Genomic DNA, 55374 nt, shown 5'->3' with positions numbered 1-55374 from the left:
TGGCGGCGTTGATCTGGGTGCCGCAGGCGCCGTAGCCGGCGTCGTTGTAGTAGGTGGCCTTGCCGGTCATGGGCTTGTTGATCGGGATCGCGGCGCTGGCGGAGCCGGCCGTGAGGGCGATCAGGGCGGCTGCGGCGAGCGGGGCGCCCGCGAGGATCCTGAGGTTCTTGCCGATGGCGCGCATGGTCCGTTCCCTCCGGTTGCGGTGCAGGGTATGGCATGTGCATGACAGGCGGAACTCGACACATCCGCACGACGGTTCGCCGACCGAATGTCCGCCCTTGTGGAGGAAACGTATGCGCCCTACCGCGGGTGGTCCAGACCTCCGCGATGTTGGCATGAACACAAGGCAAGCATCTTTACCAATGCGGCCGAAGAGGCGAAGATGCGTGACCGCACCGCCACGGAGGGTGTTGACAGGGCGTCACCCGAGTCTCCGGAGGCCCCCTCAGATGCGCACCTCGCTCGTCGCCCTGCTCCTCGGCACCTTCCTGCTCCCGACCGCCGCCCCCGTCGCCGCCGCTGCCGCGCCCCGCGAGGTGAACCAGGGCTACAGCATCCCGGTGGCCGGTGTGACCGACCTCGGCGCACTGCCCGTCCTCGGCAGCCTCGGGCTGGACTTCGCCCGCCTGCTCACGCGGTAGCGGCCGCACCTCTGCGCGGGGCGGCACCGGGGACCGGCCCCGGCGAGGGCGGCGCCGAAGGCACCCGCAGCCGCCTCGGGGTTCCCGATCCCCCGCCGAGATCCCTCCACCCGGGTTACCCTCGTCCCGCGCGGCGCCCGTCCGCGCGGCCGACCGAGGGGGGAACGGATGATCGGGGACCTGCTGCCGGACGTCGTGGTGACCGAGGTGGCCTACGACGACCCGCCGGAGGCCCGGCTGGAGCCCGAGGAGGAGCCGGCCGTCGCCCGGGCCGTCGACAAGCGGCGCCGCGAGTTCACCACCGTCCGGCACTGCGCCCGGACCGCCCTCGCCCGGCTCGGCGTCCCGTACCGGCCGCTGGTCCCGGGCCTGCGCGGCGCCCCGAGCTGGCCGGACGGCGTGGTCGGCAGCCTCACCCACTGCGACGGCTTCCGCGCGGCGGCCGTGGCCCGGGCCGGCACCCTCGCCTCCGTCGGCATCGACGCCGAACCCGCGCTGCCGCTGCCCGAGGGCGTCCAGGAGGCGGTCGCGCTGCCGGTCGAGCAGCAGCGGCTCGCCAAGCTGGCCGCCGAGTACCCGGACGTGCCGTGGGACCGCATCCTGTTCAGCGCCAAGGAGTCGGTGTACAAGGCCTGGTTCCCGCTGACCCTGCTCTTCCTGGACTTCCACGAGGCCGAGCTCGACCTCTCCCCCGACGGCACCTTCACCGCCCGGCTGCTCGTCCCCGGCCCGGTGGTCGGCGGCCGCCGGATCGACGGCTTCGACGGCCGCTGGGCGGTCCGGGACGGGCTGCTCGCCACCGCGATCGCCGTCTCGCCCTGACCCGCCGCCGGCGCCGCATATCCTCGACCCCGTGACGGTGACCTATGTGATCGACGGCAACGGGATCAGGACCCTGGAGGACTTCTGGGACGCGGTCGGGCGGACCATCGGCGAGGACGGCTACTTCGGCCGCAACCTCGACGCCTTCGCCGACTGCCTGCGCGGCGGCTACGGCACCCCCGACGACGGCGACTGGGTCATCGAGTGGCGCCACCACGAGGTCTCCCGCCGCAACCTCGGCCACCCGGAGACGGTCCGCCAGCTGGAGCTGCGGCTGTCGCGGGCCCACCCCGCCAACCGGGCGCAGATCACCGCCCAGCTGGACGCCGCCCGGGCGGGCCGGGGGCCGACGGTCTTCGACTGGCTGGTCCGGATCATCGAGGAGGAGCACCCGGGCGGCCTGCGCCTGGCCTGAGCCGTCCGCCCCGAGGCGCCCCCGCCCGCCCGGCTACAGCACGTCCGACAGCCGTACGAAGCGCCGACCCGCCGCCAGCAGCCCCGGCACCGCCGCCGCCACCCCGGGGGCGGTGCCGCCGCCCGGATGGTTCAGATGGCCGATCACGATCGCGCCGGGCGGGGCGGAGGCCACCTCCTGCCGCACCTCGGCGGCCCGCAGCGTCGCCCCGCCGTCGCCGTTCACGGTGAAGCCGGCCACCCGCTGGCCGAGGTCGGCGACCACCCGGGTGGCGACGTCGTCGTAGTGCGCGGTGCCGGAGCGGAAGAACCGGGGCGGGTGCCCGAGCAGCTCGGCGAGCTTGTGGGCGTTGCCCGCCACCTCGTCGTACACCTCGCCGACGTCGCGCGTGCCGGCGATGCCGTACGCGGAGCGGCCGGTGACCGAGAGCGGGCGGTGGGCGGTGCCGTGGTTGCCGATCTCGAACAGCGGGTCGGCGGCGAGCCGCTCGAACTCCTCCGGGTTGGCGTCGATCCAGCGGGCGTTCAGGAAGAGGGTGGCCGGCACGCCGTTCGCCCGCAGGAAGTCGATCAGGTCGGCGTCGTAGCCGTTGCCGCCGGGGCCGCCGCAGGCGTCGAAGGTGAGCGCCATGGCGCTCTCGCCCTCGGGCAGCGCGGTGATCACCCCGGACACCTCCAGCCCCCAGTCGCCCGGGGCCTGCCCGTCGTACCGCTCCACCGACTCGGCCCGGGTCGGCTCCCGCGCCGGCTGCTTCGCGGCCTCCGGGGCGGGCGTGGGCTCCGGCCCGGCCGTCGGCGCGGCGGCGGCCTCGGCGGGCCCGGCCGCAGTCCCGTCGGCGGGCGTCCCGAGCGGGGCGGCGGACGGGGCGGCGGACGGTATCGCCGAGGCCGCCGAGGCGGAGCCGGCCGGCGGGAGCAGGGATGAGTCGGCGCCCGCCGACCTGGTCCGGCACCCCGTCAGCGCTCCTCCGGCCACCACCATGAGCAGCGTCCGCCGCCTCACCGACACATCCGTCTCCCATCCGCACTAGTTCTCATATAAACCGACGACATGACTATGAACCGACCAATCGTCACTCCCCGCAACTCGCCCCCGCCCCCGGCCGGCACCTCTTCACCGCCCCGCCCCACCACCGTGGGCCCCGACTCACCCCCGGTTCACTCGCCGGGGTAGGCACGCGGGCGACCCGCCCGCCGCGAACCGGAGACCTCGATGCCGACCGAGCCCAGCACGCCCCGCCATGACCGGCCGACCGAGCCCAGCACCCCGCGCCACGACCAGCCCGCCCGCCGCGACCTGCTCCGCACCGGCCTCGCCACCGGCGCCGCCACCGCCCTCGGCCTGGCCGCCACCACCGCCCGGGCCGCCGCCTCCCCCACCGACGCTCCCGGCGGCACCCCCGGAGGCACCCCCGCCGACCGCACCCTCACCCTCACCGGCCATCTGCCCACCGGCTCCCCCGACTTCGTCCACCTCCCCGTCGAAGTGCCCGAGGGCGTCCGCGAGATCGCCGTCTCCTACCGCTACGACAAGCCGCCGGTCCCGGCCGGCACCCCCGGCAACTCCTGCGACATCGGCATCTTCGACGCCCGCGGCACCGACCTCGGCGGCGCCGGCTTCCGCGGCTGGTCCGGCGGCTTCCGCACCGAGTTCAGCCTCTCCCGCGGCGCCGCGACCCCCGGCTACCTCCCCGGGCCGATCGACCCCGGCACCTGGCACGTCGTCCTCGGCCCCTACCAGATCGCCCCGCAGGGCCTGGACTACCACGTCGAGGTCACCCTCCGGTCCGGTCCGCCCGGGCCGCGGTTCACCCCCCACTACCCGGCGGAGCGGGCCCGCGGCCGCGGCCGGGCCTGGTACCGGGGCGACTGCCACCTGCACACCGTCCACTCCGACGGGCGGCGCACGCCCGAGGAGGTGGCGGCCGGGGCCCGCGCGGCCGGCCTGGACTTCATCGTCTCCACCGACCACAACACCAGCTCCTCGCACGGCTCCTGGGGCCCGCTGGCCGGCCCCGACCTGCTGATCCTGCCGGGCGAGGAGGTCACCACCCGCAACGGCCACTGGCTGGCCCTCGGCCTGGAGCCCGGCCAGTTCGTCGACTGGCGCTACCGCTCGCGCGACGAGGAGTACCCGCGCTTCGTCCGCCAGGTCCACCGGGCCGGCGGCCTGGCGGTGCCCGCACACCCGTACTGCCCGTACGTCGCCTGCCAGTGGAAGTTCGGCTACGAGGGGGCCGACGCCGTCGAGGTGTGGAACGGCCCCTGGACGTACGACGACGAGTCGGCGGTGGACACCTGGGACGGCCGGCTCGCCGTCGCCCTGCGCGAGGGCCGCTCCTGGCTGCCCGCCCTGGGCAACAGCGACGCGCACAGCGAGCCGCAGGCCATCGGCTCCCCGCACACCGTGGTGCTGGCCGAGGACCTCACCCGCGACGCGATCCTGGACGGGCTGCGCGCCGGGCGCAGCTGGCTGGCCGAGTCCTCCGCCGTCCGGCTCGACTTCACCGTCACCGGACACGGCCGCCGGGCGGGCATCGGCGAGGAGCTGACCGTCCCGGCCGACGCCCCGCTGGACGTCCGGCTCACCGTGTCCGGGGTGCCCGGCGGGACGGTCCGCCTGCTCACCGACGAGGGGCAGCTGCACCAGGAGTCGTTGCCCGCCGACGGCTCCGGCACCGTGGTCTGGCGCACCACCGCCTCGCTCGTCTCCTACGTCCGGGCCGAGGTGCGCCACCCGAAGGCGGACGGCACCCCGGGCAGGGGCAACTCGATGGGGCCGGACCTGCCCTGGGGGCCGATGGCGGCGCTCACCAACCCGATCGTGCTGCGCACCGAGGAGCGGTAGCGGCCGGCACCGACCCGCCCGGGCCTCTCCGGCCTCCCCGCCGACCGGCCCGGACGTCCCCTCCGACCCGCCCAGGAACCGGACGGGGGACGACTCCGCCACCCGTTTGGACTAGGTTGATCCCCGAAACGCATCAGTCGTAGGGACGAGGCGGTCGGTTGTCCGGTACAGGGGCCGACCAGCCCCTTCGCACGCCGACCGCCCCGCCCCCGGCTACCCGACCGTCCCCGGCCCGCGAAGGGATCAGCAGCTGTGAACCGTACGACCGTAGGTGGGCCGGAGCTCGGGGGCGGCCGGGGCGCCGGGGGCGTCCTCGTCCTCGTCGACCCCGACGGGGCCGGGAACAGCCCGGTCGCGGAGCTGCTCGCCCGGGAGCTGAACCCGAGCGTCCACCTGCGGACGGACGACTTCCTGCGGGTCATCCGCAGCGGCCAGCTGCCGCCCCACCTGCCCGAGGCCGGGCACCAGAACGCCACCGCCCTGGCCGCCGCCGCCCAGGCCGCCTTCGCCTACGCCACCCGGGGCTACCAGGTCGTGGTGGAGGCGCCCGCCGTCCCGGCCGCCCTCGACACCTTCCGCCGCGAGAGCCGCACCACCGGCGCCGCCCTCCACTACGTCGTGCTGCACGCCGGCCCGGCCGCCGAGGCCCCCGACCACGCGCTCGACACCACCGCCCTCACCCCCGAGACCACCGCCGCATCCGTCCTCGCGGCGCTCGCCCACCGCACCCACCTGCTCGGCTGGTAGGGCGCTCGGGCTCGGCTGATAGGGCGCTGGGGCTCGTCAGGCGCCCACCACCCCGTCGATCGCCTCCCGCAGGAAGTCGGCGTGCCCGTTGTGCCGGGCGTACTCGTGGATCAGGTGGAGCATCACCAGCCGCAGCGACACCTCGGCGTCCCACCGGGCCTGGTGGCCGGTGACGTCGAGGGAGTCGGCGGCGAGCTCGATGCGCCGGGAGTGCTCGACCTCGGTCTGCCAGGCGGTGAAGGCCTCGTCCCGGGTGGCGCCGGCGGGGTCGTACGCGGCCTGGTAGTCGCCGTCCCCGGACCAGACCAGCGGCAGGTCCTCGCCGTTGATCACCCGGCGGAACCAGGTCCGCTCCACCTCCGCCATGTGCCGGACCAGGCCCAGCAGGCTGAGCGCGGACGGCGGGCTGGAGCGCAGCCGCAGCTGCTCGTCGGTCAGGCCCTCGCACTTCAGGGCGAGGGTCGCCCGGTGGAAGTCGAGGAAGCCGCGCAGCATCTCGCGCTCGCCTCCGGTCAGCGGCGGGGCGGGGCGGTCGTCGGGGACGTTCACGGTGTCGTGCTCCTCGCGGTGGTCGGCGGTACCCGCGGACTGTAGCGAACCGCCCGGCCCGTCCGGAAAGCGTTTTCCCCTGCTCTCGCACCGCCCTGTCACATCCGCGCGCCGTCCGGTGTCTTCATGTCCGGCGAACCCGCCGCACCACCGAACCCCCGAACCGGGAGGACACCATGGCACTGCGACTGCCGAAGGCCCAGCTGCCCGCCGAGCTGAGCGAGAACATGATCAAGGGCTTCGGGACGGAGCTCGAACCCGTCGAGGCGATCTGGCACAACCCCGGCGTCGCCACCGCGAACCTGGACTTCTCCCGCCGGATCGCCGAGTGGGACGCGCTCGACGAGAGCCTCAAGTCCTTCGCGCACATGGCGGTGGCCGCGCAGGTCGGCTGCGGCTGGTGCCTGGACGTCGGCTACTTCCAGGCGCGGAACCAGGGCGTGGACCTGGCCAAGGCGAGCCAGGTGCCGAACTGGCGGGCGTCCGAGGTCTTCACGCCGCTGGAGCGGGAGGTGATGGAGTACGCCGAGGCGATGACCGTGACCCCGCCGGCCGTCACCGACGAACTGTACGAGCACCTGCTGGACGAGCTCGGCCCGGCGGCCATGGTCGAACTCACCGCCTACGTGGCCTTCGTCAACATGGCCACCAGGAACAACACCGCGAACGGCGTCCGCTCCCAGGGCTTCTCGGACTCCTGCGAGATCCCCCTGGCCCGGCGCGGCGCCGCCGTCGACGACGCGGCCGGGGCGTCGCCGGCATGACCGGGACCGAGGACCCCTTCGTCACCCACCGCAGCCTGCTCTTCACCGTCGCCTACGAGCTGCTCGGCTCCGCCGCCGACGCCGAGGACGTGCTGCAGGAGTCCTGGCTGCGGTGGGCCGAGGTCGACCACGACCGGGTGCAGGACCCGCGCTCGTACCTCATCCGGATCGTCACCCGCCAGGGCCTCAACAGGCTGCGGACGCTCTCCCGCCGACGCGAGCAGTACGTCGGCGAGTGGCTGCCGGAGCCGCTGCTCACCAGCCCCGACGTCGCCGAGGACGTCGAACTCGCGGAGAGCGTCTCGTTCGCGGTGCTGACCGTGCTGGAGACCCTCGGGCCGACCGAGCGGGCGGTGTTCGTGCTCCGCGAGGTCTTCGAGCTGCCGTACGAGGAGATCGCCGAGGCCCTCGGCAAGACCCCGGCCGCCGTACGGCAGCTCGCCCGCCGGGCCCGCGGGCACGTGGCGGCCCGCCGGCCCCGGGTGCGGGTGAGCCGCTCCGAGCAGCAGCAGGTGGTGGAGCGCTTCCTGGAGACCCTGCGCACCGGGCGGTTGCAGGACCTGATGGCGGTGCTGGCGCCGGACGTCGTCCTGATCGCCGACGGCGGGGGGATCGCCGCGGCCGTCACCGCCCCGGTGTACGGGGCCGAGGCGGTGGCGGCGCTGCTCGCCCGCACCGGCCGGCTGCCGGTCGCGTTCGACGCCGCCACGGTCTGGCTCAACGGCGCACCGGCCGGCCGGATCGACATCGGCGGCGAGCCCTCGGTGGTGAGCCTCGCGGTGGCGGACGGCCGGATCACCCGGGTCTACATCGTCCGCAACCCGCGGAAGCTGACCCGGCTCGACGCCCCGGCCGTCCTCACCCGGTAGCCGCCCCCGTCGCGTGGTGGTGCCCGCGCCCCCTCGGAGCACCACCACGCCCCCCGCCGCCCCCTGGACACGGCCCACCCCGCCATCACGTACCGTGTTCGGACCACCACAGGTTTGGGTACGTACCTCGGCACGCCCGACGGCCGGGCACCCACCGACCAGGAGACCCAGCGGCCCATGGACCACAACCGCATCCCCCCGACCGTGCGCCAGACCTACGGCGCCGACGACCTCAGCACGGCCCCGTCATTCGCCGGCGGTTTCATCAACTTCGGCTACTGGCAGGGGATCGACCTCGCGGCCCCGACCCCCGAGGACCGGGTGCGCAGCCAGGAGCAGCTGTACCGGCGGGTGTTGCGGGAGTTCCCCGAACCGCGCGAGCGGCTGCGGCTGGCGGAGGTGGGTTGCGGGCGCGGCCTCGGGAGTGCCCTCGCCCTGCGGGAGTTCCGGTTCGCGGGGGTGACGGGGGTGGACATCCACCCGGACCAGATCGAGCGCGCCCGGGCCGTCAACGCGAGAGCCCTGGCGACGTACCCCGATCGGCTGGCTTACACCCTGGGCTCGGCGGACGAACTCCCGTTCTCCGACGGCTACCTGGACGGCGTCTTCTCCGTCGAGGCCGCCCAGCACTTCCGCGAACTGAGCGGTTTCGCCCGCGAGTCCTCCCGCGTCCTGCGATCGGGCGGCCGCCTCGTCGTGACCACCTTCTTCACCGCCCCCGGCCCCGACGCCGCCGAACGCCTCAAGATCATGCTCGCCAGCTTCGCCGACGGCCTCGACGTCCCCCACCCCCTCGACGCCTTCACCGCCGACCTCACCCGCCACGGCTTCACCGACATCACCACCGAATCCATCGGCTCCGACGTCTGGCCCGGCTTCGACCGCTACCTCACCGACACCGTCCCCACCGCCCACTGGTCCCGCCACTTCCTCACCGCCTGGCGCGACGGCCTCCTCGACTACCACGTCCTCACCGCCACCCGCATCTGACACCGGGGCCCGCCCCCAGGCTCGCCCGCACCCCCGGCGGGCGGGCCCGCACCGGGCCCTCACGGCTCGACTTCGGGCACCCCTTGACGCCCAGCACCGTCGTGCGATCCCGGCAGCCTGTGGGCCCGCTCCCAGGGCATCACCGGTCAGGTCAGGCATCCCGTGGCGGCGGTTCGCCTGCCCACCGGCTCACGCAACACCTCGAAACGGGCACACGGCCAGGACGACCGCCGGACCGTGTTGCCCGATTCGCGCCCGGTCGGGGAGAAGGGCCACTGTCAGGACCGCGTCGGTGTCCTTCGGGTGCGGTCTACTCGGAGGGCGGCGCGGTCATCGGCGGCGGCGGCCGCCGCCGCCGATGTGGCGGTCGTTGGCCAGTGCGGTCAGCGGGCCGTACTCACAGGCGAGCTGGTTCCACGTCAGGACCTCGCCACAGCGGGCCGGGAACGTCTTCGGGTCGAATTCGGGCATGGTCCAGGTGCCGGTGGCCCGGTCCCGTAGCCACAGGTCCCCGTCACCGTCGACCACAGTCGGCGGGGCCGGTACGGGATCGGCCTGATCGATGGGATCCCAGGTGACCCGGCCGGGGTGGGAGACGCGGCGCAGCTCGGTGGTGGCCAGCCGTGCGGCCAAGTCGCGGGTGGACTCTTCGGTGTCCTTGACCGACGCGAGCCGGTACGCGTCGTCGAGGACGGGCAGGGCTGGATTCTGGCTGCGCTTGGAACTCATACGCTGGCTACCTCCGTAGGAGGCGCCACATCCGTTATGGCACCCCGTGTGGGAACACGGTATCCGAGTCGGGCGCCGTGCCGGTCACTACCACCGTTCAGGTGGTCGGCCCGGGTGCGCCACCGGTGCGACAACTCGCCAACGGTGGCGAGGGCGCCGGCGATGGCCTCGTGCTGGTCGGCCATCCGCCTCCCCTGGCGGGACACGGGGCCGAAAGCCGCGGTGAGGGACACTGCGAGCGACAGGGCGACGGCCGGCGCGTCGGCGCCGACGGGACGGTCCTAGAAGCTGAGCAGGCCGATGGCGTGGCCGTCATGGTCCACCACCGGCCACACGTCCAGGCCTCGGGCGCGCATGGCGGCGGCCGCCGCGTCCGCGGGCATGTCAGCGGTGGCGAACGGGCCGCGGTCGAGGACGACGGCGCGCACCGGGGTCCGCTCGGTGTACCAGGAGCGGGCCTGGAACGGCGCGAGGTGCAGGCGCGTCAGCAGCCCCGCACAGCGGCCGTCGTCGTCGCGGACCAGGATGTGGTCGGTGCCGGAGCTCTGCAGGATGTCCATCGCCGTGTCGACCATGATGTCGTCGCTGACCTGCAGATCAGGGCACTTCATGACGTCGCCGACCGTGGCGGCGGTCTCGGTGCGTTCGAGGGTGATGGTCATGGGCAGACTCCTTCGCGTATCCACCGCCGGGACCGGCGGTGGGCGGAACGCTGACGGTGGGACGGCCGGCGGGTGCGCCGGAGTGGGCCGAGACTGCTGTTCGTCCGGTGAGTGGTGGGAGCCGGGACCACGACGGCGGCCCTGGCCCCCACGCGCCCGTGCTAGGCGGCGAGGGCGACTCGGCGCGGTGCCCGGCGGCGGCCGGAGGAGCCCTTGTTGTCGCGGCCCGTGGCGGTGGCGCGGGTGTCGGCTCCCGCGTGGGCGGGGCGGCCGCGGCGCCCGCGGCTCGCGGACGCGCTGCGGCGGGGGCGTTCGACGACGGGGACGGCGATCACGGTGGGGATGCCCGTGGGTACCCGGGCGCCGGTGATGCGGGCCAGGTCGTCGTCGCCGGCGCTGACGCGGGTGGTGACGGGGGTGATGGCGGCCGTGGCCATCATGCGGGCCATCTCGCGGCGCTGGTTGGGCAGGACGAGGGTGACGACGGTGCCGGACTCGCCGGCGCGGGCGGTGCGGCCGCCGCGGTGGAGGTAGTCCTTGTGGTCGGCGGGCGGGTCGAGGTTGACGACCAGGTCGAGGCCGTCGACGTGGATGCCGCGGGCGGCGACGTTGGTCGCGATCAACGCGGTGACCTGGCCGGTACGGAACTGCTCCAGGGTGCGGGTGCGCTGGGGCTGGGACTTGCCGCCGTGCAGGGCGGCGGCCTTCACCCCGTTCGCGAGCAGGTCCTCCACCAGGCGGTCCGCTCCGTGCTTGGTGTCGATGAACATGATCACGCCGCCCTCGCGGGAGGCGATGTGGGCGATCGTGGCGGCCTTGTCGTGGTTCTGCACGTGCAGCACGTGGTGCTCCATCGTGCTGACCGCGCCTGCGGACGGGTCCACCGAGTGGGTGACCGGATCCTTCAGGAACCGCCGGACCAGGCGGTCGACGTTGCGGTCCAGGGTGGCGGAGAACAGCATCGTCTGGCAGCCCTCGGCGACCTGGTCGAGGAGTCCGGTGACCTGCGGCAGGAAGCCCATGTCGGCCATCTGGTCGGCCTCGTCGAGGACGGTGATGCCGACCCCGTCCAGCTGGCAGTCGCCGCGCTGGATCAGGTCCTTGAGGCGACCGGGGGTGGCGACCACGACCTCGGCCCCCTGGTTCAGGGCGTGGGCCTGGCGTCCGATCGACATCCCGCCGACCACGGTCGCCATGCGCAGCCGCACCGCGTGGGCGAACGGGGTGAGGGCGTCGGTGACCTGCTGCGCGAGCTCGCGGGTGGGCACCAGCACGAGGGCAAGCGGGCGGCGCGGCTCGGCGCGCCGCCCGGCGGTCCGGGCCAGCACGGCGAGGCCGAACGCGATGGTCTTGCCGGAGCCGGTGCGGCCTCGTCCGAGGACGTCACGGCCGGCCAGCGAGTTCGGCAGCGTGGCAGCCTGGATCGGGAACGGCGCGGTGACGCCCTGGCGGGTCAGCACCGACAACAGCGCCTTCGGCATGTCCAGCTCGCCGAACGCCTCGACGGCCGGCAGCGCCGGGGTGGTGCTCACCGGCATCGCGAACTCCCCCTGCAGGGACGAGCCCTGACGGGAGTTGCGGCCGCCGGCGGGCCGGTCGCCGTAGAAGGAACCGCCGCCGGAACGGGATCCGTGGGAACCGCCGGAGCGGGCGGAGGCCGAGGAGCGGGAGTTGGTGGTCCGGTACGCGGAGCGACTGGAGCGGTTCATGGGAAACCTTCCTGGGGCGGCACGCCGCGCGGCGGCTCCGCAGCGCGGGGCGCCGGCAGGAGATCGCGAGGAACGGGCCGAAAGTGTGGAGAGGGCGGGGCGTGGACGGTGAAACCGTGCGGCACGTCACCTCAGGTCCGCGCTCACCGCGAAGGGCGGGAGCGAGGATCCTCGAACCGTGGGTGTCACGGCAGGGCGCCGATCCGGACGCGGCGCCGAGCGTCTCGCGTGGGGATGGCCGCCGGTGGCGGGGCCAGGGGCCTGAACGGCCGGGGGGTGCGTCGTGGCGCGATGCCGAGGGGCCCGCACCGGGCATCATGTACGCGGTGCGGGCCCCTGGCTACCAGGCGGGTGCCGTGGCAGAAACTACAGCGGACGAATGTTCTCGGCCTGCGGGCCCTTCTGGCCCTGCGTGACGTCGAACTCGACCTTCTGGCCCTCGAGCAGCTCACGGAAGCCGTTGGCGTTGATGTTCGAGTAGTGGGCGAACACGTCAGCGCCGCCGCCGTCCTGCTCGATGAAGCCGAAGCCCTTTTCCGCGTTGAACCACTTCACAGTGCCATTAGCCATAAAGAAATCTCCTTCAAGGGGCTGTCCGAAATCCGCCCAGTGCGGACTTCGAGTCGCCGCGATGAGCACCCACCCGGGGAAGAGCCGGGAAACAAAAATGCGCCTGCGAAACATCAGCAGGCGCACACAAAGTTCATGGGAACCACTACTGCAACTACAACGACCCTAGCAGGTCCAGGCCCGCCACGGGAGGAAATTCCACCCCGGTTCTGCAGGCCCCTTCCCCCGGGACCGCGGTCGCGAGGCGGCATGACCGTCAACGCCCGCGAGAATAACCCTGGTTGGCCTGGCAGCTCAGCCCTCCCGACGCCCGCGCCCCGCCCTCCTCGACGGGCGAGCCCCACGGGCGCCGGGGACGGACCTGCCCCGCCGCGCCGGCCACGCAGCGCGCCCACCGGCGCCATCCGTGATCATTACGGACGGCGTATGAGAAATTCCTGCCGCGGCTCAGAAATCAAGCGCACCGGAAGACCAACTCGGGCCGACCGCCGGGACCTCGAACGGTCCGGGCCGCCGCACCACGCGGCGGCCCGGGCCCGAGGTCTTCGCCGCGGTCACGACGCGGCAGCCGCGAGCTGCTCCTCCAGGGCGGCCAGCGTCCGGTAGCAGTTCAGCACCTGGGCGATGGAGGAGTTCGGCTCGCGGCCCTCGCGGACGGCGGCGACGAACTCGCGGTCCTGCAGCTCGATGCCGTCCATCGAGACGTCGACCCCACTCACGTCGATCGGCTCGTCCCTGCCGGTGAACAGGTCGTCGTAACGTGCGAGGTAGGTACCGGTGTCGCCGATGTAGCGGAAGAAGGTGCCCAGCGGACCGTCGTTGTTGAAGGACAGCGACAGCGTGCAGATGGCGCCATTCTCCGCGCGCAGCTGGACGGACATGTCCATCGCGATGCCGAGTTCGGGGTGGATCGGCCCCTGGATCGCGTTGGCCTGCACGATCGGCGAGCCGGTCTGGTGGGCGAACAGGTCGACGGTGTGCGCGGCGTGGTGCCACAGCAGGTGGTCGGTCCAGGAACGTGCCTGGCCCAGTGCGTTGAGGTTCTCGCGGCGGAAGAAGTAGGTCTGCACGTCCATCTGCTGGATCCGGTAGTCCCCGGCCTGGATCCGCTGCCGCACCCACTGGTGGCTGGGGTTGAAGCGCCGGGTGTGTCCCACCATGGCGACCAGCCCGGTGCGCCGTTGCGCCGCGTCGCAGGCCTCGGCGTCGGCAAGCGAGTCGGCCAGCGGGATCTCGACCTGGACGTGCTTGCCCGCGTCCAGACAGGCGAGCGTCTGCCCGGCGTGCATCTGGGTGGGCGTCGCGAGGATCACCGCGTCGACGTCGTCCATCGCCAGCACTTCTTCCAGCGTGGCGACGGCGCGGCCCACGGCCTGCTCCTCGGCGAACCGCCGCGCCTTCTCCAGGCTGCTGCTGACCACGGCGGTCACCTCGACGCCCTCGATCCGGCGCAGCGCGGCCGCGTGCTTGGCGCCGAAGGCGCCGCCGCCGACCAGGGCGATCCGGACGGTCTGCTTCTCGGTCATGTCGTCACTCCTTCACGGCGGGCGTCCCGCCCGCCGGGTGGTTCTCAAGGATCAGGTGGCCGACGGCGGTGTTGGACGCCGGCACGTGGTAGAAGCGGTGTTTGACCTCGATCCCGCCGCTTCCGTCGATGTCGCTCATCGCACCTCGGGCGATCAGCCACATGACCAGCTCGATCCCCTCGGAGCCGGCCTCCTCGACGTACTCCAGGTGGGGCACCTGGGCCAGGCCCTCCGGATCCGCGATCAGCCGGTCCAGGAAGGCGTTGTCCCACTCCCGGTTGATCAGGCCGGCGCGCGGCCCCTGGAGCTGGTGGCTCATGCCCCCGGTGCCCCACACCTGGACCTTCAGCGGCCTGTCGTAGGACTCGATCGCCCTGCGCAGCGCCTGGCCGAGCCGGAAGCACCGCGCGCCCGAGGGCACCGGGTACTGCACCACGTTGACGTGGAACGGGATCACCTTGCACGGCCACCGCTCGACGTCGCCGAACATCAACGACAGCGGGACGGTCAGGCCGTGGTCGACGGCCATCTCGTTGGCGAGGGTGAGGTCGAAGTCGTCGCGGATCAGTGAGTGCGCGATGTGCGCGGCCAGCTCCGGGTCGCCCTCGATCCCGGGGACCGGCCTGGGTCCGTAGCCCTCGTCGGCGGTGGGGTAGACCGTTCCGGTGCCGAGCACGAAGGTCGGGATCATCGACAGGTCGAAGGTGGAGGCGTGGTCGTTATAGACCAGGAGGATCACGTCGGGGGCGTTGTCCCGTTCCCACTGCCTGGAGAACCCGTAGCCCTCGAAGACCGGCCGCCAGTAGGGCTCGTCGGTCTTGTGGTGGTCCATCGCCGCGCCGATCGCCGGCACGTGCGAGGTGAACACCGCGCCGGTGATGACGGCCTGTCCCCGCGGCGACCGCCGGTCGGTGTGCGCCGCTTCGAGGACGGCGTGATCGATCCGGTTGCCGGCGACGGAGCGGCCGCCGGCGACCATCATGTCGCGGTACTCCTGCTCGGTCATGCCGGTCATCGAGCCGGCCATCTGCTGGAACGACAGTCCCAGCGTCGCACCCCACTTGGCGAGGAAGTAGATGTTGCCGCCCTCGCGTATCGCGGCGTTGAGGTCGCGGTCGAGCAGCGCCTGCTTCTGTTCCTCCCGCAGTGGCCACGCGTCCAGGTAGGCGCGCTCGTCGGCGAGGTAGCGGTGCCGGTTCTCGGCCGTCATCAAGGACATGCAGAACTGGTTGAGGTGGTAACCCCTGGCGGACTGCTCGGCGTCGAAGACGGTCGTCCCCGGGACCAGCTTGTAGCGCTTGTCCAGCGACATGGGTGGGTCCTCCGTTTCGTGGACGGTTCAGTCCGATTCGGGCCAGTACAGGCGCATCGGGTTGTCGACCAGCAGCTTGTGCTGAAGCTCGGGCGTCGTCGCGATGTGCGGGACGAAGTCGACGAGCAGGCCGTCGTCGGGCATGTGGTCGGTGAGGTTCGGGTGCGGCCAGTCGGTGCCCCACAGCACCCGGTCGGGGAACTCCTCGACCACGCGCCGGGCGAACGGGACGACGTCGCGGTAGGCCGTCCGCTCCCCGTCCAGGGCCGGCGGGCCGCCCACCGACAGCCGCTCCGGGCAGGTGACCTTGCACCAGATGTCGTTCCGGGCCCGCAGGAAGTCCAGGAACGCCTCGAACTCCGGGCCGTGCGGGTCCTTGGCGACGTCGGGCCGGCCCATGTGGTCGACGACCAGCGGCACCGGGATCGAGAGGAGGAACTCGCGCAGGTCGGCGAGGTCGGCGGCCTCGAAGTAGACGACGACGTGCCAGCCGTACGGTCGGATCCGCTCGACGACGTCCCACAGGTCCTGCCGCGGCGTCGCGTCGACGAGCCGCTTGACGAAGTTGAACCGTACGCCGCGCACGCCGGCCTCGTGCAGTTCCCGCACCTGCGCGTCGGGGATCCCCGGGCGTACCGTCGCCACCCCGCGGGCCAGGCCCCCCGACGCCCGCAGGGCGTCGACCATGGCGGTGTTGTCGGAGCCGTGGCAGGTCGCCTGGACCACGATGGTGCGGGCGAAGCCCAGGTGGTCGCGCAGCTCGAAGAGCTGGTCCCTGGACGCGTCGCACGGGGTGTACTTGCGCTCGGGGGCGAACGGGAACTCCGCGCCCGGCCCGAAGACGTGGCAGTGCGCGTCGACGGCGCCGGCGGGCAGCCGGAACTGCGGGCGGCTCGGGCCGGCGTACCAGTCCAGCCAGCCGGGGGTCTTCTCGAAGGTCGTCGTCATCCTCAGTCCTCGTACCGCAGCCCGAGCGCGGCCAGCGGGCCGCGCATGTCGTAGACGTCCAGGCCGAGTTCGCCCGCGCGGAACCTCGCGCGCTTGCCCGCCTCGCCCGCCTCGCGCCTGGCCGCCGCCTCGGCGACCTCGGCGGCCCGCTCACGCGGCACGACGACGACGCCGTCGCCGTCCGCGAGGACGACGTCGCCGGGCCGCACCAGGGCGTTGGCGCAGACCACCGGCACGTTGACCGAGCCGAGGGTGGCCTTGACCGTGCCCTTGGCGTTGACCGCCCGCGCGAAGACCGGGAAGTCCATCGCCTGGAGGTCGGCCACGTCGCGCACGCCGCCGTCGATGACCAGGCCCTTGCAGCCGCGGGCGCGGAAGGAGGTGGCGAGCAGGTCACCGAAGAATCCGTCCTCGCTCTCGGTCGTGCAGGCCGCGACCACGACGTCGCCCTCGCGGACCTGCTCCGCGGCGACGTGCAGCATCCAGTTGTCGCCGGGCTGCAGCAGGACCGTCACCGCCGTGCCGCACAGCCGGGCCCCGGGGTAGACCGGGCGCAGGTAGGGGCGCATCAGGCCGACCCGGCCCATGGCCTCGTGGACCGTCGCCACGCCGAACTCCGACAGCGCGGCGACCGCCTCGGGGTCGGCGCGGGTGATCGACGTGTGGACGATGCCGATCTCGGTGTGCTCCATCCGTTTCTCCTCCTGGGTTCAGCGGCCGGCTGCGGTGAGGCGGGCGGCGAGGCGGGGGTAGACGCGCAGGGCGTTGCCGGCGTAGACGGCCGCCCGCTCCTCGTCCGAGAGGTTCGGGGTGGCGTCGACGTACCGCTTCGTGTCGTCGAAGTGGTGACCGGTGCGCGGGTCGATGTCGCGGACCGCGCCGATCATCTCGCTGGCGAAGAGGACCGACCGGCTCGGGATCACCCGGGTCAGCAGGTCGATGCCGGGCTGGTGGTAGACGCAGGTGTCGAAGAGGACGTTGTCCAGCAGCGTCTCGGGATCCGGCTTGCCGAGCGCCATCGCCAGGCCGCGGAACCGCCCCCAGTGGTAGGGCACCGCGCCGCCGCCGTGCGGGATCACGAACCGCAGCGTCGGGAAGTCGGCGAACAGGTCGCCCTGGACCAGCTGCATGAACGCCGTGGTGTCGGCGTTGAGGTAGTGGGCGCCGGTGGTGTGGAAGGCCGGGTTGCACGAGGTGCTGACGTGGATCATGGCGGGGATGTCGTACTCGGCCATCGCCTCGTAGAGCGGGTACCAGCTGCGGTCGGTCAACGGCGGTGCGGTCCACCGGCCGCCCGACGGGTCGGGGTTGAGATTGACGGTCACCGCACCGAGCTCCTCGACCGCGCGGCGCAGCTCGGGCAGGCAGGTGGCGGGGTCGGCGCCGGGCGACTGCGGGAGCATCGCGCCCATCGCGAAGCGGTCGGGGTGGAGCGTGCTGACGCGGTGGACCAGGTCGTTGCAGATCCGCGCCCACACCGAGGAGACCGCGAAGTCGCCGATGTGATGGGCCATGAAGCTGGCCCGCGGGGAGAAGATCGTCAGGTCGCTGCCGCGCTCGTCCATGAGCCGCAGCTGGTTGCCCTCGATCGCCTGGCGCAGGTCGTCGTCGGTGATGACCAGGTCGTCGGGGTCGGGCGCGTCGCCGGCGGAGCCGGCCGCCGCCACCTGCCGGTCCCGCCACCGCGCCAACTGCGGTGGTGCGGTGGTGAAGTGGCCGTGACAGTCGATGATCATGCGTGCTCTCCTGAGGGGCGTCCGGGTCAGTCCTGGGGGGCGGTGGGCCAGCCGGTGTACTGCTCGGCGAGGAAGGTGCGGCCGGCCCGGGTGCCCACCGCGTTGTCGAGCTCGCCGAGCTGACGCCGCAGGTCGAACGGCGTGTCGCCAGGGGCCGTGTGCAGCAGCCGGGTCATCCAGTACGAGAAGTTCTGTGCCCGCCAGACCCGTTGGAGGGCGCGCGGCTGGTAGTCGTCCAGCGCGGCCGCGCCCTCGCCGCCGAGCGCGCGCAGCAGGACACCGGCGAGTACCTTCACGTCGTGCAGCGCCAGGTTCAGCCCGCGGGCGCCGGTCGGCGGCACGGTGTGCGCGGCGTCACCCGCCAGCGCCATCGAGCCCCAGCGCATCGGCTCCTGCACGAACGAGCGGAACCGCAGCACCGTCTTCTCCAGGATCGGCCCCTCGTTGAGCCGGAAGCCGTCCTCACCGGCCACCCGGGCCTGGAGCGTCTCCCAGACGCGGTCGTCCGACCAGGCCTCCACGGGCTCGTCGGGGGCGCACTGGAAGTACATCCGCTGCACGCGCGGGGTGCGCTGGCTGATCAGCGCGAACCCGTGCTCGGAATGGGCGTAGACCAGCTCGGGTGCGCTCATCGGCGCCTCGGCCATGATGCCGAACCACGCGTAGGGGTACTCCTTGCCGTAGCGCGCCCGCCGGTCCTCGGGCACCAGGTCGCGGCACATGCTGCGCGACCCGTCCGCACCGACCACGTACCGCGCCCGGACTTCGTGGCGGGTCCCGTCGGACGCGGTCCAGCGGACGCGGGGAGCGTCGGTCGTCACGTCGAGGACCTCGGTCTCCCTGACACCGAAGTGGACCGTGCCGCCGTCGCGCTCCCGGGCGTCGGCCAGGTCGATGAACACGTCGGTCTGCGGGTAGAGCCACACCGACGCGCCGACCAGCTCCTTGAAGTCGATGCGGTACGGCCGGCCGCCGAACCGGAGCTCGACGCCCTCGTGTTCGTGGCCGTCGAGCAGGATCCGCTCGGAGACACCGGTCTCCACCAGGTCCCGGGCCGCGTCGGCTTCGAGGATGCCGGCCCGGTGCGTCGTCTCGATCTCCTGCCGGGTACGGGTGTCGAGCACGACCGTCTCGACCCCGGCGCGCCCGAGCAGATGGGCCAGCATCAGTCCGGCCGGGCCGGCGCCGACGACGGCGACTGGGACCGAGGCGACGGTGTCGACGATGGCATCGGCCATGGCATCTCCTGAACGGTGGCGCGGGGGCTTCGAAGGCTTCGAACTCCCCGAACGCTCGCACCCGGGCCCTCGACCGGTCGCCCCCCTTTCCGTCAGGCGGAAACCTCCCCGGGTTTCAGACCGTCGTCCGGGCCCGCCTGCCGAGCTCCTCGGAGATCCCCCGCGCGGCCCTCAGCAGCGGCTCGCGCAGCCCGCGCGCCCGGCTCTCGCCCCGCGCCGCGACGACGATCCCCAAGGCGGCGCTCACCGGGCCGGACCGGCCGATCCGTACCGGCGCGGCCACCGCGACCGAGCGCTCCGAGAGCTGCCGGTCGCTCACGAAGACCTGCTCGCGGCGGATCCGGTCCAACTGCGCCCGCAGCGCCTTCGGTTCGGTGACGGTGTGCGGGGTCCAGGCCCGGAGCGGCGATCCGAGCACCTCCTCCTGGATCTCCCGGGGCGCGTGCGCCAGCAGCACCCGCCCCATCCCGGTGGAGACGACGGGGAACCGGGACCCGACCATCGTGACCACCTCCACCGACCGGTGCCCCGCGATCCGTTCCACGAAGACCAGCTCCGTGCCCTCGCGCACCGCGAGTTGGACGTTCTCATGGGTCGCCTCGTAGAGGTCCTGCATGAACGGCAGCGCCGAATCGCGCAGGATCTGGGTCCGGGGACACCCCGAGGCGATCTCCCACAGGCGCAGCCCGACGTGCCACGACCCGTCCTCCGCGCGCTCCAGCGCTCCCCATCCCGCCAGCTCCGTGATCACGCGGTGCGTGGTGCTCAGGGCCATGCCCGTACGCTGGGCGATCTCCGACAGCGTCTGCGACGGGTGCTCACGGTCGAAGGTCGAGAGGATCTCAAGGACCTTGCCGGCTGCCGTACTCCGGGTTGCGCTCATCCGGCCAGTGTCGCAGGGCGGCGTCGAGCCGCCCGGGCGCGCGTCGCACCAGTCGTACCATCTGCCGAACTCAAGGAGCCGATGTGAACCAGGAGATCTCCGGGCTGTCCTCGATGGCGACACGGCCGATCCTGACCGACCTTTCCGAACACATCCGACGCACCCGCGGTGTCCCGGTGTGCTTCGAATCCGGCGGCGGGGTGGAGATCGCGCGGCGGGTGCGCGAGGGTGCCGAGGCCGACCTGCTCGTCCTCGCCGAGGGAGCACTGGCCCAGCTGGAGCAGGAGGGGCACCTCCTGGGCGGCACGGCGCGCCCGCTGTGGGTCTCCCAGGTCGTCGCCGCCGTACCGGACGGCACGCCGGTTCCGGCGTTCGATGCGGAATCCGACCTGCGAGCCGCTCTGCTGTCCGCGCAGAGGATCGCGTACTCCACCGGTCCCAGCGGGATGGCCCTCGTCGGACTGATCACCCGGCTGGGGCTGGCCGACACGCTGTCGGACCGGCTGGTCCAGGCACCGGCGGGGGTGCCCGCCGGCAGCCTGCTCGCGTCCGGCCGGGCCGACCTGGCCTTCCAGCAGCGCAGCGAACTGATAGACCTGCCAGGCGTCCTCGTCGTCGGCCCGCTGCCGGGCGACACCGGGATCGACTCGGTCTTCAGCGGGGCCGTCCTGGCTTTCTCCGCCCGACCGGACCTCGCCCGCGAAGTCCTCGACCTCCTCGGGTCCGACACGGCGTCGGGGATCGCCGGCGCCAGGGGCATGCGATCGCTCGGGCTCCAGGGCTGACGCGGCGACCCCGGAAGCAGCGGCCGGGGCTCGGCTGACGGTCGTCCGGCGGCCGACCCCGGCGTTCTTATGACAACGGCATTGACGTTTCGTTTCGCCCCCGGTTTCATGACTCGCACTTCCCCCACCCCACCCCCACCCCCAAGGCGGTGATCCGTTGGCATCGACGGTGAGGGACACGGGCGGGGAATCCTGGTAACCGAGGAGCCCTTCCCTTGCGTACGCTCTCCATCGAACACCGCGGCGCTGTCGCGGTGTTGACACTCCGCCGCCCCGCCAAGCGCAACGCCCTCGACGACGCCACCGTGCTGGGCGTCGAGGAGTTCTTCCGGAAGCCCGGCGCGGACGTCCGCGCCGTCGTCCTGGACGCCGAAGGCGACCACTTCTCGGCCGGGCTCGACCTCGGCGAGCTGACCGAGCGCTCCACCGAGGAGGCGCTGGAGCACTCGCTCATGTGGCACCGCGTCTTCGACACCATCGAGGGCGGGCGCGTGCCCGTGGTCACCGCGCTCAAGGGCGCGGTGATCGGCGGCGGCCTGGAGCTCGCGGCCTCCGCGCACCTCCGCGTGGCCGAGCCCTCCACCTTCTACGCGCTGCCCGAGGGTCAGCGCGGGCTCTTCGTCGGCGGTGGCGGCTCGGTCCGGATCCCCCGGCTGATCGGCGCGCACCGGATGGCGGACATGATGCTCACCGGCCGCGTCCTCGACGCCGCCGAGGGCCAGGCCGCCGGCCTCTCGCAGTACCTGACCGAGCAGGGCGGGGCGCGGGCCCGCGCCCTCGAACTCGCCGAGCGGATCGCGGCCAACGCCCCCCTGACCAACTTCGCCGTCCTCCGGGCGCTCCCCCGGATCGCCGAGGCGTCGCCCGCCGGCGGCCTGCTCCTCGAATCCCTCATGTCGGCCGTCGCCGCCGGCAGCCACGACGCCCAGGAGCGGATGCGGGCGTTCCTGGAGGGCCGCGCCGCGAAGGTCGCCGCCGGACAGGCCCCCCACGGAGAGGACGCCCGATGAGCGAGATCCTCAGCACCCCCGGCCCCGCGGTCGGGGACGAGTCCGAGATCGGCCGCTACCTCCGCTGGCTGGAGTCGGAGCGGCAGCTGGGCTTCCCGGACTACGACAGCCTGTGGCAGTGGTCCGTCGCCGACCTGGAGGGCTTCTGGTCGTCGGTGTGGGAGTTCTTCGAGGTCCGCCCGCACACCCCGCCCACGGCCGCCCTGGGCCGCAGGGCCATGCCGGACACCGAGTGGTTCCCCGGCGCGACCCTCAACTACGCCGAGCACGCGCTCGGCCGCGAGGAGGACCTCGACGCCGTCGCGCTGGTCGCCCGCTCCCAGACCCGGGCGCCGATCGAGCTGACCTTCGGCGAACTCCGCGACCAGGTCGCCCGGGCGCGCGCCGGGCTGCTGCGCCTCGGCGTCCGCAAGGGCGACCGGGTCGTCGCCTACCTGCCGAACATCCCCGAGACGCTGGTGGCCTTCCTCGCCACCGCCGCCATCGGCGCGGTCTGGGCGGCCTGCGCGCCGGAGTTCGGCCCGCGCAGCGTGGTCGACCGGTTCGCCCAGCTCGAACCGAAGGTGCTGCTGACCGTCGCCGGCTACCGCTACGGGGACCGGGACATCGACCGCCGTGCCGAGGTGGCGGAGATCGCCTCCCGGCTGCCCACCGTGGAGCGGGTCGTCCACGTCCCGTACGGGCCGAACGCCGTCCCCGGCGCGCTGCGCTGGCCGGAGCTGCTGGCCGAACCGGCCGAACTCGCCTTCGAGCCCGTGCCGTTCGACCATCCGCTGTTCGTGCTCTTCTCCTCCGGCACCACCGGCATCCCCAAGGCGATCGTCCACCGGCACGGCGGGATCCTCCTGGAGCACCTGAAGAACCACGCGCTGAGCTGGGACCTGAAGCCGGGCGACCGGATGCTCTGGTTCAGCACGACCGCCTGGATGCTGTGGAACAGCCTGGTCTCGGCGCTGCTCGTCCGCACCTCGATCGTCATGATCGACGGCAATCCGGTCCACCCCGACCTGCGCGAGCAGTGGCGGATCGCCGAGGAGACGGGGGCGACGCTGATGGGCGTGAGCCCCGGCTACCTCATGGCCTGCCGCAAGGCCGGGATCCGGCCCGCCGAGGAGTTCGACCTGTCGCGGCTGCGGCAGCTCGGCGCGGCCGGCAGCCCGCTCCCCGCCGACGGCTTCCGGTGGGTCGCGGAGCAGTTCGGGGACCGGGTGCTCCTGAACGTCGGCTGCGGCGGCACCGACGTCTGCACCGGCATCCTCCAGGGCAGCCCGCTCCAGACCGTCCGCGCCGGGGAGATCTCCGGGCCCTGCCTCGGGGTCGCCGCGTACGCCTATGACAGCGAGGGCCGACGGGTCGTCGGCGAGCTGGGCGAGCTGGTGATCACCGAGCCGATGCCGTCGATGCCCGTCGGCTTCTGGGGAGACACCGACGGCTCCCGCTACCGGGCCGCGTACTTCGAGGAGTACCCGGGCGTGTGGCGGCACGGCGACTGGGTGCGGTTCGCGCCCGAGGGCCACTGCGTCGTCGCCGGACGCTCCGACGCCACCCTCAACCGGGGCGGGGTACGGCTCGGCACCGCCGAGTTCTACGCCGTCGTCGAGGACCTGCCCGAGATCGAGGACAGTCTCGTCGTCCACATCGAGGACCCCGAGGGCGGCAACGGGGAGCTGCTGCTCTTCGTCGCGGGCCCCGTGGAGCTGGACGACGCCCTCCGTACGAGGATCGCCCGCGCACTGCGGTCGGCGCTGTCGCCGCGGCACGTCCCGGACGTCATCGAGCGGGTGCCGGCCGTCCCGCGCAACCGCACCGGCAAGAAGCTGGAGGTGCCGGTCAAGCGGATCCTCCTCGGCGCGCGGCCCGAGTCCGTCGCCGGCACCGACGTCCTCGCCGACCCCCGTTCACTGGCCGCCTTCGTCGCCTACGCCGCCGGGCGGGCCGCCGGCACCGGACCCGGGAGCGTGTCGTGAGGGTCGCCGTCGTCGGCACCGGGGTCATCGGGGCGTCCTGGACCACGCTCTTCCTGTCGCACGGGCACGAGGTCGTCGCCAGTGATCCCGCGCCCGGCGCGGAGGAGCGGCTCCGGGCGGCCGTCGCCGCCGACCAGCGCCGGCTGTCGTTCACCCCGGACCTCGCCGAGGCCGTCGCGGACGCCGGCTTCGTCCAGGAGAACGGCCCGGAGCGTCCCGAGCTGAAGGACGAGGTCTTCGCCGTCCTCGACGCCGCGGCCCCCTCGGGGACGATCCTGGCGAGCAGTTCCTCCGGGCTGCCGCCGTCGCGGATCCAGCAGGCCTGCGCGGCCCATCCCGAACGGGTCGTCGTGGGGCATCCGTTCAACCCGCCCCACCTCATCCCGCTGGTCGAGGTCGTGCCCGGCGAGCGGACCGGTGAAGCCGCCGTCGAAGCGGCCATGGGGTTCTACCGCAGCCTGGGCCGCCATCCGATCCGGCTGCGCCGGGAACTGCCCGGCCATGTCGCGAACCGGCTCCAGGCCGCACTCTGGCGGGAGGCGTACTCGCTCGTCGAGCGGGGTGCGGCGAGCGTCGCCGACGTCGACGCGGCCATCGCCCACGGTCCCGGCCTGCGCTGGGCGCTGCTCGGGCCCTTCCTCAACCAGCACCTCTCGGGCGGTGCGGGCGGCATCGCGCACGTCCTGGAGCACCTCGGCCCGCCCATGGAGGAGTGGTGGGCCGACCTCGGCGCACCGCGCCTCACCCCCGAGCTGACGCGCGCGATCGCCCAAGGCGTCCGCGACGAGCTGGCCGGGACCGCGGAGGCCGACCTCGTCACGGAACGCGACGCCCTCCTCTCCCTCCTCCTCGACGCCAAGAACCGGACCGACCACCTGTGAGCACTCCGATGAACCCCGCCGACTCGATCGCCATCGACTTCCACGTCCACGTGGAGCAGGACGCCCACGGCCACCTCGCGCTCGACGCGGAGCTGATGGACGCCTCGGCCGCCTACTTCAAGTCCGGCCAGGACCGCACGCCGACCGTGGAGAGCCTGGCCGCGTACTACCGCGAGCGCCGCATGGCCGCCGTGGTCTTCACGGTGGACGCCACCACGGGCCTGGGCCATCCCGCCCTGTCGAGCGAGGAGATCGCCGAGGCGGCGGCCGCCCACCGCGACGTCCTCATCCCGTTCGGCTCGGTCGACCCGCACCGGCCGGACGCCGTCGCCCGGGCCCGCTCGCTCGTCCGCGACCACGGTGTCCGCGGCTTCAAGTTCCACCCGAGCCTCCAGGCGTTCGCGCCGAACGACCGCGAGCACTACCCGCTCTACGAGGCGATCCAGGAACTGGGCGTCCCCGCCCTGTTCCACACCGGGCAGACCGGGATCGGCGCCGGCCTGCCCGGCGGGCGCGGCATCAAGCTGCGCTGGTCCGACCCGATGCTCCTGGACGACGTCGCCGCCGACTTCCCCGGCCTGACGATCGTCCTGGCGCACCCGTCGGTGCCCTGGCAGGACGAGGCGATCTCCGTCGCCACGCACAAGGCCAACGTGTACATCGACCTGTCGGGGTGGTCGCCGAAGTACTTCCCGCCGCAGCTCGTGAAGGCGGCCGGCTCCTTCCTCCGGCACAAGGTGCTGTTCGGCTCGGACTTCCCCGTCGTCACGCCCGACCGCTGGCTGGCGGACTTCGACGCCCTCGGCATCAAGCCGGAGGTCCGCCCCCTGATCCTCAAGGAGAACGCCGCCCGCGTCCTGGGCCTCTGACGACCCGCACCTGCCCGGTCGGGCTCGGCGCCCGCGCTGCGCGCCGGCCCGAGTCCCTTCCGCCGGTTCAGGGAGTGCGGCCGTCAGCGTCGGCGGCGTCCCGCTCGCGGGTGACCGTCCGGCGGGCCAGCGCGAGGGACAGTGCCGTGACGGCGGCCCACAGCGGTCCCATGAGGACGTGCAGGAGCCCCAGCCCGGCGACGTCGTTCCAGCGGTACAGGGCCGCCTGCGCGGCCAGGCTCGCGAGGCTCACCAGCGCGATCGCCACGGTCGACAGCGCGTAGCAGCGGTGCAGCACGCGGTTGGAGCGCCACCCGGCAGGGCCGCCCACCAGTCTGTTCGCCACCAGGCCCGCCAGGGGGCGGTCGGCCGCGAGGGACAGCAGGCAGGCCGCCGCCGCGGCGGCCGGGACCGCCATCGGGAGCAGGAAGAAGCCCCGCGCCTGGCCGGTCCAGGCGGCCACGGCCGCGCAGGCCGTGGCCAGCAGGGCGCCGAGGACGGCGTGCGGGACGTGCCGGCGGGCGCGCAGCCGCCACCCGAGGACGAGCACGGCGGTCACCGCCGCTGCGACGGACGCGGAGCGCGGGCCGCCGCCCGCGTCGGCCGCCAGGAACACCAGGGTGGGGGTCCCGGCCGCCGCCGCGGCGGTGGCCGCCGTCCTGGCGCGCGGCGTGGTCGTCATGCCGGCCCGGCTTCGTCGTCGCGGCGGCGTCGGCCGGTGACCTTCGAGGACGGGAGGCGACCGGCCCTGGAAGTACCGGTGAGCGTGTCACCGTCGACGGTGAGGGTGAAGGTCAGGTCGAGTCGCATCGGCCGGGTGACGGACTGCTTCCAGGTCAGCCGGTGACCGTCGAGGACGACGTCCCGCAGCGGCAGGTTCTCGCCCGCGCCGCGGGCGGTGCCGACCAACTCCCCTTCATGGGAGCTCAGTTCGACTACGGGACGGATCCGCCCGATGGGCGTGGCAATGGTCAGGTCCCAGATGCCGTGGATGTCGGTGGACATGAAGTGGCGTTTCCTCACTCGTGACGTGCGGGGGTGCGATGCGTTCAGAGGGCGGCGGGCGCGGGACCACCGGGGCGCCAGGTGGTGCCGCGGCGCTCGTGGGCGAACAACTCCTCGACGGCGTGGGCGATCTGCGGGCCCACCTCGCGTTCCAGCAGGTACAGGCCGAGGTCGAGTCCGGAGGTGACCCCGGCGGCGGTGACCAGGTCGCCGTCGTCGACGACGCGTGCGCGTACGGCGTGGGCGCCGGTCGCGTCGAGGAGGTCCAGGCCCAGGTGGTGGGTGGTCGCGTGGCGGTCCTGGAGCAGGCCGGCCATGGCCAGGACCAGCGCACCGCCGCAGACCGTCGCCACGGTGATCCGGGTCTCCTCCATGGCGGCCTTGAGCAGCGCCGGCAGCTCGGTGTCCAGCGTACGGGCCAGCCGGACCGCGACCGTGTCCTGCTGCGCGCCATCGTCGTCGGGGTCGGCGCCGTCGTCGGGGCCGGCACCGTCGTCGGGATTGCCGAGGCGTCCGGAAGCACCGGGCACGAGGACGACGCCCGGGCGGCGGGGGTCGAGGAGGCCGGTGGTGCGCAGCGACAGGCCGCCGGTGCCGCTGACCACCTCTCTCGGGCCCTGGGCGCTGACCAGTTCCACGCTGACGGCGCCCCCGGAGGCGGTCGCGCCGGCGTGGAGGACTTCGAACGGTGCGATGGCGTCGAGCGGGTCGAAACCGTCGAACAGCACTATCTGGACGTGCATGTGAGTGCCTTTCATCGAGCGGTAGAAGCCGGGGTTCACCGGCTTCGGCTCGATGCTAGGAGCGCGTACGCGCGGCGGAGACGGGCCCGAGTGACAGATTCCGACGGGATCTCGCCAGGAGCGGGCCGGGGCGGCGGCTACCAGGTGGACGCCGCACCGCCGCCGCCCGGAACCGCTCGCCGGACGATTCGGGTACCGCGTCGGCGCAGGCCCTCAGCTGCGCTCGCGGCTGCGAAAGGCGGCGCGGTAGCTGTACGGGGTGGTGCCGGCGACCCGTTTGAAGCGCTCGCGGAAGGCGGTCGGGGAACCGAATCCGGCCTGGCCGGCTATGCGCTCGACGGTGTGGTCGGTGTTCTCCAGGAGGAACTGCGCCCGGCGGATCCGGGCTCGCAGCAGCCACTGCAGCGGTGTGGTGCCGGTCTGCTCACGGAACCGCCGGCTGAAGGTGCGCCCGCTCATGCCGCTGCGCCGGGCCATGAGGTCGAGCGTCAGCTCCTCGTCGAGGTGGTCCTCCAACCAGGCGAGCACCGGTTCGAGGGTGGAGCCCCGGGGAACCGGTGGGTGGGAGTGGACGATGAACTGCGCCTGGCCTCCTTCGCGTTCCAGCGGGGCGACGGCCAGCCGGGCCGCGTCGGCGGCCACCGCGGAGCCGAAGTCGCGGCGGATCAGGTGCAGGCACAGGTCGAGCCCTGCCGAGGCGCCGGCGGAGGTGAGGAGTTGCCCGTTGTCGACGTAGAGGACGTCGGGGCGCACTTCGAGCGCGGGGAAGCGCCGGGCCAGCTCGGCGGCGGCGATCCAGTGGGTGGTGGCGGCCAGTCCGTCCAGCAGTCCGGTCAGGGCGAGGTCGAAGGCGCCGGCGCAGATCGAGGCGATCCGGGCACCCCGGGCCGCCGCCGCGCGCAGCGCCTCCAGCACCTCCTCACCCGGCGGGGACGCGTCCTGCGCGCGGCCGGGCACGATCACGGTGTCGGCGTCGGCCAGTTCCTCCAGGCCCCAGGGGGCGGTGATCAGGAATCCCGCGGCCCGGACCTGCGCCCCGGGTCCGCACACCCGCACCCGGTAGGGGTGGCGCCCGTCCGGCAGCCGGGCTCGGGTGAACACCTCCAGGGGCGTGGCGAGGTCGAACGGGATGACCTCGTCGAGTGCCAGGACCGCGATGGTGTGCACGACGACTCCTCAACTCCGGGCCGGACCAGGACGGTTCCCCTTGTCTACGGCCCACGGCGGCGTAGGTCAAAAGATCGTCGGGCCAGGCACCCGCGGCAGAACGACGGATCCTGGTAAGTGGTCGTTCCGAGCCGGGTTGCGGACGCTCGGTCGAGTGCTCGCACCTCCTGTTGAAGCAGCGGGGGCCGGTCAGGGCGTGGCGGCGCGGCCGTAGCGGGGGGCGCTGTCGTCGTCGAGCTGTTCGAGGAAGCCGCCCAGTGTGTCGGCGACCTCGGACAGGGCGCGGGCGCTGAAGAGGACCGGCTGGTAGCCGGTGATGTCGTAGTCGGTGGCGAGCACGGCCGTGATGTCGAGCGGTCGGACGCGGGCCCGCGTCAGCCGTCGGATCTCACCGTAGGAGGAGAGCAGGGCCGCACCGTACGCCTTGGGCGTGCCGTCCTCGTGGAGGACGCCGTACTCCAGGGTGAACCAGTAGACGTCGCTGATCATCTGCAGGACGTCCTCGTCGTCGATGCGTCTCGCCGCCTCTCCGATCAGGCGGTAGACCTCGGCGAAGTCCGGCGAGGCCAGGTGGATGCCGTGGCCGAAGACGTCGTGGAGGACGTCGGGCTCGGGCGTGAACAGCGGCATGGCCGGGTGGCGGACGAACTGTACGGCGTGGAAGTAGCCCTCGGCCATCGACCCCAGGAACCGCTTGTTCTCCACCACGCCCCCGGCCGCGGTGAAGTCGAAACCCGTCAACTGCCGTAGCCGGGCGCCCACTTCGGCGTGCTGCGGGATGTGGTCGGCGGGAATCGGAGCCTGCTCCCGGGCTTTCAGCGCGGCACGGCACGCGTGCTCGCCCTGGGCCGTCCACAGTGCGCGGTGGACCGCCCGCCAGGTCCGCTCCTCGCTGTCGCTGTAGACCACCGTCGGCGACGGGTCGCCGACCCGCAGGCCACGGGCGAGAGCCGCGACGGCCGCGCGTCTGCGCAGGTAGCGGGGGTCGCTGAACCCCGGGTGCTCGGCCGCCGTGCCGAGTCGTCCGTCGGGGGCTACGGGCGTGCGCGCCTGGATGTCGTCCACGATCCGATTCTTGCCATCGCACCGCGGTGGCGCACCAGGACTCGCGGTAGCCCGTAGCGGTAGCGGTAGCCCGCAGCGGTAGCCGCAGCCGGTACGGCGGGCGCGGGCGGCCGGGCCTCGGCGCCACCGCGGTCGTACGTCGAAGGTACCGGTCCGAGCCGGTCGGTCCTCGGCGCGCAGGCGTAGGACCAGCGCCCGATGTCACGCGGTCACGTGATCCCTAGGCTCGCTGTCGTCCGAGCCCGAAGACGCGGCCGCCGGCCCACGCCCGGCCCGCCCGATGACGAGGTACCACGAAATGCCCGCTGACTCCACCGCCCACATCCGCATGGCCCGGCCCTCACGCGACCTCCGGGCGGCGGAGCGCTTCTGGGTCTCGGGCCTCGGCCTCGACGTCCTCTACCGGCACGCGGCGGACGGCACCCCCGGCCACAGCTCGCTCCTCATGGTCGGCTGGCCCGGTGCCGGCTGGCATCTGGAACTCGTGCACGACCCCGCCGCTCCCGTGGAGCCGCGGTCGACCCCCGAGGACCTCCTGGTCGTCTACCTCGGCGAGCCGGTGCCCGACTCCCTCGTGGAACGGCTGGAGCGGCACGGCGGGAAGCGGGTGCCGGCTCACAACCCGTACTGGGACACCTGGGGTGTGACGTTCCAGGACCCCGACGGCTACCTGCTGGTGCTGTCCACCCGCGCCTGGTCCAACTCGTAGCGCACGCAGGGCGCGCCGGTCGGGCCCGCAGGCCCGGCCGGCGGGCTCCCGTCAGGGAAGCGCGACGAAGGGGGCGAGGAACCCCCGGGCGACCGGCGTGTCGAGTCGGTACGCGACGTTGGTCGCGTAGCACGGCCCGTCGCCCGTGACGGTCGTCGCGACCAGCAGGGTCCGGCCGTCGATCGTGGCGAAGTTCGGGCCGCCGGAGTCCCCGTAGCAGGCGCCGCCGTTGCCCTGCGGCGCGGTCATCGCCAGCCGCACCCACGGGGCGTTGAGCGCGTCGAAGCCCACCGGGGCCTTCATCCGCACGCCGCCGCCCGGGTGCGTCTGGCCGCCGGGGCCGCGTCGCGCCTCCTGGGTGCCGTAGCCGGCGACGGTGAACGGGGTCGCGTCGAGCCGCTGCGGTCCGAGCGCGCCGAGCCGGCCCTCCGTGGGCAGCGTGGCCGGGGTAAAGGTCCAGCGCGCGGCCACCTCGGCCGCCGGCAGCTGGACGACGGCGATGTCGTGCGGGTCCGACGAGGGCCCCGGGTAGGCCGGGTCCTGATGGGCGGTCCCTTCGACGGCCACCGCCGCGGCGACGGCCGACGGGTCGCCGGGGTGGGCGGCCCGGGCGGCGTCCAGGCCGGCCTGGACGTCCTGGTCGAGCGAGACGTGGAAGCGGGCGCCGGCCGGCCAGTCGCTGGTGCAGTGCGCGGCGGTGAGGAAGGTGTCGGCGTCCACCATGGTGCCGGTGCACATCCAGTCGACCCGGTCCGGGGTGGCGGGGTCGCCGTCGTCGTCCCACTGCACCACCAGGGCACCGACCTCGGTGCGCTCCGGTGCGGGTGAGGCGTTGTACGAGTTGATCGCGGCGGCGGGCGTGGTCCCCGTGACGAGCGCGCCGGCGGCGAGCGCTCCGGCGAGGGCGGCGCCTGCCGCCCGTCTGAGGGCTGTGGGGAAGTCGGTGATCGGCACTGCTGGGCGTTCCCTTCCGGGCCACCGGAACCTCCGGTGGCCCACTGCTCGGCACCGTGGGGCGCCGTCGGACGGAAGCCCGACGCCGCCCGGCCGGCCCCGGTCGCCGCACGCGGCCGGGGATCCGGCCGGGCGGGCCGGGGATGTGGCGGTCGGGTCAGAAGACGCTGACGCCGTACTTGGCGAGGGCCTCGTTGGCCGGTTGGAAGAAGGTCGTGCCGCCGGTGCTGCAGTCGCCGCTGCCGCCGGAGGTGATGCCGAGGGCCTTGGTGCCGTCGTACAGCGGGCCGCCGGAGTCCCCGGGCTCGGCGCAGACGTTGGTCTGGATCATGCCGCGGACGGTGCCGCCGTCGGCGTAGCGCACGGTGGCGTTGAGCCCGGTGACGGTGCCGCCGTGGGTGCCGCTGGTCGACCCGCTGCGCTTGACCGACTCGCCGACGTAGGCGTTCGGGGCGGAGGTGAACCCGCCGCTGTGGCTCAGGGCGCTGTTGTCGTAGCGGACGAGCGCGTAGTCGTCGCCCGGGAAGCTGGAGTTGACGGTGGCCCCGATCAGCGTGGTGTGACCGGAGTTGGTGTACCAGGTGTTCGCGACGTTCCCACAGTGGCCCGCGGTGAGGAAGTAGTACGTGCTGCCGCTCACCACGTTGAAGCCGAGCGAACAGCGGTACTGGCCGCCGTAGACGGCGTCACCGGCCGCGAGCAGCGGGCGGAAGGTGCCGGGGGTGCGCTGGATCGTCAGCTTGGCCGCGTCGGCGCCCGCGGCCTGCCTGATCCTGGCGATCGCGGCCGGCGACACGGTGCCGTCCGCCGTGACGACGACGCGGTCGGCCGCCTGGTCGACGTACCAGGCGATGCCGTTGACGTCGGTCCGCTGCACGGCGTCGCCCACCGCCGCCAGTCGGGCCTGGCCGGGAGCGGAGGCGGACGGGGCGGCGACCGCGCCCGGCGCGGCGACCGCGGTGGCGGACAGCAGGCCGACGACGGCGGCGAGCAGTCGGGTGGTCCTCGCGGTGCCGGTGTGGGGGGTTGTGCGCGTGGTCCTCACTGGGTCTCCTCCTGGGAGTGAGAGGCCCCCTGAGGGTGTGGGGGCCGTGAGGCGCGATCAGGGAGTGCGCGGACACCCGACGGTGCCCATGGGGAGCCACCGCGGATGAACTGCCCCTGACAGGCGCTGACGGGAAGTATGGGCAGGCCCGTGGAGCGGCACAAGGCCTCGGACGCGGCCTGCACACCATCTCGACAACCCCCCGGGGCGCCGCCCGGCGGGACCGGGTCTGAACTGGCGTTTTCCCTCATCGGAGTTCGTGCCCGACCTCGCTCGGCACGGCCGGCCGCCCGGCCCCGACCGCCCTGCCGCGGGCGGCGGGCCACCGGCCGGCGGCCCGTCCGGCTCAGCCCCCCGCGGGCACCCGGAGCGTCCCGTACCGCTGCATCCGCTGCCAGCGCAGGCGGGACCCCGCGAGCGCGGTGAAGACCGAGTGGATCACCACCAGGTACATCAACTGCCGGTAGACGAACTGCTGCAGCGGCAGGCTCCACAGCGGTCCGAGCCGTTCCTTGTCGAGCCGGAACGCGTAGGCGCCCATCAGCATCTGGACCAGCAGGAACGCCGCCCACAGCCCGACGATCCGCACCGGGTCGAGGAAGACCAGCCCGTACAGCGCGAAGACGTCGACCACCGGTGCCAGCAGCGGCAGCAGGACCTGGAACATCAGCAGGTAGAGCAGCCCCCGGCGGCCCAGCTTCCCGGCCTGCCCGCCCTGGACCAGCGCGCCGCGGTGCTTCCACATCGCCTGCAGGGTGCCGTAGCACCAGCGGTAGCGCTGCCGCCACAGGGCGCTCAGCGAGGCCGGGGCCTCGGTCCAGGCCTTCGCCCGCTCCTCGTAGACCACCCGCCAGCCGGCCCGGCAGAACGCCATGGTGAGGTCGGTGTCCTCGGCGAGCGTCTCCTCGCCCACCCCGCCGACCGCCAGCAGCGCCGAGCGGCGGAAGGCGCCGACCGCGCCCGGCACGGTGGGCATGCACTCGGCGAGGTCGAAGAGCCGGCGGTCCAGGTTGAAGCCCACCACGTACTCGATGTGCTGCCAACGGCCCAGCAGTCCACCGCGGTTGATCACCTTGGCGTTGCCGGAGACCGCGCCGACCGACGGGTCCGCGAACGGCTGCACGAGGTGCCGCACGGCGTCCGGCTCGAACACGGTGTCACCGTCCACCATCACCAGCAGCTCCGAACGGGCGGCCGCGATACCGGTGTTGAGGGCGGCCGGCTTCCCCGCGTTCTCCTGGCGGATCACCCGGGTGTACGGCAGGTCGAGCGCCTCGACCAGGTCGGCGGTGCCGTCGGTGGAGCCGTCGTCGACCACGATCACCTCCACCGGATGGTCGGAGGCGAGCAGCGACCGCAGTGCGGCCTCGATCCCGGCGGACTCGTTGTACGCCGGCACGATCACGCTGACCGGTTCGGTGACCGGCGCCCCCCAGCGGCGGCGGCGCAGCCGCCGGTGCCGGCGCGCGGCCACCAGGACGGCCACGGCGCGCAGCACGCTGATCGCGCCCGCCGCCCACAGCAGCCAGCCCAGGACGGTGAGCGTCCAGTCGCCGCCCCGCAGGATCCAGATGAACGCGGTCCCCTGGAGGCGGTCGGCGGTCCCGGCCGGGTGGACCGGGTCGGACAGGCCGACCGCCTCGCTGACGGTGGTGAAGCGCAGGCCGCGGGCCTTCAGCCGGGGCAGCTCGGTGGTGAGCGCCGCGACGGTCTGGGAGCGGTCACCGCCCGCGTCGTGCAGGAGCACGATCCGCCCCGGGCCCGCCGGGGCGTCGTCGAGCGTCCGCGCGATCCGCTCGGCCCCCGGCAGGCGCCAGTCCTCGCTGTCCTGGGTGGTGAGCACGGTCAGGTAGCCGGCGCGCCCGGCCTCCCGGACGGCGTCCCACGCGCGGTCGTCCAGGGCGTCCGGGCTGGAGGAGTACGGCGGCCGCAGCAGGGAGCTGGTCACCCCGGCCGAACCGGCCAGCACCAGCTGGGTCTCGCGCAGCTCCAGGGAGCGGCGCCAGTCGGGCGCGGCGCCGAGGTCGGTGTGGGTGAAGGTGTGCACGCCGATCTGGTGGCCCTCGGCCACAATCCGGCGGACCAGGTCCGGGTGGGCGGCGGCCTGGGTGCCGACCACGAAGAAGGTGGCGCGCACCCCCTCGCGGCGCAGCACGTCGAGGACCCGCGGGGTCCAGGTCGGGTCGGGGCCGTCGTCGAAGGTGAGGGCGACGGTGCCGGGCCCGGGGGCGGCGCTGCGCGGCTGCGGGCCGGCGGCGTCGATCACCGGACCGCCGTCGAGGACGGGCGCCGGCACGGTGGTCGCGCTCGTGCGGGTGGCCGTCCCGTCCGGGCGGTCGTCGAAGCTGTGCTGGGTGTACCCCTGGAGCAGCAGCGCGCCGGAGAGGGTGAGCAGCAGGGCGGTGAACAGCACCCAGTGGGTGCGCAGCGGACGCTGCCTCACCATGGCGCGCCGGCCTCTTCGGGGACGGTCGGGGGCTGGGGCTCGTCGGCGGCGGGCACTGCTCATGGGCTGCTTTCGGTGTGCGGGTGGTGGGCCGGGGCGGTCGGGGGTCAGGGCTTGACGGGTTTGTTGCCGGAGTTCCCCGGCTGGCCGGTGGGGCGGCCGCGCCCGGGCGTGGGCGTGGCACCGGGCGGCGCGGCCGGCGGTGCCGTGGCGGTGGCGACGGGAGCGGGCGAGCCGGCGGCCCCGGGGGCGCCCGGCAGGCCGGCGGCCGGTTCGGCCGGCTCGCCGGTCGGCCGCGCGCTACGGCCCCCGGTCGCCGGGCCCGGGCCGGTCTGGCGGGCGGGCGCGGCCGTGGGCGGCGCGTCGGGCGGGGCCGCGGCCTCCGGGGCCGCGGAGGGCGCCGCGGACGGGGTGGCCGCTCGGGCCGGCGCGCTCGGCGCGGCCGGCTGGGGGATCGGGAGGAACGGCGCGCTCACGGTGGGGCCGCCGAGCAGCGTGCTGGCCAACAGGACGAGGTACCCGCCGGCCGGCACCGCCAGCGCCACCCCGAGCCGGCGGATCCGGCGCTGACGGCGTCCGGAGGCGTCGACGAACACCGGCGGCGGGACGGGCGGGGACCCGGGAGCGGGCGGGGACGGGGGCTGCTCGTCCGCGGTGTCGGCGAGGACGGGCAGCTCGGCGGTGGGCGGGTCCTGCGCCTCGCCGGGCCACGGCTGGTGGTCCGCGGGACCGGCCACGGGGGCGAAGCGGTCGGTCCCGGGGCCGAAGCGGTCGGCCGGGGCGCCGACGTGGTCGGCCGGGGCGGCGAGCGGTTCGTCGGCCGAGGGGCCGTGGAAGTACCTCGGGACCAGCGGTGGCTGAGGTTGTTCCTCGGCGGTCGGCCACGGGCCGTACGACGTGACGGGCACGATGTCGAGTCCAGGGGTTGTCGGTTCACGGGGCTACCACGGCTGCGCCCGTCGATCACGGCGGACCGGACGGTGAGGTGGTCGCACCCTCTTCAGCGCCGACTCCCGGCCCGCTGTCACACCCCGGCGGCCGAGGACCGCGCACCGCCGCCGGGCGGCCCCCACGGTCGGGCGGCCACGTCGTCCCCGAGGCACGTCGCAGCCGGGCACGGAGGCGACAGGAGTCGTACGCATCGGGACGAACCCGTCCTCGTCCCCGCCCGTAGCCTCCGGAGCGATGAGGGCCCGCCGCTCTGCCGGCGCCCGCCCCGAGGACGCCGAGTACCGAGAACGAGGAGCGAGTCGATGGTGGCAGTGGTGAGGGAGGACGAGCAGGTGCGCGGGCCGGGCCCGGCGGTGTCCGGCGCGGAGACGTCGACGGGCCCGGCACCGGAGGCCCGGTCCGGGGCCGAGCCGGACCTGCACGCCATGACCCGGATCACCCTGCGGCCGATCGCCTCGCCGATGCCGCTCGGCTTCTTCACGGTGGCCATCTCCTCCGCCGTGACCAGCAGCCTGCAGCTCGGCCTGATCGACGCCGCGAACCGGCAGGCCGTGGCGCTCACGGTCTTCTCCGCCTTCGTGCTCCAACTGCTGGTCAGCATCCTGGCCTTCGGCGCCCGGGACGTCATCGCGGCGACCCTGATGGCCGGGTTCGCGGGCGCCTGGCTGGCCAACGGCCTGGTCACGGCGACGGATGCGCACGGCGGGGCGCAGGTCCTCGGCGTGATGAACCTGGCGTTCACGGTCTTCGCGGCCCTGATGGCCTCGGTGGCCAGGCCGAAGCGGGTGCTGTGGGTGCTCCTGCTGATCGCCGTGCCGCGCTACTTCGTCGCCGGCCTCCACGGCGTCTCGGGCGTGGCCGTCCTGGGCCAGGTCGCCGGCGCGCTCGGCATGCTCCTCGCGGCGGTCGCGATGTACGCGGCCTACGCCCTGATGCTGGAGGAGCTCCGGGGCCGGGAGGTCCTGTGGATCGGGCGCAACGGCCCCGTGCGGGACGCCATGCGGGCGGGCCTGGACGGCCAGCTGCAGCGGCTGGAGCGGCAGGCGGGCGTGCGCCGCACCCTGTAGCCGGAGGAGCCGGGGCGGTCCGAGGGATCGGACGGCCCCGGCTCGACCGGGTGCCGGACAAGACCGGCGACGCGGTCGACCGCCAGGTCGGCGGTCATGGCGGCAAGGGGTCGGCGGCCATGGCGGCGAGGGGGTCGCCGTCAGGCCCGGAGGAACTCCAGCACCGCCAGCACCCGCCGGTGGGTCTCCTCGGCCGGCGGCAGGTCCAGCTTCATCAGGATGTTGCCGATGTGCTTGCTCACCGCCGCCTCCGACACCACCAGCTCCCGGCAGATCGCCGCGTTCGACCGCCCCTCCGCCATCAGCGCCAGCACCTCCCGTTCGCGCGGGGTCAGCCGCTCCAGCGGGCTGCGGCGGCGGCGCAGCAGCTGCCGCACCACCTCCGGGTCCACCACCGTGCCCCCGGCCGCCACCGTGCCCAGGGCCGCCACGAACTCCTCGATCTGCCCGATCCGGTCCTTCAGGAGGTAGCCGACCCCGGAGCCGTCCCCCGCCTCCAGCAGCCGGGCCGCGTACGAGTGCTGCACGTACTGGCTGAGCACCAGGACGGGCAGCCCGGGGAAACGCTCGCGCAGCGCGAGGGCGGCGCGCAGCCCCTCGTCGCGCTGGCCCGGCGGCATCCGCACGTCCGTGACCACGAGGTCCGGCCGGTGCTCAGCGACCGCCGTCCGCAGCGCCTCGGCGTCCCCGACGGCGGCCACCACCCGGTACCCGAACCGGGTCAGCAGGCCGATCAGGCCCTCGCGCAGCAGGACGCCGTCCTCGGCCAGCACCACCCGCAGGCCGTCCGTCGTCGGTCCGTCGGTCGTCACGCCACTCCTCGGTCGATCGGGGTGCAGGGGATCTCCACCCGCACCAGGGTCGGTCCGCCGGGCGGACTGCTGACGGACAGTGTGCCGTGCACCACCGCGACCCGGTCGGCCAGCCCGGTCAGTCCGGTGCCGCGCGCCGGGTCGGCGCCGCCGTGGCCGTCGTCCGTCACCTCGATCGTCAACCGGCCCTCCGCGTACCGCCCCTCAACCGTCGCGCTCCTCGCGCCGCTGTGCTTGGCGAGGTTGGCGAGCGCCTCGGCGACGGCGAAGTAGCCGGCCGACTCGACCGGGGCCGGCAGCCGGCCGGGCAGCTCGAAGCGGGTGACGACCGGGACCGGCGAGCGGTCGGCGGCGTCCGCGCAGGCCTCCGGCAGGCCGTGGTCAGTGAGCACCTGCGGGTGGATGCCGTTGATCAACTCCCGTAGTTCGGCGAGGACTTCACCGGCCTCCCGGTGGGCCTCGGCCAGCCGGGCGGCCAGTGGCCCGTCCGTCGGCGCGTCCAGCCGGGCCAGTCCGAGCGCCATGGTCAGTGCCACCAGCCGCTGCTGGGCGCCGTCGTGCAGGTCGCGCTCGATCCGGCGCCGCTCCGCCTCGAAGGCGTCCACCAACCGGGCCCGGGAGCGCACCAGTTCGCCGATCCGCTGCTCCTGCCCGCCGGGCGCCAGCACCAGCCGGACCAGCGCCGCCCGGGCGGCCGCCAGGACGGCCAGCGGGTAGGCGAGCAACGGGAGCAGCAGCAGTCCGGCCAGGCCGAGCAGGGCGGCCACCGTCGGCGAGTGCACCACGACCACCTTGAGCACGTTCACCTGCTCGCCGTCCCGCAGCAGCAGCGGCAGGGCCGCGACCAGATAGCCGGGGACGACGAGGAAGCAGCCCGCCACCACCAGGTCGATCGGCCAGAGCACGAACGCCGCCAGCAGCGCGAAGCCCAGCTCCCGCCAGGTCGCCTGCTCCCGGTAGCGCAGCCGCAACCAGGCGGCCAGGCCCGCTTCCTGCGGGACGAGGTGCGGGTCCGGCACCCGGCCGCCGTCCAGGAAGCGGACCAGCCGCCGCTCCCAGGCGGCGATCGGCACCCCGGCCAGGGCCAGCGCGGCCGCCAGCGGCAGCCCGACCAGCACCACCGCCAGGAGCCCGGCGACCAGCCCCGACAGCAGCAGCCCGAAGCAGAGCAGCAACCCGCTCAGGCCGGTGGCCAGCAGGTACCCGACCGCCCGCCAGGGGGCGTCGGAGCGCAGGAACCCGGCCCGGACCGGCGACGCCCAGCGGCTCCCGGTCCCCGCACCGCCCGCCGTCGCCCCCACCGCCGTCGTGCCCCCGTTCACCGTGCCCCCTCCGTCGCGAAAACCGTCCGGCCCACCCTAGGCACCGGACGGACGTCCAGGCGGTAGGGCCCGGCCTACCTTTCCTCCCGGCACCAGGCACGGCGCGCACCCTCTCCCCCGGCACCAGGCAGGCCCGGCCCGCCTCCCCCGCTCCGGGTGCCCGCCACCGGGGACCTCCCCTACGGGTAGGGCTGCCCCTACCCCGCGGAGTAGGCCCCGGGCTGCTGACCGCCCCCGCCCCCGGCCGGTTCGCTGGACGCCATGAGAACGCTGCGGATCGCCCTCTCCTCCCTGGCCACGCGCTGGCCCTCCCTGCTCGGCGCCTTCCTCGCCCTGGCGCTCGGCACCGCGATGACCGCCGTGATGCTGCTGGGCCTCGCCGCCGCACTCGACGCGCCGCCCGGCGGCGGGGAGTTGGTCTCGCTGGTCGCCGCACTCGGCACCGCGGGCGGGGTGAGCGCGTTCGTCTCGGCGTTCGTCGTCTCCTCCACCTACTCCTACGCCGTCGTCCGGCGCCGCCGCGAGCTCGGCCTGCTCCGGCTGGCCGGGGCCACCCGGGCGCAGGTCCGCCGCACGGTGCTCGCCGAGGCGCTGCTGCTGGGCGCGGCCGCCTCGGCCACCGGCTGCCTGCTCGGCCGGCTCGGCGCGCCCTCGCTCGTCCGGTGGCTGTCCGGGGTCGGCATGGCTCCGCCCGGTTTCGCGCCGAGCGGTGCGGCCTGGCCGCTGCACGCCGCGTTCTGGACCGGCCTGCTCGTCGCCCTGGGCGGGGTCGCGGTGGCCGCCCGCCGCGCGGGCCGGGTCGGCCCGCTGGACGCCCTGCGCGCGGCCGACCTCGACTCCGGGGTGCTGACCCGCGGCCGGCTGCTGCTCGGCCTCGGCCTGTTCCTCACCGCCGCCGCGCTGGCCGGCACCGCGCTCGCCACCGACCCGGCCGACCTGCTGCACCGCAAGACGTACACCACCCAGCCGATGTGGCTGATCTGCGCGGCCGGCCTGCTCTCCCCGCTCCTGGCGCCGCCCCTGGTCCGGGCGCTCGGCCTGCTGCTGCCCACCCGGCTCACCGGCTACCCGGGCCGGCTGGTGCCCGCCAACGCCGCCGCCGCGCTGCGCCGGACGGGCGCGGTGGCCGCGCCGGTGCTGGTGGCGGTGGCGCTGACCGGCTCGCTGGCCGGCGCGCTGGACACGGTGGGCGCCGCCCGGGCCGCCGAGGCCGGGGCCCGGACCGCCGCCGACCTGGTCGTCCGCCCCGCCGGGCCGGCGGCGCCGCTGGTCGCCGCCCTGCGGACCGTCCCCGGGGTGACCGCCGTCTCGGCGACCGCGCCCACGCCGCTGGCCCTCGTCGAGCCGGACGGCGTCACCGTCCGCTCCGAGGCCCGCGCCGCCGACCCGGCCGGGCTGGCCGCCCTCGCCCGCCTCCCCCTGCTGGCCGGCTCCCCGGCCGACCTCGACGACGACTCCCTGGTCCTGCCCGCCGAGTGGGGCCGTACGGTCGGCGAGCCGGTCCCGGTGGTCCGGGCCGACGGCAGCCGGACCGTCCTGCGGGTCGCCGCCGTACTGCGCGACGGCCTCGGCGACAACGGGCTGTACGTGACCGCCGCCAACGCCCCGGGCGCCCGGGTGGACCGCATCGAGGCGCGGCTCGCCCCCGGCACCGACGGCGCGGCCGCCCTCGACCGCGCCCGCGCCGCCCTGCGCCCGTACGGTGCGACGGTGCTCGACCGGGCCGAGGGGCTCGCCCCCTCCCCCGCGGCCGGCCGGATCGCCTGGCTCCGGACCGTCCTGGTGCTCGGCCTGGCGCTCCTCTACACCGCGATCGCGCTCGCCAACACGCTGCTCACCACCACCGGGGACCGCCGCCGCGAACTCGCCCTGCTCCGGCTGGCCGGCGCCACCCGGGGCCAGGTGGTGCGCCTGGTGACCGCCGAGGCGGTGCTGGTGGCGGGGGTCGGCGTGCTGCTCGGGTGCGCCGTGGCCGCCGCCCAACTCGGCGCCATGCACGCCGCGTTGGGCGTCCTCGGCGCGCCCGGGCCGTGGTCGCTGCCGTGGCGCCCGGTGGGGCTGGTGGCGGCCGGTGCGCTGGCCCTGGCGGCCCTGTGCGCCGCCCCGGCGGCCGCCTGGATGCTCCGCCACCGCCCGGTCACGGCCGCCGCCCACTGAGCGGCCCCGCGCGGACCCGCCCGGCACCTCAGCCACCGGTGCCTCAGCTCACCGGCACCGTCGCCGACGGCGCCGCGCCGGCCCCCGTGCCGTCGGCCGCCCGCCCCAGCGCCGCCAGCCGCCGCAGGCTGGCCCGGCGCTGGAGCGCGCTAAGGCCGACGGTCGCCGCGCCGAGCCCCAGCCAGCCGACCGGCCCGGCGGCCATCACCACCCCGGTCAGCAGCAGCGGCCCCACCGACTTCTGCACCGACTGGGACATCCCGGCGACCCCCAGGTACGAGGCCCGGGCGCCGGGCGGGGCCAGCACGACCGCCAGCTCCCAGGAGCTCACCGAGCGCAGCAGCTCCGCCAGGGTGACCAGCATCGCCGCGGCCAGCAGCGCGACCGAGGCCGCCACCGGCCCGGCGCCGGTGGCGAGCGCGATCAGCACGCAGCCCGCCAGCACCGTCACCCCGTACCAGCGCACCGCCGCGGCCGCCCCGAGCGCTCCCTCCGTCCGGGCCGAGACCCGCAGTTGCAGCACCACCACCAGCACCGTGTTGAGGACCAGGAAGACCGGGACGACGGCGTGCGGCGCGCCGGTGTGGTGGACCAGCCAGAGCGGCAGGCCGACGTTGAGGATCGAGTCGTCCAGGTTCAGCGGCATGTCCAGCAGGACGAACCGCAGGTAGCCGCGGTCACGCCAGGGGCTCGGCACGGCGGACGGCGCCCCGGCGGGCTCGTCGCCCGCCTTCGCGGCGACCAGGCCGCGCCCGGACGGCTCCCGGGTGCGCCAGACCAGCACGGCGGCCAGCACGTAGGACAGCGCGTTGGCCAGGATCAGCACCCGGTAGGCGCCCGTGGTCCCCATCGCCAGCCCGATCGCCGCGATGCCCGCGCCCAGCGCGTACCCGGCGTTGGCCACGCTGCGGAACAGCGCCTGGTAGGTGGCCCGCCGCTCGCCCGCCACCCGGGTCGCGAACAGCATCTCCAGCGTCTTGGCGGCCCGCTCGGCCAGGCAGATCAGGGCCACCACGGGCAGCAGCGCGGCGAAGTCGTCGACCACCAGCAGCAGCCCCATCGCGCCCAGCCGCAGCAGGTGGCAGCCGATCAGCAGCCACCGCACCGGCACCCGCTCGGCCGCCCGCCCGGCCAGCGGGGATCCGGCGATCCCCGCCACCGCGCCCACCCCGAGCAGCAGCCCGAGCTGTCGCGCGTCCATCCCGCAGACGTAGGTGAAGTAGAGCACCGAGGCGGCCGCCCACACCCCCGTCCCGGTCCGGTCGACGCACTGCGCCAGCAGCATGATCCGCGCGTCCCGACCGCCCGGCGGCCGCCTCAGCTGCGCTATCAGTCCGTTCCCCCGCATGGCAGGCCCCCGTCCGTGGTGTGGGTCGCGGGTGTCCCGTGAGTCGTCGGGCCGCACGACCGGCATCAATCTCGACATCAAGATACTTCACATCAAGAGACTGACGGAACCCCCGAAAACGCCGGTACCGCGACGCCGGACGAGGAACCCCCCGCCCGAACCGCCTCGACGCGCGGCGGCCGGTGCGCCACACTCTCCCCAGCAGCACCCGCGCTCCCAACGCACCGGCACGACGAAACGACCACCGCACTACGGAGAGCCGATCGGTGACCACTCGCCAACTGCTGGAGCTCGCCTTCTCGTCCGGACGGACCGGTTCCGGACCGGCCACCTGGGGCCAACGGGCCATCTGGGACGCCGTACGACAACTGCCGCCGGCCGACGCGCCGCGCTACAACATCGCCACCGCGGCGCCGCTGGACCCGGGGCTTCCGCTGCCCGTCCTGCTCGCCGCCCTGGAGCGACTGCTGCACCTGCACGACTCGCTGCACACCCGGCTGCTCCCGGACGAGGCCGGCGGCCTGCGCCAGGTCGTCGACGGCGAAGGCACCCTGGGCGTCCACCTGCGACCCGCCGGGGAGCACCAGGACCCGGCCGAAATCGGCGCCCGACTCCACCGGGAGCTGGCCGCGCAGGCCTTCGACACCGCCACCCAGTGGCCGATCCGGATCGGCGCGGTGACGGCGGACGGGCTGGTCCGGCACATCAGCCTGGTGCTCTCGCACACCGCGGTGGACGGCTCCGGGATGAGCCGGCTGGTCGCCGACCTGTCCGCGCTCTGCCTCGGCAGTTCCCCCGAGGAGCTGGCCCAGCTGCGCGAACCCGCCCAACAGCCTTTGGAAGAAGCCGAGTTCCAGACTTCCGAGCGGGGCCTGCGGCGCGACGCGGGCGCCCGCGCCCAGTTCACGCGCAAGCTCCGGCTGGGCCCGGCCCGGCTCTTCCCGCCGGCCGCCGAGCAGCCCGCCCGGTTCCCCAACGCGGTGCTCCGCTCCCCCGCGCTGCCCCGGGCCGCCGAGCGGGTGGCGGCCCGGCACCGGGTCAGCACCGGCTCGGTACTGCTCGCCGCGACGGCCGCGATGACCGCCCGGCTCGCCGGCACCTCCGAGGCCGTACTGAACGTCGTGGTCAACAACCGCTTCCTGCCCGGACTGGCCCACGCGGTGAGCGTGGTCGCGGGCGACGGGCTGTTCCACCTCCCGGACGCCACGGGCGACTTCGGGGAGGTGGTGCGGCGCACCCACGCCGCCGCGATCGGCACCTACCGCCACGCGTACTACGACAAGCTGGCGCTGGCCGCCGAGACCGACCGGCTCACCACCGAGGGGGTCCGACTGGCCGACCGCTCCTGCGTGTTCAACGACACCAGGGAACTGCTCCCGGCCACCGCCGACCCCGGCGGCGACCGGACCACCCTCACCTGGCCGGTGGAGTTCGAGCCCCGCCCGGGCCTGACGTACGCCCTGGACGCCCTGCAGTCCGCCGAGGCGCTGAGCCTGGCCATGACGGCGGACCCGTCCGTGCTGCCGCGCCCGGCGATGGAGCGGTTCCTGTACGGCATCGAGGAGTTGATCCTCACCGAGGCCGCAACGGACGCCCGAACGGACACCGCCGCGACGGAACCCGCGACCGGCCCCGCGACCGCCGATCACGCTTGAACCTGACACTGGTGTCAGGTTCTACCGTACCGGCATGACCACGACCACCACCTCCTCCCTGCTCACCCCGTACCGCCTCGGCCGGCTCGACCTGCCGAACCGCGTCGTCATGGCTCCGATGACGCGGTACCGAGCCGCCGAGGACGGCACGCCGCTGCCCGTCGTCGCCGAGCACTACGCCCAGCGCGCCGGCGCCGGCCTGATCGTCACCGAGGGCATCTGGCCCAGCCGGCAGGGCCAGTCCGGCTGGCGCCTGCCCGGCCTGGAGACGCCCGCGCACGCGGCCGGCTGGCGCGCGGTGACCGAGGCCGTGCACGCCGCCGGCGGGCGGATCGCCGCCCAGCTGATGCACGGCGGGCGCCAGGGCCACCCGCTCAACCGGCTGCTCGGCGACGTCCCGGCCGGCCCCTCCGCCGTGCCCGCCCCGGGCCCGGTGCACGTCAAGGACGGCGGCAAGGCCGAGGCCGTCACCCCGCGCGCGATGACCCGCGAGGAGATCCACCGGACGATCGCCGACCACGTGGACTCCGCCCGCCTGGCCCTCGCGGCCGGCTTCGACGCCGTCGAACTGCACGGCGCCAACTCCTACCTGATCCACCAGTTCCTGGCCGACAACACCAACCTGCGCACCGACGAATACGGCCCCCGCACCCTCGCCGACCGGCTGCGCTTCCCGATCGAGCTGGTGACCGCCGTCGCCGAGGCCGTCGGCCCCGACCGCCTCGGCCTGCGGCTCTCCCCCGGCAACCCGCAGTTCGGCATGTACGAGGCCGACCCCGCACCGGTCTACCGCGCGCTGCTCGCCGAACTGGACGGCCTCGGCCTGGCCTACCTCCACCTCACCGACAACGACGACTACCCGGCCCTGGCCGACCTGCGCCCGCGCTGGTCCGGTCCGCTGATCGGCAACGTCGGCGAGAACCGTGCCGCCACCGACCGCGAGCGCGGCGAGGCGGTGCTGGCCGCCGGCCTGGCCGACCTGGTCTCCTACGGCCGCGCCTTCATCGCCAACCCCGACCTGCCGGAGCGGTTCGCCGCCGACGCCCCGCTCGCCCCCGTCGACCCCACCCACCTCTACGGCCAGGAGGCCACCGGCTACACCGACTACCCGCGGTTCCGGCCGGCCGACCGCCCCTGATCCCGCCAGGGCGACCCCGTCCTGACCGGATGTCAGTACCACCCGCTATGGTCGGCCCCGAACGATCCCAGTACGAACAGCACCACCGTCACCAGGGGGCACCACCATGACCGCACCGGGCACCGGCCCGCTCACCACCGCCGACCTCGTCGAGGGCTGGCGCCGGGCGGGCGTCCGCGAGGGCATGGCGCTGATCGTGCACTCCTCGCTCTCCAGCCTCGGCCGGGTCGAGGGCGGCGCGGCGGCCGTGGTGGCCAGTCTGCGCGAGGCGGTCGGGCCCGGCGGCACCGTCGCCGCGCCCACCTTCACCACCGACACGGTCCGCGACCCGGCCCCCGGGCACACCGGACCGCCCGGCCCCGAGCTCGCCGAGCTCCGGGCCGGCGTCCCGCTGTTCCACCCCGGGCTGCCCTCCGCCACCGGCGCGGTGGCGGAGGCGCTGCGCGCCCTGCCGGAGAGCCTCCGCAGCACCCACCCGCAGGTCTCGGTCGCCGCCGTCGGCGCGCACGCCAGGGAGGTCACCGCCCGGCGCTCACTCGGCTTCGCCGTCGGCCGGGAGTCGCCGTTCGGCGCGCTGCACGACCTCGGCGGGCACGTGCTGCTGGTCGGCGTCGGCCACGACCGCAACACCTTCCTGCACTACGCCGAGACCTTCGCCCCCAACCGCCGGCTCAAGCTCCGCCGCTTCCCGATGGCGATCCAGGGCGAGCGGGTCTGGATCGAGGCGCCGGACGTGGCGGACGACAACGGCACCCACTTCCCGGTGGTGGGGCGGGAGTTCGAGGAGTGGGCGGGCATCCGGGAGGTCCTGGTCGGCAGCGCGCCCTGCCGGCTGCTCCCGGTCCGCGACCTCATACCCTTCGCCGTCCGCCGCCTCACCGAACTGCTGGCGGCGGACGGCCCGGGAGCGGCGTAGGTCCGGGCCCGCGGTCCCCGCCGTACGCGCGGAACCGCCGGCCCGTTCCCCCGTACCGTCAGTGACGGGCTTCGTGCGCCGAGGCGGCCTCCTGGATCTTCTTCCAGGACTTCGGCTCGGCGGGCAGCCGCCCCGCGTCCGCACCGGCGCCCGGTGCCACCGAGGCCACGGCCGCCGCCCCCGGCGGCACCGGCCCGACGGCCGGCTTGCCCGGGGTGAACAGCCAGGTGTTCAGCACGTCGCCGAGCTTCTTCCCGGAGACCTTCTCCGCGTACGCCTGGAACTCCGGAATGGTGGCGTTGCCGTAGCGGCGCTCGGTCGGCCAGCCCTTCAGGATCCGGAAGAAACTCTCGTCCCCGACGGCGTTGCGCAGCGCCTGGACGGCCACCGCGCCACGGTAGTACACCGCGGCGGAGAACTGGTTGTCCTCACCCGGGTCGCCCGGCTTCACGCTCCAGAACGGGTCGTCGGCCGGACGCGAGGCGTAGACGTAGTCGGCCAGTTCCTGCGCGGTACCCTCGTTCTCGTGCTCGGACCAGAGGAACTGGGCGTACTGGGCGAAGCCCTCGTTCAGCCAGATGTCGCTCCAGCGGGAGAGCGAGACGCTGTCGCCGTACCACTGGTGGGCCAGCTCGTGCACGACCACCTGGGTGTTGGAGCCGCGGGTGAACATCCCGGGGCCGTAGAAGATCCGGGTCTGGGTCTCCAGGGCGCCACTGGCCTGGACGTTGGGGACGTAGCCGCCGACGGAGCTGAACGGGTACTCGCCGAGGTAGCCGCTCAGCCAGTCGACCAGCTCACCGGTGCGCTCGACGCTCGCCCGCGCGGCGGCGGCGTTCTCCCCCAGGTCCTTGCTGTACGCGTTGTAGACCGGCAGCCCGCCCGCCGTGGTGTCCGTGGTGATGTCGAACCTGCCGATCGCCAGAGTCGCCAGGTACGTCGCCTGCGGCTTGTTCTCACGCCAGTTGTAGCGGGTCCAGCCCGCCTGCGAGCTGGTTCCGGTCAGCACCCCGTTGCTGATCACCTGGCTGCCGTCCGGCACCAGCACCGAGACGTCGAAGGTCGCCTTGTCACTCGGGTGGTCGTTGCCCGGGAACCACCACCCGGCCGACACGGGCTCGCCGGCCACCACCGCACCGTCCGGCGTACGGCGCCAGGCGGCGTAGCCGCCGTACTTCTTCACCGTGGACGGCACGTCCTGGTAGCGCACCACCACGGTGGCCTGGGACCCCTTGGCCAGCTGCCGGGCCGGGGTGACCTCCAGCTCCTGGTCGCCGCTGGTGGCGAAGGCCGCGAGCCGCCCGTTGACCCGGACCTCCGAGACGTTCAGCGCGAAGTCGAGGTTGAACCGGGACAGGTCCTCGGTGGCCGTGGCGAGGATGGTCGTGGTGCCCTCCAACCGGTCGGTGGCGGGCTGGTACTTCAGTCGGATGTCGTAGTGCGAGACGCGGTAGCCGCCGTTGCCGAGAGTCGGGTAGTACGGGTCACCGACGCCGTCCGCGCCGGGTCGGAAGCCGGAAGCCGAGGCGGGGACGGCCAGGAACAGGCTCAGGGCGCTGGCAGCAGAGACGATCAGCCTCTTGCGCACGTGGTCCTCCAGGATTCATCGGATCGACGGGATCGACCGATCCCTGTCCTGAGAACCCCGCCCCCATTCCCCTCCGGTGAGATGTTCATGAAAAGAAACGCGCCGACATGACGGCTCCGCAGCGGTGCCGCGAAGCCGTCATGACCCGTGCGCGAAGCCGGTGGCGCCTATGGCATGACGCCCGGTCAGCTGTGCGCCTCGTGCGCCGAGTTGGTGTCCTGGATCTTCTTCCAGGACTTCGGCTCGGCGGGCAGCTGCCCCGCGTCCGCACCGGCGCCCGGTGCCAGCGAGGCCACGGCCGCCGCCCCCGGGGGCACCGGCCCGACGGCCGGCTTGCTCGGGGTGAACAGCCAGGTGTTCAGCACGTCGCCGAGCTTCTTCCCGGAGACCTTCTCCGCGTACGCCTGGAACTCCGGGATGGTGGCGTTGCCGTAGCGGCGCTCGGTCGGCCAGCCCTTGAGGATCTGGAAGAACTTCTCGTCCCCGACGGCGTTGCGCAGCGCCTGGACGGCCACCGCGCCGCGCTCGTAGACGGCGCTGGAGAACTGGTTGTCCGGGCCCGGGTCACCCGGCTTGATGGTCCAGAACGGGTCGTCGGCCGGGTGCGAGGCGTAGACGTAGTCCGCCAACTCCTGCGCGGTGCCCTCGTTCTCGTGCTCGGACCAGAGGAACTGCGCGTACCGGGCGAAGCCCTCGTTCAGCCAGATGTCGCTCCAGCGCGACAGCGAGACGCTGTCGCCGTACCACTGGTGGGCCAGCTCGTGCACGACCACCGAGGTGTTGGAGCCCTTGGCGAACTGCCGGGGGCTGTAGAAGATCCGGGTCTGGGTCTCCAGGGCGTAGCCGGTCGGGACGTTGGGGACGTAGCCGCCGACCGAGCTGAACGGGTACTCGCCGAGGTAGCCGCTCAGCCAGTCGACCAGCTCGCCGGTGCGCTCGACGCTCGCCCGCGCCGCGTCGGCGTTGTCGCCGAGGTCCTTGCTGTAGGCGTTGTAGACCGGCAGCCCGCTCGCCGTGGTGTCCCGGGTGATGTCGAACTTGCCGATCGCCAGGGTCGCCAGGTACGTCGCCTGCGGCTTGTTCTCACGCCAGCTGTAGCGGGTCCAGCCGGCCTGGGACGACGTACCGGCCAGCACGCCGTTGCTGATCACCTGGTTGCCGTCCGGCACCAGCACCGAGACGTCGTAGGTGGCCTTGTCGCTCGGGTGGTCGTTGCTCGGGAACCACCACCAGGCCGCCTCGGGCTCGTTGGCCGCCACCGCGCCGTCCGGGGTGCGGTGCCAGCTGGTGAAGCCGTACTTCTTCACCGTGGAGGGCACGCCCTTGTACCGCACCACCACGGTGGCCTGGGAGCCCTTGGCCAGCGGCCGGGCCGGGGTGATCTCCAGCTCCTGGTCGCCGCTGGTGGTGAAGGCCGCGAGCCGCCCGTTGACCCGGACCTCCGAGACGTTCAGCGCGAAGTCGAGGTTGAACCGGGACAGGTCCTGGGTCGCCGTGGCCAGGATGGTGGCGGTGCCCTCCAGTTCGTCGGTGGCGGGCTGGTACTTCAGCCGGATGTCGTAGTGCGAGACGTCGTAACCGCCGTTGCCGTATGTCGGGTAGTACGAGTCGCCGACCCCGGCCGTGCCGGCCCGGAAGTCGGAAGCCGAGGCGGGGACGGCCAGGAACAGGCTCAGGGCACTGGCAGCAGAGACGATCAGCCTCTTGCGCACGTGGTCCTCCAGGGATCACCGGAACGATTGGGTCGGATCGATCCTTGTCCCGGAAGCCCCGCCTCCACTCCCCTCCGGTGAGATGTTCATGAAAAGAAACGCGCCGACATGACGGCTTCGCAGTGGCGCCGCGAAGCCGTCACATCTCCTCACCCGCCCCTCCCGTCACTCACGTCCCGAGCGCCACCGGCGCCCGCACCAGCGAGCCGTACTCCGTCCACGAGCCGTCGTAGTTCTTCACGTGCGGGTACCCGAGCAGCTCGGTGAGCGCGAACCAGGTGTGCGCGGACCGCTCGCCGATCCGGCAGTACGCGATCACCTCGCGCTCCGACTCCACGCCCCGGCCCCCGTAGAGCGCCCGCAGCTCCTCCGCCGAGCGGAACGTCCCGTCGTCGTTGGCCGCCTGCGACCAGGGGATGTTGACCGCGCCCGGGATGTGCCCGGGCACCTGCGCCTGCTCCTGCGGCAGGTGCGGGGGCGCGATCAGCTCGCCCCGGAACTCGGCCGGCGAGCGGACGTCCACCAGCACCGAATCCGCCCCGGGCTTGGCGAACACCTCGGCCTTGGCCAGGACCTCGTCCCGCAGCGCCCGCAGCTCCGGCCGTTCGGGCCCGCTGAGCCGGTAGCCGGTGTGCTGGTAGTCCATCACCTCGGGGGTCAGCTCCCGGCCCTCCAGCTCCCACTTCTTGCGCCCGCCGTCCAGCAGCCGCACCGGGCCGAAGCCGCGCAGCCGCAACAGCCAGTAGGCGTAGGCGGCGAACCAGTTGTTGTTGCCGCCGTAGAGCACCACGGTGGTGTCGTCCTCGACCCCGGCCGCCCGCAGCAGGTGCTGGACGCCGTCGCGGTCGACGTAGTCCCGGCCGACCCGGCTGTGCAGATCGGTGGTCCAGTTCCAGCCCACCGCGCCGGGGATGTGGTCCCGGTCGTAGGCCTGTGTGTCCTCGTCCACCTCGACGACCCGGATCGTCCCGTCGTCCAGGTGGTGGGCCAGCCAGTCGGTGCGGACCAACGTCTCGGGGTGCGCGTAGCCGTTGCCGGTCATCCCAGGCCCTCCTTCGCTCTGCCCAGGCCGCGGAGCCCGACCACGGGCACAGCGGGCCGCACGACGACAGCGGGCCGTACGACGACGGCGGGGCACAGGGGCACGGCGGGGCGCCGGCGACCGGGCCGGACAGTTCGAACCTACGCCGCCCGTCCGGCCCGGGCCACCCCGGGGAGGGCCGGGCCGGTCAGCCGTTCGCCGCCCCGTCGAGCCGCGCCACGTAGTACAGGTTCAGCACGTCCCCCTCGACCCGCTTCGCCTCGACCGACCGGAACCCGGCCGTCGCCAGCATCCGCCGCGCCGTCTGCTCGCCCCAGACCGTCCCGAGCCCCTCCCCGCCCTCACCGAGCGAGACCGTCATGCAGTAGAAGGTCGAGAAGGTGTAGAGCGCGGGCGCCAGCGGGTGGCCGATGTTCTCCGCCAGCTCACTGCTGGCGGCGATGTCGCCCATCAGGAAGACGCCGTCGGGCCGCAGCGCGCCCGCGATCGCGGCCAGCGTGCGGGTCGGACGGGCCAGGTCGTGGATCACGTCGAAGGCGGTGACCAGGTCGTACTCCCCGGTCAGCGTGGCCGAGTCGGCGACCTCGAACCGGGCGTTGCGCAGGCCCAGTTCGGCCGCCGACGCGCGGGCCGCGGCGATCCCCTCCTCGGAGATGTCGATGCCGGTGAAGCGGCTCTCCGGGAACGCCCGGGCGAGCACCGTGACGGCGTGGCCCTGCCCGGTGCCGATGTCCACCGCGTCGATCCCGGCCCGCAGCCGCTCGGTCAGCCCGTCCACCAGCGGCACGATCGCGTCCACCAGCGCCAGGTCGTACACTCGGGCGGTCTCCTCGGCCTGGAGCCGCTGGAACCGCGGGTACGCCGAGTAGGGCATCCCGCCGCCGGTGCGGAAGTGCCCGAGCAGCTCCTGCTCGACCTCGCCCATCATCGCGAGGAAGGGCATCATCCCGGCCAGGTTGTCCGGCCCGGCGGCCCTGGTCAGTGACGCCGCGTGCTCGGGCGGCAGCACGTAGGTGCGCTCCGCCGGGTCGTACTCCACGAACCCGGCGACGACCATGCAGCCCAGCCACTCGCGCACGTAGCGCTCGTCGAGCCCGGCGGCCCGGGCGATCTCCTCACCGGTCGAGGGGGCGAGCCCGGCCATCAGGTCGAACAGCCCGGTCTGGTGGCCGATGCTGGTCATCAGCCCCAGGCAGGCGTCGTTGAGGACCTCCAGCACGCGCCCGCCGAATTCCTCCTGCTTCACCGCGTCCAGTTCCCGTACGGACATGGCTTCCTCCTCCGCGGCCGGGACGGCGCCCCCTCCCCAGTCACGCTACGCCACTCACCCGAACGGCCCCACAGGAAGTGCGGCGGGGCCGGTTCCGGTCGGTCCGCCGGCTCCCGGACCGACCGGATCCGCGGTGACCGCGCGCTCAGGAGAAGACGACGGAGCGCAGCTTCAGCCGGTCGCCGAGCTTCTTGCCGGGGCTCATCACGTAGAACACGTCACCCGCGCAGCCGAAGTCCAGGAAGACCGTGGCCGTGGAGCGGGTGAGGTTCTCCGGCGCGAAGCCCGGGGCCTCCTCGGTCGTCCACGGCAGGTCGACGCACTCGCGGCTCTCCGGGTCCGCCAGGCCGGTGCGGACCCCGGGGCCGACCTTGTAGAGGAAGTCGCCCTCCGCGGCGTTGGCCGAGAACGGAACGGCGAGGACGAGGGCAATGGCGCTGGCGGCGGCGAGCACGGCGTTGCGGAGACGCATGGGTGAGGGCCTTTCAGGTGGTACGCGGCGGTACCCGGTTTATTGATGTGATATCACCCTAGAGGCCCAAAATCCGCAGAAACGGTTCTTCCAACCCACCCGTTCGAGTGGTTTAAGGGTCGAAACCGCTACCCGTAGAAAACCCGCTCAGTTCGGCGGGGCCGTGAAGCAGTACCCCGAGTCGACCAGCACCGGCAGGTACGTCTTCAACGCCGCCACCGTCTGCGACCGGTCCCCGCCGCCGTCGTGGTTGAGCACGATCGACCCGGGCCGGACGCCCTTGAGGATCCGGTCGATGATCGCCGGGGTCCCGGGCCGGGCCCAGTCCCGGGGGTCCACCGACCAGGCCATGTTCCGCATCCCGAGGTCGGCGGCCACCCGGAGCGAGGCCGTGGACCAGTCCCCGCCCGGCGCCCGGAACCAGGTCGGCTGCCGGCCGGTCGCCCGGTGCAGCAGGTCGGAGGTGCGTTCCAGCTCGTCCCGCACCTTGGCCTCGGACAGGTGCCGCAGGTCGGGATGGGTCCAGGTGTGGTTGGCGATGTGGTGGCCGCGGTCCGCGATCTCCCGGACCAGCGCGGGGTGCTCGGCCGCGTTCTCGCCGATCAGGAAGAACGTCGCCCTGATCCCGTACTGCTCGAACAGCGCCAGCACGGTCGGCGTGTGCCGCGGGTCCGGGCCGTCGTCGATGGTGAGCGCCACCACCTTCCGCTCCGGATCCAGGTCGTACACCGGTTTGCTCTCCGCCTCGGTGAGCGCCCGGCGCACCGGCACCGCACTCGGCACGGCGGCGGACGGGGCCGCCGCGGACGGCGTACCCGCCGGGGCCGCCGACGCCGCGGCCGGTACGGCACCCGGCCCGGCCGGCACCCCCTCCGGCCCCACCGGAACGGCGGGGACGACCGCCTCGTCCACCCCCGCCGCCGCACCGCCCTCCCCGTCGCTCCAGGTGCTCCGACATCCGGCGGCCGCGCCCAGGAGGGACATTCCAGCCGCAACCAGCAACAATCTACGCGAAGTAATCTGACGATCTGACAGCATTCTGAATGCATCCCCCGGCCGCCACCGCCCTTCCCGATCACCACTCCGACGGCCTACGGTCCCGCCCTCCCCCGCCCCTTCACAGCCCTTCCCCGACCGGACGCTCCGCCTCCCCGGGAGCCGCTACGCTGTGCCTTCCCCAGTGTGATGATCTGCCATCAGAGGACGTGGCCATGACGACAAGTCAGGACTTCCCCCACCAGGGCCCGCGGGACGACGACGCCGAGCTCAGCCAGTGGGAACGTTTCGGCGTCGACACCACCACCCCGCACTCCGCGCGCGTGTACGACTACTGGCTGGGCGGTAAGACCAACTTCCCGCCGGACCGCGCCATGGGGCAGGCCATCGAGCAGGCCGTACCGAGCGTCAAGGCGATGGCCAAGGCCAACCGGGCCTTCCAGGGCCGGGCCGTCCGCTACCTGGCCCGGGAGCACGGCATCCGCCAGTTCCTCGACCTCGGCACCGGCATCCCGACCTCGCCGAACACCCACGAGATCGCCGAGGCGGTCAGCCCGGGGACCAGGGTGGTCTACGTCGACAACGACCCGATCGTGCTCGCCCACGCCCGCGCGCTGATGGTCTCCACCCCGGCCAGCCGCACCACCTACATCCACGCCGACCTGCGCGAGCCCGCGGAGCTGTTCGCCGACCCGGCGCTCACCGCCACCCTCGACCTCACCCAGCCCGTCGGCCTGCTGATGATCGCCGTGCTGATGCTGATCGCCGACGAGGACGACCCGTGGGGCCGGGTCGCCGCGCTGCGCGACGCCCTGCCGGCCGGCAGCTGCATCGCGCTGACCACCCCCACCCCGGACTTCGACCCGGAGGCCGTCGGCAAGGTCGCCGAGGCCGCCCGGGCCGGCGGGATGACCCTGGTCCCGCGCGGCTACGACGACGTGGTGCGCTTCTTCGACGGCTGGGAGCTGGTCGAGCCGGGCGTCGCCCCGGTACTGGCCTGGCGCCCGGACGGCGAGCCCCCGGCCGACCCGAAGGCCGCGTACTACTGGGGCGGCGTCGCGATCAAGCGCTGACCCGGTCGAACACCGGGTGGGGCGCGGGCCGTCCCACCCGGCTCACTTCAGCAGCCGCGACAACCGCCGGTCCGCCAACGGCTTGCCCCCGGTCTGACAGGTCGGGCAGTACTGGAGCGAGGAGTCCGCGAAGGACACCTCCCGGATGGTGTCGCCGCACACCGGACAGGGCTCACCGGTCCGGCCGTGCACCCGCAGCCCGAGCTTCTTCTCCGCCTTCAGCTCCCCCGCCGCCAACCCGTGCGAACGCTCCACCGCCTCGCGCAACGTGCCACCGAGCGCCTCGTACAACCGGGCCACCTCGTCCTCGGTCAGGCTCGCGGCCTGCTTGTACGGCGACATCCGGGCCGCGTGCAGAACCTCGTCCGAATAGGCGTTGCCCACCCCCGCCAGCACGCTCTGGTCCCGCAGCACCCCCTTGAGCCGCCGCCGGTCACCCCGCAGCAACGCGGCGAAGTCCGCCAGCGCGAAGGCCGGGTCCAACGGATCCGGACCGAGCCGCGCCACCCCCGGCACCTCCCCCGGATCCCGCACCACATAGACCGCCAGCCCCTTCTTCGACCCCGCCTCGGTCAGGTCGAACCCCTCCCCGGCCTCACCCTCCAACCGCACCCGCAACGCCAGCGGATTGCGCGGCCCCGGCCGCGGCGGCTCGACGGGCAGGCCCTCCTTCCACCGCAACCAGCCCGCGCGGGCCAGGTGGACCACCAGGTGCAGCCCCTCCACCTCGATGTCCAGGAACTTGCCACGCCTGGTCACCGCCCCGACCGTCCGCCCCTCCAACTCCCCCATCGGCGGGTCGTACGTCTTCAACGCACTGATCGCCACCGGCAGCACCCGGGCGATCACCCGCCCGGTCAACCGCTCGGACAGAAAGGCACTCAGTGCCTCGACCTCAGGCAACTCCGGCATGCGCCCAGTCTCCCCCGCCCCACCCCCACCCGCGCGCCCACACAAGACCCACCAGCCCCCCACGCCCCCACCCACCCCAGCAGCAGGCACCCCCCACCCCCAGCAGGCGTCCCACCAGCAGGACATCCCCCACCCACCCCAGCAGCAGGCACCCCCCACCCCCAGCAGGCGTCCCACCAGCAGGACATCCCCCACCCACCCCAGCAGCAGGCACCCCCACCCCCCACCCCCTCCCTCCCCCAGCGAGAGGGACGCGCTGCGGAAGGGGGCGGCGCAGGGGGTGGGTGCGGAGAGGGGCGTGACGGGTGATTTTCAGACTGCCAACGCTCCCCAGCCC

The 55374-nt window shown here is 73.9% G+C and carries 53 protein-coding genes (1 of these 53 only partly in view); 20 read left to right on the top strand and 33 right to left on the bottom strand.

Features of this window, described 5'->3' with window-relative positions; genetic code table 11:
* Window positions 1–184: the beginning of a cysteine/serine endopeptidase inhibitor gene (locus tag ACFY0X_RS00265; RefSeq protein WP_387747067.1), read on the bottom strand. It extends 302 nt beyond the left edge of the window; the window shows 184 of its 486 coding nt (coding positions 1–184); it begins with the start codon at window positions 182–184; its stop codon lies off the left edge, out of view.
* 268 nt (window positions 185–452) lie between these two features.
* Here ACFY0X_RS00265 and ACFY0X_RS00260 point away from each other — a divergent pair, with 268 nt between their 5' ends.
* The 3 genes from ACFY0X_RS00260 to ACFY0X_RS00250 all read left to right on the top strand — a co-directional run bounded on the left by ACFY0X_RS00260 (window position 453) and on the right by ACFY0X_RS00250 (window position 1881).
* Complete coding sequence (locus ACFY0X_RS00260; protein ID WP_387747064.1) at window positions 453–644, top strand: hypothetical protein; 192 nt, start codon at window positions 453–455, stop codon at window positions 642–644.
* A gap of 168 nt (window positions 645–812) precedes the next feature.
* Window positions 813–1466: a 4'-phosphopantetheinyl transferase gene (locus ACFY0X_RS00255; RefSeq protein ID WP_387747061.1), complete on the top strand. Its 654-nt coding sequence runs from the start codon at window positions 813–815 to the stop codon at window positions 1464–1466.
* A gap of 31 nt (window positions 1467–1497) precedes the next feature.
* Window positions 1498–1881: a barstar family protein gene (locus tag ACFY0X_RS00250; RefSeq protein WP_387747059.1), complete on the top strand. Its 384-nt coding sequence runs from the start codon at window positions 1498–1500 to the stop codon at window positions 1879–1881.
* A gap of 33 nt (window positions 1882–1914) precedes the next feature.
* On the opposite strand, the gene ACFY0X_RS00245 is transcribed toward ACFY0X_RS00250, so the two are convergent.
* Complete coding sequence (locus ACFY0X_RS00245; RefSeq protein ID WP_387747057.1) at window positions 1915–2883, bottom strand: polysaccharide deacetylase family protein; 969 nt, start codon at window positions 2881–2883, stop codon at window positions 1915–1917.
* Between the two features lie 210 nt (window positions 2884–3093).
* Here ACFY0X_RS00245 and ACFY0X_RS00240 point away from each other — a divergent pair, with 210 nt between their 5' ends.
* Both ACFY0X_RS00240 and ACFY0X_RS00235 read left to right on the top strand, forming a co-directional pair.
* Window positions 3094–4728: a CehA/McbA family metallohydrolase gene (locus ACFY0X_RS00240; protein ID WP_387747055.1), complete on the top strand. Its 1635-nt coding sequence runs from the start codon at window positions 3094–3096 to the stop codon at window positions 4726–4728.
* Between the two features lie 252 nt (window positions 4729–4980).
* The gene (locus tag ACFY0X_RS00235; protein WP_387747052.1) at window positions 4981–5475 is read left to right on the top strand and encodes a hypothetical protein; all 495 of its coding nucleotides are present in this window, start codon (window positions 4981–4983) and stop codon (window positions 5473–5475) included.
* Between the two features lie 36 nt (window positions 5476–5511).
* On the opposite strand, the gene ACFY0X_RS00230 is transcribed toward ACFY0X_RS00235, so the two are convergent.
* On the bottom strand, window positions 5512–5970 hold the full coding sequence (locus ACFY0X_RS00230; RefSeq protein ID WP_387748035.1) for a DinB family protein: 459 nt from the start codon (window positions 5968–5970) through the stop codon (window positions 5512–5514).
* Between the two features lie 230 nt (window positions 5971–6200).
* Here ACFY0X_RS00230 and ACFY0X_RS00225 point away from each other — a divergent pair, with 230 nt between their 5' ends.
* From ACFY0X_RS00225 to ACFY0X_RS00215, 3 genes are all read left to right on the top strand, one after another.
* Window positions 6201–6788: a carboxymuconolactone decarboxylase family protein gene (locus tag ACFY0X_RS00225; protein WP_387747049.1), complete on the top strand. Its 588-nt coding sequence runs from the start codon at window positions 6201–6203 to the stop codon at window positions 6786–6788.
* Entirely contained in the window at window positions 6785–7657 is an 873-nt protein-coding gene (locus ACFY0X_RS00220) for an RNA polymerase sigma-70 factor (RefSeq protein WP_387747046.1), read from the top strand. Before ACFY0X_RS00225 ends, ACFY0X_RS00220 begins: the two co-directional genes overlap by 4 nt.
* A gap of 114 nt (window positions 7658–7771) precedes the next feature.
* On the top strand, window positions 7772–8647 hold the full coding sequence (locus tag ACFY0X_RS00215; protein WP_387747043.1) for a class I SAM-dependent methyltransferase: 876 nt from the start codon (window positions 7772–7774) through the stop codon (window positions 8645–8647).
* 330 nt (window positions 8648–8977) lie between these two features.
* Here the strand turns inward: ACFY0X_RS00215 and ACFY0X_RS00210 are convergent, their stop codons facing one another.
* From ACFY0X_RS00210 to ACFY0X_RS00160, 11 genes are all read right to left on the bottom strand, one after another.
* Window positions 8978–9376 (bottom strand): hypothetical protein, encoded by a 399-nt coding sequence (locus tag ACFY0X_RS00210; RefSeq protein ID WP_387747041.1) that lies wholly within the window; start codon window positions 9374–9376, stop codon window positions 8978–8980.
* Between the two features lie 281 nt (window positions 9377–9657).
* Window positions 9658–10038 carry a CBS domain-containing protein gene (locus ACFY0X_RS00205; RefSeq protein WP_387747038.1) on the bottom strand — a complete coding sequence of 127 codons (381 nt, stop codon included), beginning with the start codon at window positions 10036–10038 and terminating at the stop codon, window positions 9658–9660.
* A gap of 161 nt (window positions 10039–10199) precedes the next feature.
* Window positions 10200–11747: a DEAD/DEAH box helicase gene (locus ACFY0X_RS00200; protein ID WP_387747035.1), complete on the bottom strand. Its 1548-nt coding sequence runs from the start codon at window positions 11745–11747 to the stop codon at window positions 10200–10202.
* 366 nt (window positions 11748–12113) lie between these two features.
* Entirely contained in the window at window positions 12114–12317 is a 204-nt protein-coding gene (locus ACFY0X_RS00195; RefSeq protein WP_099897249.1) for a cold-shock protein, read from the bottom strand.
* 554 nt (window positions 12318–12871) lie between these two features.
* On the bottom strand, window positions 12872–13843 hold the full coding sequence (locus tag ACFY0X_RS00190) for a Gfo/Idh/MocA family oxidoreductase (RefSeq protein ID WP_387747031.1): 972 nt from the start codon (window positions 13841–13843) through the stop codon (window positions 12872–12874).
* Window positions 13844–13847: 4 nt separating this feature from the next.
* Entirely contained in the window at window positions 13848–15155 is a 1308-nt protein-coding gene (ligA, locus tag ACFY0X_RS00185) for a protocatechuate 4,5-dioxygenase subunit alpha (protein ID WP_387747028.1), read from the bottom strand.
* 27 nt (window positions 15156–15182) lie between these two features.
* Window positions 15183–16103 carry an amidohydrolase family protein gene (locus tag ACFY0X_RS00180; protein ID WP_387747026.1) on the bottom strand — a complete coding sequence of 307 codons (921 nt, stop codon included), beginning with the start codon at window positions 16101–16103 and terminating at the stop codon, window positions 15183–15185.
* A gap of 2 nt (window positions 16104–16105) precedes the next feature.
* Window positions 16106–16795 (bottom strand): 4-carboxy-4-hydroxy-2-oxoadipate aldolase/oxaloacetate decarboxylase, encoded by a 690-nt coding sequence (ligK, locus tag ACFY0X_RS00175; protein WP_387747023.1) that lies wholly within the window; start codon window positions 16793–16795, stop codon window positions 16106–16108.
* A gap of 18 nt (window positions 16796–16813) precedes the next feature.
* Entirely contained in the window at window positions 16814–17839 is a 1026-nt protein-coding gene (locus tag ACFY0X_RS00170) for an amidohydrolase family protein (protein ID WP_387747020.1), read from the bottom strand.
* A 26-nt stretch (window positions 17840–17865) separates the two neighbouring features.
* Window positions 17866–19077, bottom strand: a complete 1212-nt coding sequence (locus ACFY0X_RS00165) for a 4-hydroxybenzoate 3-monooxygenase (protein WP_387747017.1) — start codon at window positions 19075–19077, stop codon at window positions 17866–17868.
* 115 nt (window positions 19078–19192) lie between these two features.
* Window positions 19193–19960, bottom strand: coding sequence for an IclR family transcriptional regulator (locus ACFY0X_RS00160; RefSeq protein ID WP_387747014.1), 768 nt, complete (start codon window positions 19958–19960; stop codon window positions 19193–19195).
* 83 nt (window positions 19961–20043) lie between these two features.
* Here ACFY0X_RS00160 and ACFY0X_RS00155 point away from each other — a divergent pair, with 83 nt between their 5' ends.
* From ACFY0X_RS00155 to ACFY0X_RS00135, 5 genes are all read left to right on the top strand, one after another.
* Window positions 20044–20745: a substrate-binding domain-containing protein gene (locus ACFY0X_RS00155; protein ID WP_387747011.1), complete on the top strand. Its 702-nt coding sequence runs from the start codon at window positions 20044–20046 to the stop codon at window positions 20743–20745.
* A gap of 215 nt (window positions 20746–20960) precedes the next feature.
* Window positions 20961–21755 (top strand): crotonase/enoyl-CoA hydratase family protein, encoded by a 795-nt coding sequence (locus ACFY0X_RS00150; RefSeq protein ID WP_387747008.1) that lies wholly within the window; start codon window positions 20961–20963, stop codon window positions 21753–21755.
* Window positions 21752–23722, top strand: a complete 1971-nt coding sequence (locus tag ACFY0X_RS00145; RefSeq protein WP_387747005.1) for an acetoacetate--CoA ligase — start codon at window positions 21752–21754, stop codon at window positions 23720–23722. The genes ACFY0X_RS00150 and ACFY0X_RS00145 overlap by 4 nt, the downstream gene beginning before the upstream one ends.
* The gene (locus ACFY0X_RS00140) at window positions 23719–24603 is read left to right on the top strand and encodes a 3-hydroxyacyl-CoA dehydrogenase NAD-binding domain-containing protein (protein WP_387747002.1); all 885 of its coding nucleotides are present in this window, start codon (window positions 23719–23721) and stop codon (window positions 24601–24603) included. The genes ACFY0X_RS00145 and ACFY0X_RS00140 overlap by 4 nt, the downstream gene beginning before the upstream one ends.
* A gap of 8 nt (window positions 24604–24611) precedes the next feature.
* A complete protein-coding gene (locus ACFY0X_RS00135) occupies window positions 24612–25472 on the top strand; it encodes an amidohydrolase family protein (protein WP_387748033.1) in 861 nt (286 codons plus the stop codon).
* Window positions 25473–25539: 67 nt separating this feature from the next.
* Here the strand turns inward: ACFY0X_RS00135 and ACFY0X_RS00130 are convergent, their stop codons facing one another.
* The 5 genes from ACFY0X_RS00130 to ACFY0X_RS00110 form a co-directional block, all read right to left on the bottom strand.
* Window positions 25540–26154 carry a DUF3159 domain-containing protein gene (locus ACFY0X_RS00130; protein ID WP_387746999.1) on the bottom strand — a complete coding sequence of 205 codons (615 nt, stop codon included), beginning with the start codon at window positions 26152–26154 and terminating at the stop codon, window positions 25540–25542.
* Window positions 26151–26477, bottom strand: coding sequence for a hypothetical protein (locus tag ACFY0X_RS00125; protein WP_387746996.1), 327 nt, complete (start codon window positions 26475–26477; stop codon window positions 26151–26153). Before ACFY0X_RS00125 ends, ACFY0X_RS00130 begins: the two co-directional genes overlap by 4 nt.
* A 44-nt stretch (window positions 26478–26521) precedes the next feature.
* Complete coding sequence (locus ACFY0X_RS00120; protein WP_387746993.1) at window positions 26522–27220, bottom strand: DJ-1/PfpI family protein; 699 nt, start codon at window positions 27218–27220, stop codon at window positions 26522–26524.
* Between the two features lie 213 nt (window positions 27221–27433).
* Entirely contained in the window at window positions 27434–28387 is a 954-nt protein-coding gene (locus tag ACFY0X_RS00115; protein WP_387746990.1) for a GlxA family transcriptional regulator, read from the bottom strand.
* Window positions 28388–28576: 189 nt separating this feature from the next.
* Entirely contained in the window at window positions 28577–29452 is an 876-nt protein-coding gene (locus tag ACFY0X_RS00110) for a phenylalanine 4-monooxygenase (protein WP_387746987.1), read from the bottom strand.
* A gap of 298 nt (window positions 29453–29750) precedes the next feature.
* Between ACFY0X_RS00110 and ACFY0X_RS00105 the strand changes: the two genes are divergently transcribed.
* The gene (locus ACFY0X_RS00105; protein ID WP_387746985.1) at window positions 29751–30161 is read left to right on the top strand and encodes a VOC family protein; all 411 of its coding nucleotides are present in this window, start codon (window positions 29751–29753) and stop codon (window positions 30159–30161) included.
* Window positions 30162–30212: 51 nt separating this feature from the next.
* Here ACFY0X_RS00105 and ACFY0X_RS00100 read toward each other — a convergent pair whose 3' ends face one another.
* The 4 genes from ACFY0X_RS00100 to ACFY0X_RS00085 all read right to left on the bottom strand — a co-directional run bounded on the left by ACFY0X_RS00100 (window position 30213) and on the right by ACFY0X_RS00085 (window position 35514).
* Window positions 30213–31115 carry a trypsin-like serine protease gene (locus ACFY0X_RS00100; RefSeq protein WP_387746982.1) on the bottom strand — a complete coding sequence of 301 codons (903 nt, stop codon included), beginning with the start codon at window positions 31113–31115 and terminating at the stop codon, window positions 30213–30215.
* 157 nt (window positions 31116–31272) lie between these two features.
* Window positions 31273–32160: a S1 family peptidase gene (locus tag ACFY0X_RS00095; RefSeq protein ID WP_387746979.1), complete on the bottom strand. Its 888-nt coding sequence runs from the start codon at window positions 32158–32160 to the stop codon at window positions 31273–31275.
* Between the two features lie 346 nt (window positions 32161–32506).
* Entirely contained in the window at window positions 32507–34606 is a 2100-nt protein-coding gene (locus ACFY0X_RS00090) for a bifunctional polysaccharide deacetylase/glycosyltransferase family 2 protein (protein ID WP_387746976.1), read from the bottom strand.
* Window positions 34607–34713: 107 nt separating this feature from the next.
* Entirely contained in the window at window positions 34714–35514 is an 801-nt protein-coding gene (locus ACFY0X_RS00085) for a hypothetical protein (RefSeq protein ID WP_387746974.1), read from the bottom strand.
* Between the two features lie 345 nt (window positions 35515–35859).
* Here ACFY0X_RS00085 and ACFY0X_RS00080 point away from each other — a divergent pair, with 345 nt between their 5' ends.
* A complete protein-coding gene (locus ACFY0X_RS00080) occupies window positions 35860–36624 on the top strand; it encodes a GPR1/FUN34/YaaH family transporter (protein WP_387746971.1) in 765 nt (254 codons plus the stop codon).
* Between the two features lie 140 nt (window positions 36625–36764).
* Here the strand turns inward: ACFY0X_RS00080 and ACFY0X_RS00075 are convergent, their stop codons facing one another.
* Window positions 36765–37397, bottom strand: coding sequence for a response regulator (locus ACFY0X_RS00075; protein WP_387748031.1), 633 nt, complete (start codon window positions 37395–37397; stop codon window positions 36765–36767).
* Window positions 37398–37432: 35 nt separating this feature from the next.
* A complete protein-coding gene (locus ACFY0X_RS00070) occupies window positions 37433–38758 on the bottom strand; it encodes a sensor domain-containing protein (RefSeq protein WP_387746968.1) in 1326 nt (441 codons plus the stop codon).
* Between the two features lie 261 nt (window positions 38759–39019).
* On the opposite strand from ACFY0X_RS00070, the gene ACFY0X_RS00065 reads away from it, so the two are divergent.
* Window positions 39020–40915: an FtsX-like permease family protein gene (locus tag ACFY0X_RS00065; RefSeq protein WP_387746965.1), complete on the top strand. Its 1896-nt coding sequence runs from the start codon at window positions 39020–39022 to the stop codon at window positions 40913–40915.
* 43 nt (window positions 40916–40958) lie between these two features.
* Here ACFY0X_RS00065 and ACFY0X_RS00060 read toward each other — a convergent pair whose 3' ends face one another.
* On the bottom strand, window positions 40959–42200 hold the full coding sequence (locus tag ACFY0X_RS00060) for an MFS transporter (RefSeq protein ID WP_387746962.1): 1242 nt from the start codon (window positions 42198–42200) through the stop codon (window positions 40959–40961).
* A 329-nt stretch (window positions 42201–42529) separates the two neighbouring features.
* Here ACFY0X_RS00060 and ACFY0X_RS00055 point away from each other — a divergent pair, with 329 nt between their 5' ends.
* The 3 genes from ACFY0X_RS00055 (at window position 42530) to ACFY0X_RS00045 (ending at window position 45972) form a co-directional block, all read left to right on the top strand.
* Window positions 42530–43918 (top strand): condensation domain-containing protein, encoded by a 1389-nt coding sequence (locus tag ACFY0X_RS00055; RefSeq protein ID WP_387746959.1) that lies wholly within the window; start codon window positions 42530–42532, stop codon window positions 43916–43918.
* A gap of 34 nt (window positions 43919–43952) precedes the next feature.
* Window positions 43953–45056: an alkene reductase gene (locus tag ACFY0X_RS00050; RefSeq protein ID WP_387746956.1), complete on the top strand. Its 1104-nt coding sequence runs from the start codon at window positions 43953–43955 to the stop codon at window positions 45054–45056.
* Window positions 45057–45162: 106 nt separating this feature from the next.
* Window positions 45163–45972, top strand: a complete 810-nt coding sequence (locus ACFY0X_RS00045) for an aminoglycoside N(3)-acetyltransferase (protein ID WP_387746954.1) — start codon at window positions 45163–45165, stop codon at window positions 45970–45972.
* Window positions 45973–46030: 58 nt separating this feature from the next.
* Here the strand turns inward: ACFY0X_RS00045 and ACFY0X_RS00040 are convergent, their stop codons facing one another.
* The 6 genes from ACFY0X_RS00040 to ACFY0X_RS00015 all read right to left on the bottom strand — a co-directional run bounded on the left by ACFY0X_RS00040 (window position 46031) and on the right by ACFY0X_RS00015 (window position 53040).
* Window positions 46031–47560: a M1 family metallopeptidase gene (locus tag ACFY0X_RS00040; protein ID WP_387746951.1), complete on the bottom strand. Its 1530-nt coding sequence runs from the start codon at window positions 47558–47560 to the stop codon at window positions 46031–46033.
* 185 nt (window positions 47561–47745) lie between these two features.
* Complete coding sequence (locus ACFY0X_RS00035; protein ID WP_387746949.1) at window positions 47746–49272, bottom strand: M1 family metallopeptidase; 1527 nt, start codon at window positions 49270–49272, stop codon at window positions 47746–47748.
* A 169-nt stretch (window positions 49273–49441) separates the two neighbouring features.
* Entirely contained in the window at window positions 49442–50314 is an 873-nt protein-coding gene (locus tag ACFY0X_RS00030; RefSeq protein ID WP_387746947.1) for a sulfurtransferase, read from the bottom strand.
* Between the two features lie 187 nt (window positions 50315–50501).
* Window positions 50502–51584: a class I SAM-dependent methyltransferase gene (locus ACFY0X_RS00025; protein ID WP_387746945.1), complete on the bottom strand. Its 1083-nt coding sequence runs from the start codon at window positions 51582–51584 to the stop codon at window positions 50502–50504.
* 145 nt (window positions 51585–51729) lie between these two features.
* The gene (locus ACFY0X_RS00020) at window positions 51730–52056 is read right to left on the bottom strand and encodes a hypothetical protein (protein WP_387746943.1); all 327 of its coding nucleotides are present in this window, start codon (window positions 52054–52056) and stop codon (window positions 51730–51732) included.
* A gap of 147 nt (window positions 52057–52203) precedes the next feature.
* Window positions 52204–53040, bottom strand: coding sequence for a polysaccharide deacetylase family protein (locus ACFY0X_RS00015; protein ID WP_387746940.1), 837 nt, complete (start codon window positions 53038–53040; stop codon window positions 52204–52206).
* 227 nt (window positions 53041–53267) lie between these two features.
* Here ACFY0X_RS00015 and ACFY0X_RS00010 point away from each other — a divergent pair, with 227 nt between their 5' ends.
* Complete coding sequence (locus ACFY0X_RS00010; protein WP_387746937.1) at window positions 53268–54125, top strand: SAM-dependent methyltransferase; 858 nt, start codon at window positions 53268–53270, stop codon at window positions 54123–54125.
* 42 nt (window positions 54126–54167) lie between these two features.
* On the opposite strand, the gene ACFY0X_RS00005 is transcribed toward ACFY0X_RS00010, so the two are convergent.
* Complete coding sequence (locus tag ACFY0X_RS00005; RefSeq protein ID WP_387746934.1) at window positions 54168–55037, bottom strand: Fpg/Nei family DNA glycosylase; 870 nt, start codon at window positions 55035–55037, stop codon at window positions 54168–54170.
* Window positions 55038–55374 lie beyond the last annotated feature (337 nt).

The sequence above is a fragment of the Kitasatospora sp. NPDC001547 genome (assembly GCF_042894165.1).
GTDB lineage: Bacteria > Actinomycetota > Actinomycetes > Streptomycetales > Streptomycetaceae > Kitasatospora.
Note: the sequence above shows the minus strand (reverse complement) of the source record. Positions and strands in the feature narration are given on the sequence as shown.

Excerpts from the sequence above, each read along its gene's own strand:
- ACFY0X_RS00260 (WP_387747064.1), top strand. The coding sequence starts at position 453 with ATGCGCACCTCGCTCGTCGCCCTGCTCCTCGGCACCTTCCTGCTCCCG.
- ACFY0X_RS00255 (WP_387747061.1), top strand. The coding sequence starts at position 813 with ATGATCGGGGACCTGCTGCCGGACGTCGTGGTGACCGAGGTGGCCTAC.
- ACFY0X_RS00240 (WP_387747055.1), top strand. The coding sequence starts at position 3,094 with ATGCCGACCGAGCCCAGCACGCCCCGCCATGACCGGCCGACCGAGCCC.
- ACFY0X_RS00230 (WP_387748035.1), bottom strand. The coding sequence starts at position 5,970 with ATGCTGCGCGGCTTCCTCGACTTCCACCGGGCGACCCTCGCCCTGAAG.
- ACFY0X_RS00225 (WP_387747049.1), top strand. The coding sequence starts at position 6,201 with ATGGCACTGCGACTGCCGAAGGCCCAGCTGCCCGCCGAGCTGAGCGAG.
- ACFY0X_RS00220 (WP_387747046.1), top strand. The coding sequence starts at position 6,785 with ATGACCGGGACCGAGGACCCCTTCGTCACCCACCGCAGCCTGCTCTTC.
- ACFY0X_RS00210 (WP_387747041.1), bottom strand. The coding sequence starts at position 9,376 with ATGAGTTCCAAGCGCAGCCAGAATCCAGCCCTGCCCGTCCTCGACGAC.
- ACFY0X_RS00205 (WP_387747038.1), bottom strand. The coding sequence starts at position 10,038 with ATGACCATCACCCTCGAACGCACCGAGACCGCCGCCACGGTCGGCGAC.
- ACFY0X_RS00200 (WP_387747035.1), bottom strand. The coding sequence starts at position 11,747 with ATGAACCGCTCCAGTCGCTCCGCGTACCGGACCACCAACTCCCGCTCC.
- ACFY0X_RS00195 (WP_099897249.1), bottom strand. The coding sequence starts at position 12,317 with ATGGCTAATGGCACTGTGAAGTGGTTCAACGCGGAAAAGGGCTTCGGC.
- ACFY0X_RS00190 (WP_387747031.1), bottom strand. The coding sequence starts at position 13,843 with ATGACCGAGAAGCAGACCGTCCGGATCGCCCTGGTCGGCGGCGGCGCC.
- ligA (WP_387747028.1), bottom strand. The coding sequence starts at position 15,155 with ATGTCGCTGGACAAGCGCTACAAGCTGGTCCCGGGGACGACCGTCTTC.
- ACFY0X_RS00180 (WP_387747026.1), bottom strand. The coding sequence starts at position 16,103 with ATGACGACGACCTTCGAGAAGACCCCCGGCTGGCTGGACTGGTACGCC.
- ligK (WP_387747023.1), bottom strand. The coding sequence starts at position 16,795 with ATGGAGCACACCGAGATCGGCATCGTCCACACGTCGATCACCCGCGCC.
- ACFY0X_RS00170 (WP_387747020.1), bottom strand. The coding sequence starts at position 17,839 with ATGATCATCGACTGTCACGGCCACTTCACCACCGCACCACCGCAGTTG.
- ACFY0X_RS00165 (WP_387747017.1), bottom strand. The coding sequence starts at position 19,077 with ATGGCCGATGCCATCGTCGACACCGTCGCCTCGGTCCCAGTCGCCGTC.
- ACFY0X_RS00160 (WP_387747014.1), bottom strand. The coding sequence starts at position 19,960 with ATGAGCGCAACCCGGAGTACGGCAGCCGGCAAGGTCCTTGAGATCCTC.
- ACFY0X_RS00145 (WP_387747005.1), top strand. The coding sequence starts at position 21,752 with ATGAGCGAGATCCTCAGCACCCCCGGCCCCGCGGTCGGGGACGAGTCC.
- ACFY0X_RS00135 (WP_387748033.1), top strand. The coding sequence starts at position 24,612 with ATGAACCCCGCCGACTCGATCGCCATCGACTTCCACGTCCACGTGGAG.
- ACFY0X_RS00130 (WP_387746999.1), bottom strand. The coding sequence starts at position 26,154 with ATGACGACCACGCCGCGCGCCAGGACGGCGGCCACCGCCGCGGCGGCG.
- ACFY0X_RS00125 (WP_387746996.1), bottom strand. The coding sequence starts at position 26,477 with ATGTCCACCGACATCCACGGCATCTGGGACCTGACCATTGCCACGCCC.
- ACFY0X_RS00120 (WP_387746993.1), bottom strand. The coding sequence starts at position 27,220 with ATGCACGTCCAGATAGTGCTGTTCGACGGTTTCGACCCGCTCGACGCC.
- ACFY0X_RS00105 (WP_387746985.1), top strand. The coding sequence starts at position 29,751 with ATGCCCGCTGACTCCACCGCCCACATCCGCATGGCCCGGCCCTCACGC.
- ACFY0X_RS00090 (WP_387746976.1), bottom strand. The coding sequence starts at position 34,606 with ATGGTGAGGCAGCGTCCGCTGCGCACCCACTGGGTGCTGTTCACCGCC.
- ACFY0X_RS00080 (WP_387746971.1), top strand. The coding sequence starts at position 35,860 with ATGGTGGCAGTGGTGAGGGAGGACGAGCAGGTGCGCGGGCCGGGCCCG.
- ACFY0X_RS00065 (WP_387746965.1), top strand. The coding sequence starts at position 39,020 with ATGAGAACGCTGCGGATCGCCCTCTCCTCCCTGGCCACGCGCTGGCCC.
- ACFY0X_RS00060 (WP_387746962.1), bottom strand. The coding sequence starts at position 42,200 with ATGCTGCTGGCGCAGTGCGTCGACCGGACCGGGACGGGGGTGTGGGCG.
- ACFY0X_RS00050 (WP_387746956.1), top strand. The coding sequence starts at position 43,953 with ATGACCACGACCACCACCTCCTCCCTGCTCACCCCGTACCGCCTCGGC.
- ACFY0X_RS00045 (WP_387746954.1), top strand. The coding sequence starts at position 45,163 with ATGACCGCACCGGGCACCGGCCCGCTCACCACCGCCGACCTCGTCGAG.
- ACFY0X_RS00030 (WP_387746947.1), bottom strand. The coding sequence starts at position 50,314 with ATGACCGGCAACGGCTACGCGCACCCCGAGACGTTGGTCCGCACCGAC.
- ACFY0X_RS00025 (WP_387746945.1), bottom strand. The coding sequence starts at position 51,584 with ATGTCCGTACGGGAACTGGACGCGGTGAAGCAGGAGGAATTCGGCGGG.
- ACFY0X_RS00020 (WP_387746943.1), bottom strand. The coding sequence starts at position 52,056 with ATGCGTCTCCGCAACGCCGTGCTCGCCGCCGCCAGCGCCATTGCCCTC.
- ACFY0X_RS00015 (WP_387746940.1), bottom strand. The coding sequence starts at position 53,040 with ATGTCCCTCCTGGGCGCGGCCGCCGGATGTCGGAGCACCTGGAGCGAC.
- ACFY0X_RS00010 (WP_387746937.1), top strand. The coding sequence starts at position 53,268 with ATGACGACAAGTCAGGACTTCCCCCACCAGGGCCCGCGGGACGACGAC.
- ACFY0X_RS00005 (WP_387746934.1), bottom strand. The coding sequence starts at position 55,037 with ATGCCGGAGTTGCCTGAGGTCGAGGCACTGAGTGCCTTTCTGTCCGAG.